53 protein-coding genes (1 of these 53 cut by a window edge) are annotated in these 56,169 nt (G+C 71.6%); 23 read left to right on the top strand and 30 right to left on the bottom strand.

Annotated elements, in window-relative coordinates:
* Positions 1-19: 19 nt before the first annotated feature.
* The 3 genes from pgm to ACLBWP_RS10150 all read left to right on the top strand — a co-directional run bounded on the left by pgm (position 20) and on the right by ACLBWP_RS10150 (position 5,252).
* Entirely contained in the window at positions 20-1,639 is a 1,620-nt protein-coding gene (gene pgm / locus ACLBWP_RS10160) for a phosphoglucomutase (alpha-D-glucose-1,6-bisphosphate-dependent) (protein ID WP_447655080.1), read from the top strand.
* Positions 1,640-1,642: 3 nt separating this feature from the next.
* Positions 1,643-2,530: a hypothetical protein gene (locus ACLBWP_RS10155; RefSeq protein WP_447655079.1), complete on the top strand. Its 888-nt coding sequence runs from the start codon at positions 1,643-1,645 to the stop codon at positions 2,528-2,530.
* A 265-nt stretch (positions 2,531-2,795) separates the two neighbouring features.
* The gene (locus ACLBWP_RS10150; RefSeq protein WP_447655078.1) at positions 2,796-5,252 is read left to right on the top strand and encodes a DHA2 family efflux MFS transporter permease subunit; all 2,457 of its coding nucleotides are present in this window, start codon (positions 2,796-2,798) and stop codon (positions 5,250-5,252) included.
* A gap of 91 nt (positions 5,253-5,343) precedes the next feature.
* Here the strand turns inward: ACLBWP_RS10150 and ACLBWP_RS10145 are convergent, their stop codons facing one another.
* Both ACLBWP_RS10145 and ACLBWP_RS10140 read right to left on the bottom strand, forming a co-directional pair.
* A complete protein-coding gene (locus ACLBWP_RS10145; protein WP_447655077.1) occupies positions 5,344-5,841 on the bottom strand; it encodes a hypothetical protein in 498 nt (165 codons plus the stop codon).
* Positions 5,842-5,882: 41 nt separating this feature from the next.
* A complete protein-coding gene (locus ACLBWP_RS10140; RefSeq protein ID WP_447655076.1) occupies positions 5,883-7,253 on the bottom strand; it encodes a hypothetical protein in 1,371 nt (456 codons plus the stop codon).
* A 71-nt stretch (positions 7,254-7,324) separates the two neighbouring features.
* On the opposite strand from ACLBWP_RS10140, the gene ACLBWP_RS10135 reads away from it, so the two are divergent.
* A complete protein-coding gene (locus ACLBWP_RS10135; protein WP_447655075.1) occupies positions 7,325-7,609 on the top strand; it encodes a GNAT family N-acetyltransferase in 285 nt (94 codons plus the stop codon).
* Positions 7,610-7,614: 5 nt separating this feature from the next.
* Here the strand turns inward: ACLBWP_RS10135 and ACLBWP_RS10130 are convergent, their stop codons facing one another.
* The 6 genes from ACLBWP_RS10130 to ACLBWP_RS10105 all read right to left on the bottom strand — a co-directional run bounded on the left by ACLBWP_RS10130 (position 7,615) and on the right by ACLBWP_RS10105 (position 13,684).
* Positions 7,615-7,950, bottom strand: coding sequence for a hypothetical protein (locus ACLBWP_RS10130; protein ID WP_447655074.1), 336 nt, complete (start codon positions 7,948-7,950; stop codon positions 7,615-7,617).
* Between the two features lie 220 nt (positions 7,951-8,170).
* Positions 8,171-9,220: a lipoate--protein ligase family protein gene (locus ACLBWP_RS10125; protein ID WP_447655073.1), complete on the bottom strand. Its 1,050-nt coding sequence runs from the start codon at positions 9,218-9,220 to the stop codon at positions 8,171-8,173.
* 96 nt (positions 9,221-9,316) lie between these two features.
* Entirely contained in the window at positions 9,317-9,811 is a 495-nt protein-coding gene (locus tag ACLBWP_RS10120) for a GNAT family N-acetyltransferase (RefSeq protein ID WP_447655072.1), read from the bottom strand.
* The gene (locus ACLBWP_RS10115; RefSeq protein ID WP_243564120.1) at positions 9,808-11,106 is read right to left on the bottom strand and encodes an MFS transporter; all 1,299 of its coding nucleotides are present in this window, start codon (positions 11,104-11,106) and stop codon (positions 9,808-9,810) included. The genes ACLBWP_RS10120 and ACLBWP_RS10115 overlap by 4 nt, the downstream gene beginning before the upstream one ends.
* Positions 11,096-12,118, bottom strand: a complete 1,023-nt coding sequence (locus ACLBWP_RS10110) for a cytochrome P450 (protein ID WP_447655071.1) — start codon at positions 12,116-12,118, stop codon at positions 11,096-11,098. Before ACLBWP_RS10110 ends, ACLBWP_RS10115 begins: the two co-directional genes overlap by 11 nt.
* Positions 12,119-12,814: 696 nt before the next feature.
* The gene (locus tag ACLBWP_RS10105; RefSeq protein WP_447655070.1) at positions 12,815-13,684 is read right to left on the bottom strand and encodes an alpha/beta fold hydrolase; all 870 of its coding nucleotides are present in this window, start codon (positions 13,682-13,684) and stop codon (positions 12,815-12,817) included.
* A 79-nt stretch (positions 13,685-13,763) separates the two neighbouring features.
* Here ACLBWP_RS10105 and ACLBWP_RS10100 point away from each other — a divergent pair, with 79 nt between their 5' ends.
* From ACLBWP_RS10100 to ACLBWP_RS10090, 3 genes are read left to right on the top strand one after another with little or no spacing between them, the layout of a single operon-like run.
* Entirely contained in the window at positions 13,764-14,909 is a 1,146-nt protein-coding gene (locus ACLBWP_RS10100) for an anion permease (RefSeq protein ID WP_447655069.1), read from the top strand.
* Positions 14,910-14,920: 11 nt separating this feature from the next.
* Entirely contained in the window at positions 14,921-15,193 is a 273-nt protein-coding gene (locus tag ACLBWP_RS10095) for a hypothetical protein (protein WP_447655068.1), read from the top strand.
* A 38-nt stretch (positions 15,194-15,231) separates the two neighbouring features.
* Positions 15,232-16,161, top strand: a complete 930-nt coding sequence (locus ACLBWP_RS10090; RefSeq protein ID WP_447655067.1) for an acetamidase/formamidase family protein — start codon at positions 15,232-15,234, stop codon at positions 16,159-16,161.
* 96 nt (positions 16,162-16,257) lie between these two features.
* On the opposite strand, the gene ACLBWP_RS10085 is transcribed toward ACLBWP_RS10090, so the two are convergent.
* Positions 16,258-17,010, bottom strand: a complete 753-nt coding sequence (locus tag ACLBWP_RS10085; RefSeq protein WP_243564114.1) for an SDR family NAD(P)-dependent oxidoreductase — start codon at positions 17,008-17,010, stop codon at positions 16,258-16,260.
* A 124-nt stretch (positions 17,011-17,134) separates the two neighbouring features.
* Here ACLBWP_RS10085 and ACLBWP_RS10080 point away from each other — a divergent pair, with 124 nt between their 5' ends.
* Both ACLBWP_RS10080 and ACLBWP_RS10075 read left to right on the top strand, forming a co-directional pair.
* Positions 17,135-17,584, top strand: a complete 450-nt coding sequence (locus tag ACLBWP_RS10080; protein WP_447655066.1) for a MarR family winged helix-turn-helix transcriptional regulator — start codon at positions 17,135-17,137, stop codon at positions 17,582-17,584.
* A gap of 5 nt (positions 17,585-17,589) precedes the next feature.
* Positions 17,590-18,927 carry an MFS transporter gene (locus ACLBWP_RS10075; protein ID WP_447655065.1) on the top strand — a complete coding sequence of 446 codons (1,338 nt, stop codon included), beginning with the start codon at positions 17,590-17,592 and terminating at the stop codon, positions 18,925-18,927.
* A gap of 109 nt (positions 18,928-19,036) precedes the next feature.
* Here the strand turns inward: ACLBWP_RS10075 and ACLBWP_RS10070 are convergent, their stop codons facing one another.
* Complete coding sequence (locus ACLBWP_RS10070) at positions 19,037-19,930, bottom strand: alpha-E domain-containing protein (RefSeq protein ID WP_447655064.1); 894 nt, start codon at positions 19,928-19,930, stop codon at positions 19,037-19,039.
* 175 nt (positions 19,931-20,105) lie between these two features.
* Here ACLBWP_RS10070 and ACLBWP_RS10065 point away from each other — a divergent pair, with 175 nt between their 5' ends.
* Positions 20,106-20,660, top strand: coding sequence for a MarR family winged helix-turn-helix transcriptional regulator (locus tag ACLBWP_RS10065; protein ID WP_243564110.1), 555 nt, complete (start codon positions 20,106-20,108; stop codon positions 20,658-20,660).
* Between the two features lie 9 nt (positions 20,661-20,669).
* Positions 20,670-20,870, top strand: a complete 201-nt coding sequence (locus ACLBWP_RS10060) for a hypothetical protein (protein WP_447655063.1) — start codon at positions 20,670-20,672, stop codon at positions 20,868-20,870.
* A gap of 49 nt (positions 20,871-20,919) precedes the next feature.
* On the opposite strand, the gene ACLBWP_RS10055 is transcribed toward ACLBWP_RS10060, so the two are convergent.
* The 6 genes from ACLBWP_RS10055 to ACLBWP_RS10030 form a co-directional block, all read right to left on the bottom strand.
* On the bottom strand, positions 20,920-21,771 hold the full coding sequence (locus ACLBWP_RS10055; RefSeq protein WP_447655138.1) for an NAD(P)-dependent oxidoreductase: 852 nt from the start codon (positions 21,769-21,771) through the stop codon (positions 20,920-20,922).
* Positions 21,772-21,866: 95 nt separating this feature from the next.
* Positions 21,867-22,544: a M23 family metallopeptidase gene (locus ACLBWP_RS10050; RefSeq protein ID WP_447655062.1), complete on the bottom strand. Its 678-nt coding sequence runs from the start codon at positions 22,542-22,544 to the stop codon at positions 21,867-21,869.
* A gap of 338 nt (positions 22,545-22,882) precedes the next feature.
* Positions 22,883-23,242, bottom strand: a complete 360-nt coding sequence (locus tag ACLBWP_RS10045; RefSeq protein WP_447655061.1) for a hypothetical protein — start codon at positions 23,240-23,242, stop codon at positions 22,883-22,885.
* Positions 23,243-23,337: 95 nt separating this feature from the next.
* The gene (locus tag ACLBWP_RS10040; RefSeq protein ID WP_447655137.1) at positions 23,338-24,066 is read right to left on the bottom strand and encodes a lysophospholipid acyltransferase family protein; all 729 of its coding nucleotides are present in this window, start codon (positions 24,064-24,066) and stop codon (positions 23,338-23,340) included.
* A gap of 108 nt (positions 24,067-24,174) precedes the next feature.
* Positions 24,175-26,019, bottom strand: coding sequence for a DNA helicase RecQ (gene recQ / locus ACLBWP_RS10035; RefSeq protein ID WP_447655060.1), 1,845 nt, complete (start codon positions 26,017-26,019; stop codon positions 24,175-24,177).
* A 9-nt stretch (positions 26,020-26,028) separates the two neighbouring features.
* Positions 26,029-27,192 carry a CPBP family intramembrane glutamic endopeptidase gene (locus ACLBWP_RS10030; RefSeq protein ID WP_447655059.1) on the bottom strand — a complete coding sequence of 388 codons (1,164 nt, stop codon included), beginning with the start codon at positions 27,190-27,192 and terminating at the stop codon, positions 26,029-26,031.
* Positions 27,193-27,228: 36 nt separating this feature from the next.
* On the opposite strand from ACLBWP_RS10030, the gene ACLBWP_RS10025 reads away from it, so the two are divergent.
* Positions 27,229-28,158, top strand: coding sequence for an EamA/RhaT family transporter (locus tag ACLBWP_RS10025; RefSeq protein WP_447655058.1), 930 nt, complete (start codon positions 27,229-27,231; stop codon positions 28,156-28,158).
* 10 nt (positions 28,159-28,168) lie between these two features.
* Here ACLBWP_RS10025 and ACLBWP_RS10020 read toward each other — a convergent pair whose 3' ends face one another.
* Entirely contained in the window at positions 28,169-28,597 is a 429-nt protein-coding gene (locus ACLBWP_RS10020) for a GNAT family acetyltransferase (RefSeq protein WP_447655057.1), read from the bottom strand.
* 110 nt (positions 28,598-28,707) lie between these two features.
* Between ACLBWP_RS10020 and ACLBWP_RS10015 the strand changes: the two genes are divergently transcribed.
* Both ACLBWP_RS10015 and ACLBWP_RS10010 read left to right on the top strand, forming a co-directional pair.
* Entirely contained in the window at positions 28,708-29,520 is an 813-nt protein-coding gene (locus ACLBWP_RS10015) for a class E sortase (RefSeq protein WP_447655056.1), read from the top strand.
* Positions 29,517-29,699, top strand: a complete 183-nt coding sequence (locus ACLBWP_RS10010; protein WP_447655055.1) for a hypothetical protein — start codon at positions 29,517-29,519, stop codon at positions 29,697-29,699. The genes ACLBWP_RS10015 and ACLBWP_RS10010 overlap by 4 nt, the downstream gene beginning before the upstream one ends.
* A 3-nt stretch (positions 29,700-29,702) precedes the next feature.
* Here ACLBWP_RS10010 and ACLBWP_RS10005 read toward each other — a convergent pair whose 3' ends face one another.
* The 4 genes from ACLBWP_RS10005 to ACLBWP_RS09990 form a co-directional block, all read right to left on the bottom strand.
* On the bottom strand, positions 29,703-32,807 hold the full coding sequence (locus ACLBWP_RS10005) for an AAA family ATPase (protein WP_447655054.1): 3,105 nt from the start codon (positions 32,805-32,807) through the stop codon (positions 29,703-29,705).
* Positions 32,807-33,976, bottom strand: coding sequence for a metallophosphoesterase family protein (locus ACLBWP_RS10000; protein WP_447655053.1), 1,170 nt, complete (start codon positions 33,974-33,976; stop codon positions 32,807-32,809). Before ACLBWP_RS10000 ends, ACLBWP_RS10005 begins: the two co-directional genes overlap by 1 nt.
* A 71-nt stretch (positions 33,977-34,047) precedes the next feature.
* A complete protein-coding gene (locus ACLBWP_RS09995; RefSeq protein WP_447655052.1) occupies positions 34,048-35,259 on the bottom strand; it encodes a hypothetical protein in 1,212 nt (403 codons plus the stop codon).
* A gap of 32 nt (positions 35,260-35,291) precedes the next feature.
* Positions 35,292-35,897, bottom strand: coding sequence for a hypothetical protein (locus tag ACLBWP_RS09990; RefSeq protein ID WP_243564096.1), 606 nt, complete (start codon positions 35,895-35,897; stop codon positions 35,292-35,294).
* 257 nt (positions 35,898-36,154) lie between these two features.
* Here ACLBWP_RS09990 and ACLBWP_RS09985 point away from each other — a divergent pair, with 257 nt between their 5' ends.
* Entirely contained in the window at positions 36,155-36,673 is a 519-nt protein-coding gene (locus ACLBWP_RS09985; RefSeq protein ID WP_243564095.1) for a MarR family winged helix-turn-helix transcriptional regulator, read from the top strand.
* A complete protein-coding gene (locus tag ACLBWP_RS09980) occupies positions 36,670-37,179 on the top strand; it encodes a mycothiol transferase (protein WP_447655051.1) in 510 nt (169 codons plus the stop codon). Before ACLBWP_RS09985 ends, ACLBWP_RS09980 begins: the two co-directional genes overlap by 4 nt.
* 201 nt (positions 37,180-37,380) lie before the next feature.
* Here ACLBWP_RS09980 and ACLBWP_RS09975 read toward each other — a convergent pair whose 3' ends face one another.
* Entirely contained in the window at positions 37,381-39,534 is a 2,154-nt protein-coding gene (locus ACLBWP_RS09975; RefSeq protein ID WP_447655050.1) for a DEAD/DEAH box helicase, read from the bottom strand.
* 269 nt (positions 39,535-39,803) lie between these two features.
* The gene (locus ACLBWP_RS09970; RefSeq protein WP_447655049.1) at positions 39,804-40,658 is read right to left on the bottom strand and encodes a polyphosphate kinase 2 family protein; all 855 of its coding nucleotides are present in this window, start codon (positions 40,656-40,658) and stop codon (positions 39,804-39,806) included.
* A gap of 79 nt (positions 40,659-40,737) precedes the next feature.
* Between ACLBWP_RS09970 and ACLBWP_RS09965 the strand changes: the two genes are divergently transcribed.
* Entirely contained in the window at positions 40,738-41,853 is a 1,116-nt protein-coding gene (locus ACLBWP_RS09965; RefSeq protein WP_447655048.1) for an alpha/beta hydrolase, read from the top strand.
* Between the two features lie 428 nt (positions 41,854-42,281).
* Positions 42,282-42,542 carry a hypothetical protein gene (locus tag ACLBWP_RS09960; RefSeq protein WP_243564090.1) on the top strand — a complete coding sequence of 87 codons (261 nt, stop codon included), beginning with the start codon at positions 42,282-42,284 and terminating at the stop codon, positions 42,540-42,542.
* A gap of 6 nt (positions 42,543-42,548) precedes the next feature.
* On the opposite strand, the gene ACLBWP_RS09955 is transcribed toward ACLBWP_RS09960, so the two are convergent.
* The 3 genes from ACLBWP_RS09955 to yczR form a co-directional block, all read right to left on the bottom strand.
* Complete coding sequence (locus ACLBWP_RS09955; protein ID WP_447655047.1) at positions 42,549-45,704, bottom strand: efflux RND transporter permease subunit; 3,156 nt, start codon at positions 45,702-45,704, stop codon at positions 42,549-42,551.
* 34 nt (positions 45,705-45,738) lie between these two features.
* Positions 45,739-46,389, bottom strand: coding sequence for a DUF6518 family protein (locus ACLBWP_RS09950; protein ID WP_243564088.1), 651 nt, complete (start codon positions 46,387-46,389; stop codon positions 45,739-45,741).
* A 127-nt stretch (positions 46,390-46,516) separates the two neighbouring features.
* A complete protein-coding gene (gene yczR / locus ACLBWP_RS09945; RefSeq protein ID WP_447655045.1) occupies positions 46,517-47,959 on the bottom strand; it encodes a MocR-like transcription factor YczR in 1,443 nt (480 codons plus the stop codon).
* 60 nt (positions 47,960-48,019) lie between these two features.
* On the opposite strand from yczR, the gene yczE reads away from it, so the two are divergent.
* Together yczE and ACLBWP_RS09935 are read left to right on the top strand one after the other, a co-directional pair.
* The gene (gene yczE / locus ACLBWP_RS09940; RefSeq protein WP_447655044.1) at positions 48,020-48,712 is read left to right on the top strand and encodes a membrane protein YczE; all 693 of its coding nucleotides are present in this window, start codon (positions 48,020-48,022) and stop codon (positions 48,710-48,712) included.
* Positions 48,670-49,530 (top strand): sugar phosphate isomerase/epimerase family protein, encoded by an 861-nt coding sequence (locus tag ACLBWP_RS09935; protein WP_447655043.1) that lies wholly within the window; start codon positions 48,670-48,672, stop codon positions 49,528-49,530. The genes yczE and ACLBWP_RS09935 overlap by 43 nt, the downstream gene beginning before the upstream one ends.
* 104 nt (positions 49,531-49,634) lie before the next feature.
* Here ACLBWP_RS09935 and ACLBWP_RS09930 read toward each other — a convergent pair whose 3' ends face one another.
* From ACLBWP_RS09930 to ACLBWP_RS09915, 4 genes are read right to left on the bottom strand one after another with little or no spacing between them, the layout of a single operon-like run.
* Positions 49,635-50,666 carry a Gfo/Idh/MocA family protein gene (locus tag ACLBWP_RS09930; protein ID WP_447655042.1) on the bottom strand — a complete coding sequence of 344 codons (1,032 nt, stop codon included), beginning with the start codon at positions 50,664-50,666 and terminating at the stop codon, positions 49,635-49,637.
* Positions 50,663-51,658 (bottom strand): Gfo/Idh/MocA family protein, encoded by a 996-nt coding sequence (locus tag ACLBWP_RS09925; RefSeq protein ID WP_447655041.1) that lies wholly within the window; start codon positions 51,656-51,658, stop codon positions 50,663-50,665. The genes ACLBWP_RS09930 and ACLBWP_RS09925 overlap by 4 nt, the downstream gene beginning before the upstream one ends.
* Positions 51,655-52,671: an ROK family protein gene (locus ACLBWP_RS09920; RefSeq protein ID WP_447655040.1), complete on the bottom strand. Its 1,017-nt coding sequence runs from the start codon at positions 52,669-52,671 to the stop codon at positions 51,655-51,657. The genes ACLBWP_RS09925 and ACLBWP_RS09920 overlap by 4 nt, the downstream gene beginning before the upstream one ends.
* Complete coding sequence (locus ACLBWP_RS09915) at positions 52,668-53,888, bottom strand: ROK family protein (RefSeq protein WP_447655039.1); 1,221 nt, start codon at positions 53,886-53,888, stop codon at positions 52,668-52,670. The genes ACLBWP_RS09920 and ACLBWP_RS09915 overlap by 4 nt, the downstream gene beginning before the upstream one ends.
* A gap of 139 nt (positions 53,889-54,027) precedes the next feature.
* On the opposite strand from ACLBWP_RS09915, the gene ACLBWP_RS09910 reads away from it, so the two are divergent.
* The 3 genes from ACLBWP_RS09910 to ACLBWP_RS09900 form a co-directional block, all read left to right on the top strand.
* Positions 54,028-54,984: a carbohydrate ABC transporter permease gene (locus tag ACLBWP_RS09910; protein ID WP_243564080.1), complete on the top strand. Its 957-nt coding sequence runs from the start codon at positions 54,028-54,030 to the stop codon at positions 54,982-54,984.
* An 8-nt stretch (positions 54,985-54,992) separates the two neighbouring features.
* Entirely contained in the window at positions 54,993-55,895 is a 903-nt protein-coding gene (locus ACLBWP_RS09905) for a carbohydrate ABC transporter permease (protein ID WP_447655038.1), read from the top strand.
* Between the two features lie 68 nt (positions 55,896-55,963).
* Positions 55,964-56,169, top strand: partial view of an ABC transporter substrate-binding protein gene (locus tag ACLBWP_RS09900; RefSeq protein ID WP_243564078.1) — the beginning only. 1,096 nt of this gene lie beyond the right edge of the window; only the first 206 of its 1,302 coding nucleotides appear in the window; the start codon lies at positions 55,964-55,966; its stop codon lies beyond the right edge, outside the window.

Below are 56,169 nucleotides of genomic sequence, written 5' to 3'. Positions count from 1 at the left end.
GTGGTGCCAGGATGGACGCATGAACGACCGCGCCGGCACCCCAGCGACCGCAGACGACCTCGTCGACCTCGACGAGTTGATCGCCGCCTACTACGACCGCGTGCCGGACGTCTCGGTGCCCGAGCAGAAGGTCGTGTTCGGCACCTCCGGACACCGCGGCTCCTCGCTCGACTCGGCGTTCAACGACACCCACATCGCCGCCATCACGCAGGCGATCGTCGAGTACCGCCAGTCGCAGGGCACCGACGGGCCGCTCTTCATCGGCCGTGACACCCACGCGCTGTCCGGCCCCGCCGAGCGCACCGCGCTCGAGGTCCTGGCCGCCAACGGCGTGCACGTGCTGGCAGACAGCGACAACGGGTACGTCCCGACCCCGGCGCTCAGCCACGCGATCATCCGCTACAACCGCGCCGGCAACCCCGACACTGCGGACGGCATCGTCATCACGCCCAGCCACAACCCGCCGCGCGACGGTGGCTTCAAGTACAACCCGCCGCACGGCGGCCCGGCCGACAGTGACGCCACGTCGTGGATCGCGAACCGTGCGAACGCGATCATCGAGGGCGGCAACGCCGAGGTCCAGCGCACGGAGCACGCCACTCCCGACCGCTACGACTTCCTGCACACCTACGTCGCCGACCTCGAGAACATCATCGACATCGCCGCGATCAAGCGTGCGGGCGTGAAGATCGGCGCCGACCCGCTCGGTGGTGCGTCACTGCCGTACTGGAACGCGATCCGCGACCACTACGAGCTCGACCTGACCGTGGTGAACCCCGACGTCGACCCGACCTGGTCGTTCATGACGCTCGACTGGGACGGCAAGATCCGGATGGACCCGTCGAGCCCCTCGGCGATGGCCTCGGTCCTGGCGCACAAGGACGACTTCGACGTGCTGACCGGCAACGACGCCGACTCGGACCGCCACGGCATCGTCACCCCCGACGGCGGGCTGATGAACCCGAACCACTACCTGGCCGTCGCGATCGAGTACCTGTACGCGCACCGTCCGGCCTGGCGCGACGACGCCGCGATCGGCAAGACGCTGGTGTCGTCGAGCATCATCGACCGCGTGGCCGAGTCGCTCGGCCGTCGCCTGTGGGAGGTCCCGGTCGGCTTCAAGTGGTTCGTGCCCGGCCTGATCGACGGCTCGGTGGCGTTCGGCGGCGAGGAGTCGGCCGGTGCGTCGTTCCTGCGCACGGACGGCACCGCGTGGACGACCGATAAGGACGGCATCATCCTGGCGCTGCTGGCGTCAGAGATCGTCGCGGTCACCGGCAAGACCCCGTCGAAGCTGTACGACGAGCTCACCGAGCGCTTCGGCGCACCGGTCTACCAGCGCGTCGACGCCGCGGCCTCGAAGGACCAGAAGGCCCGTCTGTCCAAGCTCGACGGTGACGCGATCACCGCCACGACGCTGGCGGGCGACCCGATCACGGCCAAGCTGTCGAAGGCACCGGGCAACGACGCGGCCGTTGGTGGCGTCAAGGTCGTCACGGACAGGGCCTGGTTCGCAGCACGACCGTCCGGCACCGAGGACGTCTACAAGATCTACGCCGAGAGCTTCGTGTCGCAGGAGCACCTGGAGCAGGTGCAGCGCGAGGCCAAGGAGATCGTCGACGCCGCACTCGGCGCCTGAGCCATGGGGCTGTTCGGACGGAAGCAGCGCGCTGCGCCGCCGCTGGTGGACCTCGCGCACCGCATCCTCGCCGAGCGCGGGGTGGAGACGTCCGTCGAGGGCGACCCGGCGGACCCGGCGACCGTCCGTCTCGTCGCGCAGGACGGCCAGGTGTACCTGCTCGAGAACCTGGCGGCACAGCTGCGCGGCGAGACGCCCGATCGACAGATCGCGATCGCCGAGGAGCACTTCGACCGGATGCTGCTCGCGCAGCGGGAGCCCGCCGCCGAGGCACTGTCGGCGGACGATCTGCGTGACCGGATCCGCGTCCGGCTGCTCGCGGACGACAGTGCGGACCCCACCGACCTGGCCTACGCGCGACCGTTCGCGCCGGGCCTCGTCCTGGCACTGTGCCTCGACAACCCGACGACGGTGACCACCCTGTCGGCGAGCACACTGCCGAAGCTCGCGCTCGGGGTGGACGAGCTGTTCGCGATCGGTCAGCTCCGCACCGACAGCGAGCCCGTCGACGATCGCTCCGAGATCGCTCCCGGCGTGCACGTCGTCGAGGGTGAGTCGCTCTTCACCGCGTCGAAGGCCGCGAACCTCCCGGCGCTGTTCGGCGCCGCACCGTACGGCACGGTGTTCGCGGTCCCGAACCGTCATCTGCTGATCGCGGCTCCGATCTCCGGACCGGAGAGCCTCGCCGCCGTGCAGAGCCTGGCGGGGGTGTTCGCGCAGCTCATCAGCAGCGACGCACACCACCCCGGCGGGCTGGTGTCACCGCACCTCCTCTTCTCGCGGGACGGCACGGTGAGCGTCGTCTCGGCCTTCGACGACGAAACCGGCGACCTGCGCATCGAGGTCGACGAGCGCTTCCGAGCGGCACTCGACCAGGCCGCAGCCGCCTGACGGACCGGCACCGTGCCTCCAGGCCGTCTGGAGGCCCGGCTCGGCTCCCGACGCCGGCCGGCGTCGGTCTGCGGCCGGCGCGGGCCTGGCGGCGTACGGTGGCCCGATCGGCGTCGGTGACCGTCTGCCGATCGTTCCGGCGTGGATCCCTGCCGATCCACACAGGAAGGCGTCTCGTGTGGACGCTCGGCTTGCGGCAGATGTAACTTTGCAGACAGCGCAAAAATCGTTCGACTGCGCTCTCGTACCCGGGAGACCGAAGACCATGACCCAGACGGCGACCGCACCCGCGGCACCCACCACGGCGTCCAACGTCGTGATGAACCACCGACAGATCCTGCTCGTGATCTACGGCCTGATGGCCGGCATGTTCCTCGGTGCCCTCGACCAGACGATCGTCGGCACCGCGATCCGCACGATCGGTGACGACCTGCACGGCCTCGACCAGCAGGCCTGGGTCACGACGGCGTACCTGATCGCATCGACGATCACCACGCCGATCTACGGCAAGCTCTCCGACATCTTCGGCCGCCGCCCGCTGTTCCTGACCGCGATCGGCATCTTCATCATCGGGTCGTTCCTGGCGTCGTTCTCCAGCTCGATGCTCATGCTCGCCGGGTTCCGCGCGCTGCAGGGCCTGGGCGCCGGTGGTCTGATGTCGCTGCCGCTCGCGATCATGGGCGACATGCTCGCCCCGCGTGAGCGTGCCAAGTACCAGGGATACTTCCTGGCCGTGTTCGGCATCTCGAGCGTCATCGGCCCGCTGGTCGGTGGCCTGTTCGCCGGTGCGAACCAGATCCTGTTCGTGGCCGGCTGGCGCTGGGTGTTCCTGATCAACGTGCCCGTCGGCATCATCGCGCTCGCGATGGTCCTGACCTTCCTGCACCTGCCGAAGTTCGGTGACCGCGGCAAGCCCCGCATCGACTGGTGGGGTGCCTCGCTGGTCATCGTCACCCTCGTCCCGCTGCTGCTGATCGCCGAGCAGGGCCGCGAGTGGGGCTGGGACTCCCCCGGTGCCATCGCCTGCTACCTGGTGGGCGCGCTCGGCCTGGTCGGCTTCATCATCGTCGAACGGGCGATGGGCGACGACGCGATCCTGCCGCTCAAGCTGTTCGGCTCGGGCGTCTTCTCGATGGCCGCGATCCTGTCCGTCCTGGTCGGCTTCGGCATGTTCGGCGCAATGCTGACCATCCCGCTGTACCTGCAGATCGTCAAGGGTGTGACCCCGACCGAGTCCGGCTTCGCCATGTTGCCGATGGTGCTCGGGTTGATGATCTCGTCGATCGCATCGGGTCAGATCATCTCGCGCACCGGCAAGTACCGGCTGTTCCCGGTGACCGGCACCGCCTTCACAGCCATCGGCTTCACGGTGCTCACGTTCCTGACGGCCGACCGCCCGCTGTGGTTCCTGATGACGGGCATGTTCTTGATCGGCCTCGGCCTGGGGCAGCTCATGCAGACGCTGACGCTGGCCGCGCAGGGCTCGGTCTCGCCCCGGGACATCGGTGTCGCCACGAGTGCGGCGACGTTCTTCCGGCAGATCGGCGGCACGATGGGCACCGCGGTGCTGCTGTCGGTGCTGTTCACCCTGATGCCGACGAACATCACGACGGCCATGCAGAACAAGTCCGACCTGTCGAGCGCCCTCAACGCGGCCCTGACACCGTCGGTCGCCAGCGCGTCCGACAACAAGGGCGTCATGGACAAGATCTGGACGAAGATCGTCGACCCGGTCAAGCAGAACGTGCAGTCCGGGCTCGACAAGGGCACGGCGGCTGCCAAGCAGGCAGCGGACCAGGCCGTCACCCAGAAGGTGACCGCGGCCGTCCAGGCCCAGGTCGCCGCGGGGACCGTGCCCGCAGCCGCCGAGCAGACGATCATCGACCAGCAGGTCGCCGACGCCACTCCCGCGGCTGAACGGCAGGCCCTGGCCACCGCAGCCGGCAAGGCGAACGCCGAGGTCGTCGACGGCAAGCTCCAGATCGACTACTCGAACGCCTCGCAGCGCAAGAACGTCGTCGACGAGGTCGCCCCGACCCTGATCAAGCAGCTCAAGAGCGGCAACTCTGCGGCCAGCTCCTCGTCGAACTCGGCGACGAGCGACACGTCGTTCCTGAACGGTGCCGACAAGCGCCTGACCCGCCCGTTCCTGGTCGGCTTCAGCGCCTCGACGGTCACGGTGTACTTCGTCGGACTGGGCGTCATCCTGATCGCCTTCATCCTGACGTGGTTCTTCCGCGTCCCCGCTCTGCGGAAGACCTCCGCACTGCAGGAGCAGGCCGACACGGCTCGCGCCGCCGCCAGCGGTGGTGCCGACGGTGACGACCACGACCGTCTGACCGTCGACGCCCAGGGCTCGGCGGCGAACACGGGCTCGCTCGTGTCGCCGGACACCGGGTCGATGCACGTCGTCCCGACCTCGCCCGACGTGCCGGCACAGCCGCGGTCCGCCCGGTCCACCGAGACACCCCACGTGTCGGTGCTGCCGGACGACACCCGCGCACCGCTGCCCGACGCGCCCACGCACGGCGCCCACTCGGCAGCAGCACCGATCGACGAACCGCCGACCACCACGGGTGCCATCCGCGCCCACCGCGCGGCGCACGCCGCAGTGGCGGACCGGCCGGACCAGACGTCGACCGGAACCGACGCTGCCCAGGCGAGCGGGGCCTCCCGTCTCGACGAGAGCGGCCACACGCACGGCCGTCACTCGGCCGAGTAGCCGCACCCGTTCCACCCACGACGAAGCCGCTGTCAGCAGACAGCGGCTTCGTCGTCGTGTGCACCATTCCGGTGCGGCGTCGGGTGTCCCGTCAGGAACGCTCCTGCTTCCGAAGCTGCGCGTAGTCGCCCGCCGCACAGGCCGACGTCCCGGTCACCGTGTCGCCGCCGCCCAGGTCCGACGAGCGGAAGCCGATGTTCGCGATGGCTGTCCCCCGGCCGTCGAGCCCCACGTACGACTCGTCGTCGGTCGCGAACCGGGTCGTCTCGAGGCCCTCGGAGCGCCACAGGTGCTCGAGGGTCGCGATGTCCCGGGCAGCGTCACCCCGCCCCGATCGAGCGGCGATGACCGTGTAGTTGACGCCTGCCCCGTCCCCGTGCTCGTCCTTGCAGGTGCCGAGCCTGGGCCCCACCTGCGTGGTCCACGTCCCACCCAGTGCAGTGGTCGTGTCGTCCACGAGCCGCTGGATGCTGCGCTTCGCGTCGTCGGGCTGTCGTGTGGGTCGGGCCTGCATCTGTCCTCCTGAACATCCGGCCGCAGCGCCGACGACCACGATCGTCACGACTGCGAGCGGGATCCGGTGGTGCATGCCTAGCATCCTGGCAGACACGTCCGGCGCAGACCCGGAGGTCAGCCGAGTGCGCTCGGATCGGCGGGAGCGCCACCCGTCACCGCGCACGTGACCTGCACGATCGAGGCGGTGCCGTCGTCGTCGGGCACCCCACCCGCGACGACCGTCACGGGGTCACCGGCGTGCAGTTCGGCGCTCACGACCAGGTCGTGCGGGTCCTCGAGCGGCCCGTCGCTGTCGTCGACCAGGAACTGGACGGAGGCGTCGGTGCAGTCCGCCTCCGGGTGCAGCACCCAGCCGACGCAGCCGGAGGCGTCACAGCCCTCGGGCCACTCGCTGTCCGCGATCGGGTCGTCGCTCTCGCCGGTGACCAGCCGGTGCGGCAACGCCGTGGCGCACGTGGTGGCCTCGATGCCGCTGTAGTCCTCGTCGCCGGGTTCGGCGATGTACAGCGGCCGGTCCTTCGACACCTGGACCGTGCGGCGCACCGTGCGGGTGTCGTCGCCGGTCAGGGTGTCCGCGAAACCGATGGTCACCTCGAGGTTGCAGGTCTTGGTACTCGTGACCTGCCAGGTCCAGCAGCCCCCGTCGCCCGGGGTCGTGCCACACGTGTCGTCCCAGGCGTCGTCGTCCTCGGTCACGGTGACGGTGCCATCGTCAGAGGTGAAGGGCGCCGCGGTGTCCGGGGCGTCGCCACCGGCCCCGTCCTGCATCCCACGGGCGATCGTCTGGCCGGTGTCCAGCGCGCGGACCGCGACGGGGGCGACCCCCGCGCCGGCCCCGACGACGAGTGCGACCGCAGCCAGCACCACGGTGACGCCGGTCGCGGTCCGGGAGGCGCGCAGGAAGCCCGCCGCCGACACGGGGCGTGCCGAGCGGACTGCGGGCGCCTCGAGCGGGGCCGCGGTCTCGACACCCCACGCGGCGGCCGTCCACGCCGCGACCGCCTGGTCGGCACCCAGGTCCGGTCGCGCGGCACGGGCGTGCTCGAGCACGGCGCCGGGCCGTCGCGCCGCCGACTCGGCAGCCAGGGCACGTTCGGTCGTCGCCGCCAGGTCCCACCACCGCACGCACGGCACCACCCAGAGCGCAGCACCGAGCGCGAGCGGCACGAGCGCGAACACCGCGGGGGCATCCGATGCCGTCAGCACGACGGCCAGGACGATGCCGAGCGCGAGCAGCCCGACGCCGACACCGCCGACGGCAGCCAGGCGCCGAGCGGCGGCGGGCATCGCCGCACGGAACGCGCGGCGGTCGGCCTGCCAGAACCGCCAGCCTGCGGGGGCTGTCGGGACACCGGGCACGGGAGTCCACTGCGGGCCCGGGACGGCGAGCTGGTGGAGCGCCACCCACTCGGCCGAGGGTGTCGGCCACCCGGGCGGAGTGCGGAACCGGAACGGCGGGGTCTGGGCATCGTGCTGCTGCGTCACGGAGTGACTGTAACGGGACGTCCAGCGGGTGCACAGGCCCTTCTTCGGGGCCCGGGCGTAGCGTCGCCGGCATGGCACTCGACGTCCGGAACGACACCGATCAGCAGCAGTACTCCCTCGTCGACGACGGCCAGGTGATCGGCTTCGCGGCGTACGAGACCGACGGTGACGAGATCCGCTTCGTGCACACCGAGGTCGACCCGGCGCACCGCGGTGGCGGACACGCGTCGATCCTGGTCCAGCACGCCCTCGACGACGTCCGGTCGGGTTCGTCCTTGCGTGTCGTCCCGCAGTGCAGCTACGTCGCAGCGTGGATCGAGCGGCACCCGGACTACCAGGAGCTCACCACGCGCTGATGCGCTCAGTACGAGCGGTCGTGCGTGCCCGGGCGGGCTTCGTGCCGTCCGGTCCGCGCGCTGCGGACCGCCGGCACCCGGATCAGCACCGAGCCGCTCAACAGGTCGTGGTCGTGCTCGCTCGGAGTCGGTGCTTCGCGAGGCAGGCGCGACTGCCGTTCGTACTCGGCCTGCGTCTCGTGCCGGGTCGGGGCGAAGACCTCGTCCATCATCGTGCCGATGCCGCCGGATCCCCCGCTGCTGGTCGACTTGTTCGACAGGTCGATCCACCCCGCGCGATCGGCGATCCACGTCACGACGACTGCTGCAGCCATCGCCCCCAGGAGGATCAACCAGTTCACGCGATCGAGGCTACGTCGGCCGGGGGGACGGGACATCCGCCGCGCGGGTGATTCTCACGATCCACCGGGCTGCTTCATCGGGATGACATGCACACTGGAGGCTCGGCGGCCGGGATCCCCCCTCTCTCGGCCGCCGACCTCCTGCGGAAGCCGCCGACCCACGCCGGGATCCCCACAGCACCCACCACACGGCTCGGCCGCCGGCCCACAGTCGCTCGGCTCAGGGCACGCGCTCGAGCCACTCCTTCGTCGCGAACTTCGACGCCACGAGTTCCTGCGCCCGCGCCCGCTCGTCGGCGGTGACCGCACCCGGCGTCGCCTTGTACCGCGCCGTGAACGTGGCGATGAGCGAGTCGATGATCGCCGCCCGCGACAACCCGGTCTGCGACCGCAGCGGATCGACCCGCTTCGCCGCCGAGGTGGTCCCCTTGTCGCTCATCTTCTCGCGGCCGATGCGCAGCACCTGCACCATCTTCTCGCCGTCCATGTCGTAGCTCATGGTCGCGTGGTGCAGCAGCGCACCGGTACCCAGGCGCTTCTGTGCGGCACCGCCGATCTTGCCCTTGGCCGAGGTGATGTCGTTGAGCGGCTGGTAGTACGCGTCGATGCCCAGGGACTTCAGCGCCTCGATCACCCACTCGTCCAGGAACGCGTACGAGTCGGCGAAGGTCATGCCCTGCACCAGGTCGGTCGGCACGTACAGCGAGTACGAGATGATCGCGCCGGCGTCCATGAACATCGCCCCGCCGCCCGAGATCCGCCGGACAACCTGCACGCCGTACTTCGCGGCACCTTCGGGGTCGACCTCGTTCTTGAGCGACTGGAACGACCCGATGACGACCGCGGGCTCGTCCCACTCCCAGATGCGCAGGGTCGGGCGGCGGCGTCCGGCCCCCACTTCCTCGGTCAGCACCTGGTCGAGCGCAAGGTGCTCGTTCGGGCTGATCGCCCCCTCGTGGATGACCTCCCAGTCGTGGTCGAGCCACGTCGACGCCCGCGACAGCGCCCGTCGCACCGCGACCCCGACGGACTCGGGCGTGAAGCCGAGCAGCACGGCGTCGGCGGGCAGCGCCGCCCGGACGGCGGCCGCGATGCCGGCGGCGTCGGTGGTGGCCGGCAGCCCCTCGACCGCGGCGTCGATCAGCGGCAGCGCGTCGTCCGGTTCGAGGAAGAAGTCCCCCGCCAGACGGAACTGCCGGATGGTGTCGTCCTCGACCTGCAGGTCGACGACGACGAGCTTGCCACCCGGGACCTTGTACTCACCATGCACGTCGCAAGCCTATTCCTGCGGTCGCCACCACATCGCGAAACCGGAGGCGCGGATCACGCGCGCCGACCGGCTCGCCTGATCTGGGCCTCCAGTCCGTCAGCCCGGCAGCTGCTTCGCCATGTACTCCGCACGCTCGCGGACGACGTGCGTCTGGTCCGCGTCGTCGACGTAGGTGTACTCGTACTCCTCGACGTCGCCGGTGGGGACGTACCCGAGCCGGCGGTACAGACGGCGCGCTCCGTCGTTGTCGTCGCTGACCCCGACGCGGATCGCACCGGCCGGCAGCGCGAGGTGCTCAGCCGCCCGGAGGAGCATCGTCCCGACGCCACGACCACGCATGTCCTCATCGACGCGCAGGTTCCGCGCTTCCGGCACGGGCTCGCGGGTCACCTCGACCGAGCCGACCGGCACGGCACCGTTCCAGGCGACGAGGACCACCAGCTCCCCCGCTTCCTGCTGTGCGGCGGCGGCGCGCACGTAGTTGCGGGTCGGCGGCTCTCGCGCGGCGACGAGTTCGATGTCCTCGGGTCGGAGCTGGCGCACCCGCGCGGACGCCCCCTCGACCAGATCGCTCGTGACGTCATCGCTCATCGGGTCATCTCCTCTCGGGACCATTGGCCGTCGTCCGATTGCCACGCTCTCTGGATGGACATGCAGAGGATCATCGCCGTGGCCGCCACGAGCACCCAGGCAAGCAACGCCGGTGCTGTCCCCCAGGTATCCGTGAGGAGGCCACCACCGACAGCGGCGACCGGAATCACGCCGATCGTGACGACGCGGGAGGCGGCCGTGACCCTCGCCACCGCAGCGAGGTGCACTTCTCTGGCGGCCAGAGTCGCAGCCGCGATCCCGAGGATCGTGATGGTCGCGCTCCACCCCACATCGTGCGCAATCAAGAGCGGGACAGCCCATCCCGGAGCGAGAGAAGCGACGAGTGGCAGAACAGCAAACGCCAGCTGCGCCACCGAGGTCGACATGAAGATCTGACTCGATGACCACCTGTTGAGCACTGCCGGGGCGACGAGGGCCGCGCACAAGGCTGTTGCCGCCCCCACCGATGACAATGCTCCGTACACGACCGGGGACAGCTGCAGGACCTGGAGGACGAGCACGACCAAGACGGTGTCACCCATCCCGAGGCCAGCGTTCGTGGCGGCCAACAGGATGACGACGCAGCGAAGACGTCGATTCAGCCAGATGATCCTGAAGCCCAGAAACACCTCGGACAGCCTCGCCGATGTCCGTGCCTGCGCATGCTCTTGCGTCTGCGCAGGAATGACTGCACGGTCGGTCGATCGCGATGGGCTCGATGTGCTGAGCACCAGCGCGGTTCCCACAGCGCAGACCAACGACGACATGGCCGCTACCAGCAAGGGAAGCCCCAAGCCGCGCGCGAGAAAGAATCCCACCAGCGCCGGAACTGCCAGCGACGCCACTTTGTCCGTCGCCTCCATGAAAGCAATCAGCCGCGTCATCGTGGAGCCTGCCCGCGACAGCTCCCGAGCAGCAATCAGTTGACCGAGCTCCGACACCACCCCGAAGCACGCCACAGCCGCGACGAACAGGATGGTGGCGATCCCGTCGAAGCCGACCACCGCGAAGACCAGCCCGGCGGCCAGCCCCAGGGCGAGCTTCGCCGACATCGCAACCGGCAGGACCCACCGGAACCCGACGCGGTCGAGCAGCAGCGACGTCGGCACCGCAATCACGACGACGACGGTCGACTCGACAGCGTTCAGGACTCCGAGTTCCGTCGCCGCCATCCCTCCGAGGACTGCCAGCACGGTGATCGTGTCGGCCAGTACACGTGAGCCCACCGCGTCGGTCAGGTTGTGAGCGATCAGCAGACGCCCTGGCGAGCGGGTCACCACCCCGTCAGACGCCATGACCAGCTGTCCGCCTGATGACGAAGGTCCCTTTCGGAGGGATGGCCAGAGTGCCAACGATCATCTTGGATCCGCGACGGGGTCGCCACGAGACTTCGAAGTCGGCTGTAAGGGGGATGAGGAAGTCCTGAAGACAGTCGAGCGCTGCCCGCTGAGCAGGACAGCTCCGTGTGCCAAGGCCGAAAGTCAGATCACGCTTCCCGGCACCCTCGCCGAATCGACTCGGGCGGAAGTCATCCGGCAGGTGGAAGGCCTTCGGGTCCCGGTTCGCTGCGAACAGGTTCAACAGGAGCTCGTCACCCTGCTCGACTCGAACACCGCCGACTGTCATCCCCTTCGTGACGTCTCGGCTCAACCGGCAAGCGGGCGAGCGGAGGCGCAGGGATTCGCGAACGTAGTCGCGGACCGGAACGCCGGGAAAACGTGCCACACCTCGGTCGGATTGATCCATGAGAAGCCACTCCATCGCGCTCCCGGTGAACCCCACTGTTGAGAGCACGAGTCGAAAGAACACCTCCGCGGCCTCCTCGAGCGTTTCGGTCACTGAAAGCGCAATGTCCAAGTAGTCCCGGCACGGGGTGGACATCTCAGTCCCGACGAGTTCCTTCTCCAGAGCGCGCCGGAGCGGCACTAGATGACGATAATGACTTCGAGGACGATGCTGGACATCATCAGGGATGATCGATTGCTGCACATACGCATGTGCAAGGTCGCCGATCGACCGGGATCTCCCTCGACATATCTGACGACGAAAGTACTCGAACACGAGGGTCTGACCGATCCCACGACTCGGAAGCCTCGTGCCGACCTTCCGGGAGAGGATCGAACGGGCGAGGTGGGGACGCTCGCTACTGGACTCGTGCAGCAGACGACGAAGTTCCGCCGATGCAGAGCGCACCGCCGCCTGCGGGAGCGAGCGTTGCCCGATCCGGAAGAAACCCGAGTCGAATGCAGTCTTCGATGCAGAATCGATCAACGCATCACGAACGGATTCCTCTGAGGCGAGGATCACGCAACCTGACGATACCCGACGGTCCCCGCGCCATGAGCTGAGCACATGAGGGTTGACCAATCGAGTCTCCAACCAACGCCGCACGACGTGCCTTTCTCGAAGTATGTCGACCCGAGCGGAAGATCCGCTCGGGTCGACACGAGGATCACAGTCCGCCGTACTGATTGCGGTACTTGAATCGACCAAAGGATCGCGCCATCGCAGAACGCACCGAGTTCTTCAGGATTGCCATGTGATCACCCCCTTTCGCGTGATGCAAAAGAAGTTAGCACGATCGGGATGAGGCGGAATAGCTGGCAAATGTTATTCTTTTTCCAGCCACGGACCGCGCCCCGAGCACGAGACAAGACACCAGGCGAGGCTCGACGTGTTGGCACCGGTCGGAGTCGATGTCTGCGCGGCTCATCCGGGCGATGGCCACCGGTCCAGCCTGTCGGTCAGGTGACCGGTGACTTCGTCGCCGTTCTTCGCGCTGTGGACCGCGCGCTGGGCGCTCTGGTGCCCGCCCTGAGCACGTGCCGCTGGGTGGCCTGGCACGCATCGGACTGGAGGCGCGTGGCGGCGCCGCCATGCGCCTCCAGTCCGGTCCATGGTCACCGCCGGTCGCGTTCCGTCACACGTCGCGGCCCGGGGCGTGCGCGCGGCGGATGACGAACCATCCGAGGGTGACCGCGGTGGCCGTCTGGTCCGGCACGGTCAACGACCGACGACCCGACCGAGCCACGTCACCAGGTCGGCCACGACCTCGTCGCGGTTGGTCTCGTTGTAGATCTCGTGCCGGGCACCCTCGTACACGTGGACGGTCACGTCGCTCAGCCCGCCGCGACCCCGGTAGGCCTTCGCGAGCCGTTCGACCGAGCGCGGGCCGCCCAGGCTGTCCTCGGAGCCGACCTGCAGCAGCATCGGGACGTCGTGCTCGATGTGCCGTCGCGGGACGCCGAGCAGCCGCAGGGCGTCGACCACGCCGAACAGCTTGACGACGTTCGCGTCGACCACGAGCGGGTCGGCGGCCATCGCGTCGACGATCGCCCGGTCGCGGCTGAGCCACTCGAACCGGGTCGGGCCGAGCGCTGCGTGCCGGCGGTTCAGGTCGCCGCTGTTCATCGTGCCGGGCAGGCGGTACGCGGTGGCAGACAGGACCACCCCGTCGTAGGCACGGCTGGTCGTGTTGACGATCCGCTGCGCCATCAGCGATCCCAGCGAGTGTCCGAGCAGCACCAGCGGCACACCGGGGGTGTCCTGCCGGGCGATGCGCGAGGTCTGCTCGACGGCGGCGATCGCGGCACGCAATCCGCCGGGGCCCAGCCGGCCGAGCTTGGCGTGGTCGCCGTCCCACTGGGCCAGGCCGGTGCGCCCGTGCCCGCGGTGGTCGTTCGCGACGACCGTGTACCCGGCACGGGCCAGGTCCTGCGCCAGCCGCTCGTACCGCAGGGCGTACTCGCCGACGCCGTGGGCGATCTGCACGACGCCCTTGGGCCGGCCCGCACGCCAGGTCGAGTACACGATCTCGATCCCGTGCGGATCGACGAACGACGCGTCGCCGCGGGCAGCTGAGTAGGTCGGCACGTGAGCATCTTGGCAGACCCGCGCACCTGTTCACCCTGCGTTCACCCGGCCGCTCACGCCCGGGCCTAGCGTCACCGCCATGGACGTCCTCGTCATCGTCGTGCTCGTGATCGTGGTGGCCCTCGTGTTCGACTTCACGAACGGGTTCCACGACACCGCCAACGCCATGGCCACGTCGGTCGCAACCGGGGCGCTCAAGCCCCGGACCGCCGTGCTCATCTCCGCCGTCCTGAACCTGGTCGGCGCGTTCCTGTCCACCGAGGTCGCCAAGACCGTCTCGCAGGGCATCATCCGCGAGGGCCAGGACGGCATCCACATCAGCCCGACGATGATCTTCGCCGGACTGGTCGGGGCCGTGCTGTGGAACCTCGCCACCTGGTACTTCGGCCTGCCGTCGTCGTCCACCCACGCCCTGTTCGGCGGGCTGATCGGTGCGTCGATCATCGGCGCCGGGCTGAACTCCGTCGACTGGGCGACCGTCGTGTCGAAGGTCGTGCTGCCGGCACTGCTGTCGCCGGTGATCGCGGGCGTGATCGCCCTGGTCGCGACGTTCATCGCCTACCGGCTCACGAAGAACGCGACGACCCACGGTGCCGCCACGGGCTTCCGGCACGGCCAGACGATCTCCGCCTCGCTCGTGTCGCTCGCGCACGGCACCAACGACTCGCAGAAGACGATGGGGGTCATCACGCTGACCCTCATCACCGCGAACTACCAGGACGCCGGCACCGGCCCGGCGCTCTGGGTGATCCTGGCCTGTGGGCTCGCGATCGCCCTCGGCACGTACATGGGCGGCTGGCGCATCATGCAGACCGTCGGCAAGAAGATCTCCGACGTGCAGTCCCCGCAGGGCTTCGCGGCCGAGACCAGCTCCGCGGCGACGATCCTGGTGTCGTCGCACCTGGGCTTCGCGCTCTCGACCACCCACGTCACCAGTGGCTCGGTCGTCGGCTCCGGCCTCGGCAAGAAGCTCGCCGACGTGCACTGGGGCGTCGTCGGCCGCATCGTGATCGCCTGGGTGATCACGCTCCCCGCCGCCGCACTGGTCGGCGGTCTGGCCACGTGGCTGGCCTCGACCTCGGTGATCGGGCTCGTGCTCGTCGCGGTCCTGGCACTCGCAGCCGGCCTGACGTTCTACGCCCTGGCCAAGCGCAAGCCGATCTCGGCCGCCGACATCCACGAGGGCACCACGGAGCGCGAGCCCGTGGCCGCCACGAAGAACTGAGAGGCACGACGATGACCATCGACTTCGGGGCCATCGGCACGGTGGCGGGCGTCGGCTTCGTGGCCGCCGTCGGCGTGGTGCTGCTCTACACGCTCGGTCTGCGCTTCCTGAGCACCGGACAGCCCGCCGACGCCGGCGGCGAGCGCACCCAGTACTCGGAGGAGACCCCGCGCTCCGGCACGACGCCGCTCGGAGCGATGGCCGCCGCGGTCCTCTGCTTCGCGCTGTGCGCCGCTGCGGTGCTGTACGGGATCTGGCTGACGATCCCGCAGTTCCACCAGTAGCGGGACCCGCTGGGTCACCCGCCTGACAGGATCGACGGGTGACCCACCACAGGATCGATGCCTCGTCCGACACCGTCGCCGACGTGTTCGACGCGGAGCGCGCGCCCGTGCTCCGCGTCGGACCGGGTGACACCGTGACCGTCCGGACGCTGAACGCCGCCGGCTACACCGAGCGGTTGGCCGAGGCCGGTGCCGAGGCGCCGACGCTCATCCCCTCGCGACGCGGCCACTGCCTGGTCGGGCCGATCGCCGTGACCGGTGCCCGGCCCGGGCAGGTGCTCGCCGTCCGCTTCGACGACCTGGTGCCGGACGACTGGGGCTACACGGCGTCCGGCGGCGTGGACAGCCCGGTCACCCGGGCGCTCGGGCTGACGGACCCGGCGTCGCGCGGACCGCTGCTGTGGGAGGTCGACGCTGCCGCCGGGACCGCACGCAACCAGCTCGGGCTGGGCGTCCGCACGGCGCCGTTCCTCGGCGTGGTCGGGCTGCCGCCCGAACCCTCGGGCGAGCACTCGACGATCCCGCCGCGGCCGGTCGGCGGCGGCAACATCGACTGCCGCGAGCTCGTCGCCGGCGCGACGCTGTACCTGCCCGTCACCGTGCCCGACGCGCTGCTGTCGGTCGGGGACGGCCACGCGGCCCAGGGCGACGGCGAGGTCTCGGGCACCGCGGTCGAGTGCGGGATGACCACGACGATGACGCTCGCGCTGCTGGACTCGGCCCCCGTCGCCGGCATCCACGCCGACACTCCGGCCGGGCGGATCACGTTCGGGTTCGACGCCGACCTGAACACCGCCACGACGACCGCGCTCGACGCCGTGGTCGACTGGATCGCCGGTGAGCACGACATCACCCGCGCCGAGGCCCTGGCGATGGCCAGCGTGGCGGTCAGCATGCGGGTGACCCAGGTGGCGAACCGCACGTGGGGCGTGCACGCGCTGCTGCCCCACGACGCGATCAGCCGGTGAGACGACCCGGCGACGCAACCGGCGGACGGACAGGAGGCCCTGCGCACGTCCCCGACGTCGGGGACGTGCGCAGGGCCCCCTGTCCGGACCCCCGCGTCAGTGGGCGGAGTAGCCGCCGTCCACCAGGTGGTAGCTACCCGAGATGAACGAGGCCTTGTCGCTCAGCAGGAACAGGACGAGCGCCGCGACCTCGGCGTCGGTGCCCAGTCGGCCGGCCGCGTGCTCGGACTCGAGCGCCGACAGCGCATCGGCCGACAGCGACGAACGGACCAGCGGGGTGTCGATGAAGCCCGGGCCGACGGCGTTCGTGCGGACGCCCTGCGACGTGTACTCGAGCGCCGCGACCTTGGTCAGACCGACCAGCGCGTGCTTCGATGCCACGTAGGCGGCGTTCTGCGCGAGGCCGACCGAGCCGAGGACGCTCGACATGTTGACGATCGCCCCACCACCGGCGGCCAGCATCGCGGGGATCTCGTAGCGCATGCCGTAGAAGACGCCGTCCAGGTCGACCGACCGCACGCGGTCCCACGCGGCGATGTCGTACTCGCCGATCGGCTGGGGTGCAGCGCCGATGCCGGCGTTGTTCACGGCGAGGTGCAGTGCGCCGTAGGTGTCGACCGCGAACCGGACCATGCGCTCGTCGTCGGCGGCGACGGCCGAGTTCGCCTCGAACGCGACCGCAGTGCCGCCCGCTCCCTCGATCGACGCGACGACGCGCTGGGCGCCGTCGAGCTTGATGTCGGTGACGACGACCTTCGCGCCCGCTGCTGCGAGCTCCTTCGCGATGGCTTCGCCGATGCCGCTGCCGCCACCGGTGACGATGGCGACCTTGCCCTCGAACTCGGACATTGTGTGCTTCTCTCTGCTCAGCTGTGGACAACACCTGTTGCCTATGCGGGGAACGATACTCCTCCACTCGGCATTCCGACCCCAACCAGTTCGTTCGCTGAACTAATGAGGTAGGCTAACGACCGTGACGACGATCAGCACCCCTGCGACCAGCGCGCCGCACCCGTCGCTCAGCACGGATCTGCGCGTCGCGGTGAACCGGCTCTCGCGCACCCTGCGTGCACAGAAGGCCGACTCGAGCGTCAGCGACGCGATGTTCTCGGCCCTCGCTCGACTGCACCGCGACGGACCGATGACCCTCGCCGACCTCAGCCGCGGCGACGGCGTGACACCCCCGTCCATGACCAAGACGGTCGCGGCGCTCATCGACCGCGGTCTGGTGTCCAAGGGCGACCACGGCGACGACCGCCGCAAGGTGCTCATCGGCGCGACACCGGCCGGGGCCGACTTCGTCGTCGAGACCCGCCGACGCCGCGACGACTGGCTGTCGCCGAAGCTCGCCGTGCTCACCCCCGCCGAACGCCGCGTCCTGACCGACGCCACCGACATCATGAGGAGGCTGGCCCACCAGTGACGGCCATGTTCCGGTCCCTGTCGGGACGCAACTACCGCATCTGGTTCGCCGGTGCCCTGGTGTCGAACATCGGCACCTGGATGCAGCGGACCGCGCAGGACTGGATCGTCCTGACGCAGCTCACCCACGACAACGCCATCGCGGTCGGCATCACGATGGCGCTGCAGTTCGGCCCCCAGCTGGTGCTGCTGCCCTGGACCGGCCTGGTGGCCGACCGCTTCGATCGCCGCCGCACGCTCATGGTCACCCAGGCCCTGATGGGCATGCTCGGGCTCGGCCTGGGGATCATGGTCGTCACGGACACCGCCACCCTGCTGTGGCTGTACACGTTCGCGCTGGCCCTCGGCATCGTCGCCGCGTTCGACACCCCGGTCCGGCAGGCCTTCGTGTCCGACGTCGTCACGGGCGAACACGTCTCGAACGCCGTCGCGCTGAACTCCGCGTCGTTCAACGCCGCCCGGCTCATCGGCCCCGCCGTCGCCGGCGTGCTCATCGCCGCGATCGGGTCCGGCTGGGTGTTCATCATCAACGCGGCCTCGTTCGCCGCCGTTCTGGGTGCCCTGAAGTTCGTGGACCCGGAACAGCTCGCCGACCGCATCCGGGCCAAGCGTGGCAAGGGCCAGATCATGGCGGGCTTCCGGTACGTCCGCACCCGCCCCGACATCATCGTCGTGCTCTGCATGATCTTCGTCGTCGGCACGTTCGGCGTGAACTTCCCCATCTTCACCTCGACCATGGCCCGCGTGGAGTTCCACAAGGGCGCCGGCGAGTTCGGTCTGCTCAACTCGGTCATGGCGATCGGCTCCGTGCTCGGCGCGCTGCTGTCCGCCCGCCGTGAGCGCCCCCGCATGCGCCTGCTCGTCGTCGCCAGTGCGGGCTTCGGCCTGGCGTGCACCGCGGCCGCGTTCGCCCCGACCTACTGGTCCTTCGCGATCGTGCTGATGTTCGTCGGCCTGGCCTCGCTGACGTTCATGACCACCGCGAACGCCCTGGTGCAGACCACGACGAAGCCCGCGATGCGCGGTCGTGTGATGGCGCTGTACATGGCGATCTTCGCGGGCGGCACCCCGATCGGCGCGCCCATCGTCGGTGCGATCGCCGATGCGTGGGGTCCGCGCTGGGCGATCGGCGTCGGTGCGGCCTCCGGGTTCGTGGCACTCGCCATCGCGCTCGTCTGGCTCGTCCGCTACCAGCACTTCCGGCTGCGGTACGACGCCGACACCCGCCTGCACCTGGCCGTCACGCACTCGATCCCGGTGATCAGCCCCCGTGCCGCTCGCGCCGCCCTCCGCCAGGACCTGGCACGCGACGAAGCCGTCTCCAGCCGTTCCAGCGGCGTCTGACCCACGGACCGGTCGCGACCACCCCCGGACAGGAGGCCCGGTGCGGGCCGGCACCGGGCCTCCCGTCCGTCGTCTGGTCGCGTCTGGATCCGCAGCACGACCGGCGCACTCAGCCCGCCGCTGCCCCGGCGAACACGTGCTCGTCGAGCGCGCGTGCCACCCGGTCCGCCACCGAGGCGAGTCGCCGTCCGGCCGGGCGGGCCGCCTCGACCGCGTCTGCCGGCAGGATCGTCCGGAGCGCCGCGCCCGCGTCCCGCAGCTCGGCGAGCCCCTCGGGCACCAGCGCGGGTGCCACGTCCGCCAGGCACGCCTCGGCACGCTGCGTCAGGAACAGCACCGACCGCGGACAGTGCCCGTCGAGCAGCAGGAACGCCGCAGCCTCCGATGCCGGTGCACCCGGCCGGGCCTCGCGGTGGAAGGCCTCGCCGACACCGCACGCGCGCAGCGCGGTCGCCCACGACCGCCCGGACTCGGGGTCGAGCAGCTCGGATGCCAGCAGCCGTGCGGTGGCGGCACACCGTGCGAGCGACCGACCGAGCGTGAAGAACTCCCAGACCTGGTCGCGGCTGGCGTCCCCCTCGACGACGCCCACGGCCAAGGCGCTCCGTTCCCGCACCCACGCCAGGAACTCGTGTTCCCGCCCCGCGGCGATCTTGCGCGGCAGCCGCGAGCGCGTGACGTTGAGCGCGTCCCACAGCTCGGTGGAGACGACGTCACGCGCACGCCGGGCGTCGTCGCGCGCCACGGCGACCGCGTTCGCGATCGACGCGGGCTCGTGCCGGTCGAGCGCCAGCAGCTCGAGCGTCGCAGTGGCGTCCAGCACCGAACGCGGGGTCACGGCCGCGCCGGCCACGACCCGGAGTTCCCGCGCGACGACCGGGTCGGCCGGGCCGCTCGTCGCGTCGGGCTTGGCCAGGTACGCGTCGAGCAGCCGGGCGATCACGTCGGCGCGTTCGACGGCCGCACCCACCCGGAACACGCTCCCCGCGAGTCCGCTCAGCACCGCTGCTCCTGCATGCGGCGAACCTACTGACCCCGCGTTGCGACGGTGTTTCCGAGCCGCGTCACGGGTGTTGCAGGCGCGCAGACCGGCTGTCGTGGACGCGCAGACCGGCTGTCTGCTGTGCGAGACCGCCTCGCTCGCTAGACAACCTAACTAGAGCGTCTAGCATTGGGCCATGTCTTCCGAGGTGACGACGCACACCGCGGGGTTCTGGTACGGCGATGGATCCCGGGTCGATGCAGTCGACGTGCTCAACGCGCTCCGTCGCTACCGCACGGCCGAGAGCGCCGCGCAGCGTCGTGCGCGCGAGGCCCTCGGCATCGGTGAGAACGCCCTGCTCGCGCTGCGTCTGCTGATCGAGGCCGAGACCGCCGGTCGCACCACGAACGCCAAGGAACTCGCCGAGCGACTCGGCATCACGCCCGCGTCGACCTCGGCGCTCGTGGACCGCCTGGTCCGCAGCGGTCACGTCGAACGGCGTCCCGACCCGGACGACCGCCGTGGCGTGATCCTCAGCGCCTCCGGGTCCTCGATGCGGCAGGCCATCCGGGTCATCGACGACCTCGACTCCCGCACGCTCGAGGTCGCCGAGCACCTGCCCGGGGACGACATGGCCGTCATCGTGGACTTCCTCGACGAGATGACCTCGGTGGTCGACGAGATCGACGCCGACCGTGCCGCCGCCAGCAGCAGCGACGGCGACGGCATGCGCGCACCTCGTCGCGCGTAGCGTGTCCACATGACCCAGACGCGTCCGCACGAGCCCGAGGACGACATGCCCTTCGCCGAGCTCGACGCACGCGCCCGGGCCGACGCGGCACTCCGGCGCATCCGTGACGGCAGCGATCCCGCGCGCGAGGCCTTCGACCTGGCCAACACCATGAACGACGAGGCCGTCGGTCGGCTCGGGGCGACGCTCCGGCGCTGGTTCCGCCGGTAGCGCACGGGTCCCCCAGGCGCTCGACCCCGTCACTTCCCGCTGGTCCGGGTCAGTCCTTCGTGAACGCCGTACCGACCGCCGCGATGTCGTCGGCACCGTGTCCGGCTGCGCTGGCGTCGGCGTACACCCGGCCGAGCGCTTCGAGCAGCGTCGTGGACACCCCGGTCGACCGTGCGGCGTCGGTGATCAGCCCGATGTCCTTCCGGAGTCCGTCGAGCGCGAACTGCGCCGGGAACTCCCCCGCCAGCATCGACTCGCCCTTGGTGTGCGCGTAGGCGGAGTCGCTGGCCGAGCCCGCGATCGCCTTCAGGAACAGCGCCGGGTCGATACCGAGCCCCCGGGCCACGGCGAGCGACTGGCCGGTCGCGGCGGTGATCGACGCGATCCAGGCGTTCGCCGCGAGCTTCAGCGCGGTGCCGTCGCCGACGCGCTCACCGGCGCGGACGGTCTTGGCGCCGACGGCGTCGAGCACGGGCTGGATCCGGTCGATCGTCGCAGCGGGTCCGGCAGCGAGCATCGTGAGCTTCCCCTGCTCGGCGGGGGCCTTGGTGCCGAGCATCATCGCCTCGACCAGGTCGATGCCGTACTTCTGCGCGAGCTGCACCACGGTCTCGGTGCCCTCGACGCCCACCGTCGAGCACTGCACCCAGACGGCGTCGGTCGGCGCCTCGCCCGCTGCCTGTTCGAGGACGTCCACGACGGCATCGGTGTCGAACAGGGTCAGCAGGACGACCTCGGCATCCGACACCGCGGCACCGGCGTCGGTCGCGACGGTCGCTCCGTGGTCACCGAATGGCCGGGCGCGCTCCGGACTCCGGTTCCACACCGTGACCCGGTGGCGCTCGCGGAGGAGCGACTGCGCCACCCCGGCTCCCATGGCTCCTGTACCCAGCACCGTCACACGCACGTCTGACTCCGTCCCGCCGAACGGCACCCTGCCGCCGACCTGTCGAACGCTACGCGCGGTGTCTTCAGAGCAGGCCGCGCGGGGTGCGATCAGAGCAGGCCGCGCGCATCGAGCCAGGCTGCCGGGTCGACGGGACGGCCCCCCACGATGACCTCGAAGTGCAGGTGTGGTCCGGTCGAGACCCCGCTGCTGCCGACCGCGCCGACCCGCTCGCCCGCCGTCACGACCTGCCCCACGGCGACGTCGATCCGGGACAGGTGGCCGTAGCGCGTCTGCAGGCCGCCCGCGTGCTGCACCAGTACCTGGTTGCCGTACCCGCCGGACACCCCGGCCGAGACCACCCGCCCGGGCATCGCCGCGACCACCGGCGTGCCCGTCGCCGCCGCGAAGTCGAGTCCCTGGTGGTTCGTGGAGCACGCGCCGCAGCCCGCGACCCAGCGGCCACCGAAGCCCCCTGCCGTGGGGACGCTGCCGGCGACCGGGCGGACGGCAGCGATGCCGTCGTCGCCGTCGAGCGCAGTGGTCGGCCCCGTCGGCGCTGTCGGCACCGGCGGCGCGGCGACCGCGAACCCGTCGCGCACGACGACTCCGCCCGGTCCGACTGCGGGCACGGTGAAGTCCTGCGTGTCCACCGTGACCGCCCGGTCGGACGTCGGCACGGTCGCACCGACCGTGCTTGCCGCTGCCTGTTGGGGCGTCGTCACCGTCACGAGGAAGCACGTCACGACGGCCATCACGGCGAGGGGCAGCGGCGCGGTCGCCCGCACGGCCCCGCGGACAGTACGGGCGATGTGGGCAGTGCGGGCGACGGGGGCAGTGCGAGCGACGGGGGCAGTGCGAGCGACGCGGGCGCCGCCGGTCGTGGGGCGCCGCGGTCCGTCGGGCCGTCGTGGACCCGGGCGCGCGAGTCGTCGTGGGTGTCGGGCGGGCAGCTCGGTCCGCGGTCCGGCAGCAGCGCGCCGCCCGTGGGGCCGGATGGGCTCCGCGACGGCGGGGGTGGGCACCGCCGCCGCGGAGGTCTGTGCGGCGACCGCCCGGTTCGCCGCGTCGCGGGCCGCTCCGCGGGGACGGAGCGGGAACGCCGGCGTCGTGGTCACCGGCGGCCTCAGGCGCGGACGACGCCGTCGGCGCTGATGCGGTCGAGCTCGTTGACGACGGCATCGACGACGGCCCGGGTGATGGCATCGGCCACGGCTTCGACCAGGGCGAGCTGGTCGGCGCACACCACGTGGTCGCGCTGCGCCGACACCAGGGCGGCAGCGGGGATGTCGTCGATCGCGGCGATGAGTGCTGCGGGCACGAACGTCGAACGCGACGGCTGCATCGGCGCGGAGATCGGCGAGACCGGAACCGTGCGCACGAGTGCAGCGCGCTCGGGTGCGGTCGCCGCCGGCGCACCGGGCGTCGTGGTGGAGCGGACGTCGGCGCGTCGGGCGATGGCGTCGAAGAGCGGGGTGGTCGACATGCTGCGGTCCTTCTGATCAGGGGTTCGGTCGGGGTGCCCCCATTGAACCACTGATATTTCTGATACGCAATACTGAGCATCAGAATCGCCGACTGTCAGTCGGGCTGAACAGCCTCGCCCGGGTCGTCCCGGTGCAGCGCCCGCCGCACGCGCTCGACGATCGTCGCCGGCGGGTTGTTGTAGGCGTTCGCGGGTTCCTGACCGCTCATCGTCTGGATCGCGGCCATCACCGCGTCGGTCGCATGGCGTCGGGCACGGCCGGACGCCGCATCGCCGTACGACGACAGGTCGAGGGGCTCGCCGAACTGGATCGTCACGCGGGCGAGCTTCGGGACCTTCGCGCCGACGGGCTGCACGTCTTCGGTGCCGGACAGCGCGACGGGCACCACGGGGGCGCCGCTCGTCAGCGCGAGCCAGGCCACCCCCGTGCGGCCACGGTAGATCCGGCCGTCCAGCGAACGGGTGCCCTCGGGGTAGATCGCGAATGCCTCGCCGTCACGCAACCGTGCGAGCCCCAGGTCGAGGGCCTGCTGCGCCGCCGCACCAGCACCGCGTTCGACGCCGATCGCGCCGATGCCGCTGAAGAACGCGCGCGACACGGCGCCGCGGAAGCCCGTGCCGGTGAAGTACTCCTGCTTCGCCAGGAACGAGACCTTCCGCGGAGCCATGATCGTGATCGCGGGCGAGTCGATGAACGAGCGGTGGTTGCTCGCCAGGATGACGGCACCGCGCTTCGGGACGTTCTTGCGGCCGATGATCTTCGGTCGCCACAGCACCCGTGCGAGCGGCGCGACGACGGCGCGACCCAGCACGGTGGTGAGCATCGACGAACCGGGCACCAGCGACCTCCTCGGGCGGGAGGTTCCGAGTGTAGTGACCGGTGGACCGACCACATGCCGCACCCGGCATGAACCGGACAGCGGCGCTCCGCGCTAGTCCGACGCGGCTACCACGTCGAGCACCGCACGCCCGTACGACTCGAGCTTGGCCGCACCGACGCCGGAGATCTCGGCGAGCTGATCGACGTCCGACGGACGGACGGCAGCGATGCCTCGCAGGGTCGCGTCGTTGAACACGACGTACGCCGGCACCCCCTGCTCGCGCGCCTGTGCGGCACGCCATGCGCGCAACGCCTCGAACAGGCCCACGGCCTCTTGTGGCATGTCCGTGACGACCTGACGGCGCGAACGGGATGCTCGCGGGGCCTTGACGGGATCGCGGCGCATCAGGACCTGCACACGACCGGACAGCACGTCGGCGCTGGTCGGGCTGAGGACGACCGTGCCGTACCCGTCGCCCGACACCGCGGCGTACCCCTGGGCCAGCACCTGTCGCGCCACGGTTCGCCACTCGCCCTCGGACAGGTCGGCGCCGATGCCGAATGTCGCAAGCGTGTCGTGGTGGAGCTCCTGCACCCGGGGCGAGGACTTGCCCACCAGGATGTCGACCAGGTGTGCGACGCCGTACCGTTGGCCGCGCTCACGGTCGAGCCGCACGATGGTGGACAGGAGCTTCTGCGCCGGGACGGTGCCGTCCCACGACTCGGGTGGGGCGATGCACGTGTCGCAGTTGCCGCACGCGGTGGACTCCTGCCCGAAGTACGCGAGCAACCGCACCCGGCGGCACTCGATCGTCTCGCACAGGGCGAGCATGGCGTCGAGGTGGGCGCTGAGCTGCCGGCGGTGGGCAGCGTCACCCTCGGACTGGTCGATCATGCGGCGCTGCTGCACGACGTCGTTCAGCCCGTACGCCAGCCACGCGGTCGACGGCAGCCCGTCGCGCCCGGCACGACCGGTCTCTTGGTAGTAGCCCTCGACCGACTTGGGCAGGTCGAGGTGGGCGACGAAACGGACGTCGGGCTTGTCGATGCCCATGCCGAACGCGATGGTCGCCACCATGACGATGCCGTCCTCGCGCAGGAACCGGGACTGGTTGCGTTCGCGCACCCGCACGTCGAGACCCGCGTGGTACGGCAACGCCGCGATGCCCTGGTCGACCAGCGCCGCGGCCGTGCGCTCGACGGAGTTGCGCGACAGGCAGTAGACGATGCCGGCGTCGCCGCGGTGCTCGGTGCGGATGAACGTCAGAAGCTGCTGCATCGCACCGGTCTTCGGTTCGATGCGGTACTGGATGTTCGGCCGGTCGAAGTCGGCGACGAAGTGCTCGGCGTCGTCGAGGCCGAGCCGTGCGGAGATCTCGCGGTGGGTCTGCGGCGTGGCCGTGGCGGTGAGCGCGATGCGCGGCACGGTCGGCCAGCGCTCGTGCAGGATGCTGAGCTCGAGGTAGTCCGGGCGGAAGTCGTGCCCCCACTGCGCCACACAGTGGGCTTCGTCGATGGCGAAGAGCGCGATGCGAGCACGGTCGAGCAGCGACCGCGTGGACTCGAGCTTCAGCCGCTCGGGCGCCAGGTAGAGCATGTCGATCTCGCCCTGCACGACGGCGCGCTCGACTCGGGCGCGTTCGTCCGGAGCCTGCGTGGAGTTGAGGAACGCCGCCTTGACGCCGTTGGCCGCCAGGGCGTCGACCTGGTCCTGCATCAGGGCGATGAGCGGCGACACCACGACCCCGATGCCGTCGCGCACGAGCGCGGGCACCTGGTAGCAGAGCGACTTGCCGCCACCCGTGGGCATGAGCACCAGGGCGTCGTCACCGGCGACGACGCGGTCGATGATGGCGGCCTGCTCGCCGCGGAAGTCGTCGTAGCCCCACACCCGCCGCAGCACCTCGAGCGCCGCCGACCGCGACGGAGAGGGCGCGACGGCAGCCGTGGAGCTCATGGCACCAGCCTACGGGCGACCGGGGACACCGATCGCGTTGTCCACAGCGCCGGACGCAGCGGACCCGACCGTGCCATCGGACCCGACCGCGGCGGTGGACCCGGCCACGCCCTCGGAGCGAGCGGGTGCACCGGACCAGGTCGTGCCTCCAGGACGGGTCCAGCGCTTTCCGCCTGCCCAGACCGGCACCGGTCCGCGGAACCGCGGCGCCTCGGCACCCGGGAACCGCCGGTCGAGCTTCCGCCAGTGCGCCAGGGCCTCGACCATCCCCCAGTAGAGCAACGACGAGCCGAGCGAGAACAGCCAGCTGCCCCAGGTGCTGTTCGACGAGTCGAGCGACACCTTCGACCAGCCCGGCGCCTGCAGCACGAAGATCATGATGTTGTTGAACGCGTGCTGCAGCACCGTGGCCTCGAGACCGCCGGTGCGGATGACGATGATCGCGGCGACCAGGCCGAACGAGCCGACGTCCAGGATGCCCCACACGTTGTAGCCGTTCGGGATGTGCAGCAGGGCGAACACGACGGTCGACACCACGACGGCCACCACCGATCCGACGATCCGGGCCGGGATCCACGACCCGATCCACTGCATCAGGAAGCCACGGAACACGTACTCCTCGGCGGCGCCCTGGAACGGCACGAGCACCACGACCATGGCGATCGTCAGCGTGAGCGTGCCGAGCGTCACGGTGGACTGGCCGATCGCGGCGTGGTTCCAGCCGAAGCCGCCGTCGAACGTGAACATGCCGTCGGGCGAGAACAGCCCGGTCTGCAGGATGAACGACGCCACGGCGATGACGAGCGTCGGCAGCACGCACCACGCCGCCCAGCCCCAGCGCACGCGGAACCGCACCGAGGACAGCGTGTTGGCCGGGCCCAGGCGCGCGATCTTCACCGCGAACAGGATCCCCGGCAGCAGCACCACGAGGGACACCAGCGACAGCGACAGCACGAGCGGGTCCGTCGGGTCGAGGGCGCCGCTCGTCAGGCTCTGCTCGAGGTCGATCAGCCCCTGCGCACCCTGCGTCGCACCGATCGGCACGAAGTACGCGACCGTGATCAGGATCTGCGTGACGACGTACCACCCGGCCAGGAACGCCAGCGCGACGAGCGGACGCCACCACCGCCAGCGGCCGTCGACGCGGAACAGTCGTGTGTAGGGAACGCTCACGCAGCGCAGGCTACCGGGCACGGCAGGATGGGACCCGTGATCACGGTGCTGCTCGGGCTGGCCGGGGCGCTCGTCTACGGGTTCGCGGACTTCCTGGGCGGGGTCGCCTCGCGCCGCGTGCGCCCCGTCACCGTCGCCGCGATCGCCGCAGCCGTCGGGATCGTCCCGCTGCTGGTCGGGCTGGCCGCGTTCGGCGGGCGGTTCTCGTGGCAGGGCACGCTGTGGGGTGCCGCCGGCGGGCTGGCCGCATCGATCGCGGTGCTGCTGCTCTACGCGGCGTTGGCGATCGGCCCGATGAGCGTGCTGTCGCCCGTCACCGCCGTCTTCGCCGCCGTGGTGCCGGTCGTGGTCGCGCTGGTGCGTGGGACCGTGCTGTCGCCCCTCGCCGTCGGCGCGCTGGTCGTCGCCGTGGTCGCGGTCGTGCTGGTCGCCGCGGTGCGCGATCCCGGCGGCGCCCGGGTCACGGCCCGCGGTCTGGTGCTGGCCGCCGTCGCCGGGTGCGGGTTCGGCGGGATCGTGCTGGCGTTCAACGAGACACCGTCGGACTCGGGGATCGCCCCGCTGGTGGTCGCGCGGGTGCTGCAGGCGGTGCTGCTGGGTGCGGCGGCCGCCGTGTCGGTGCTGGCCGTCCGTTCTGGAGGCGCGGCAGACCCGGTGACGTCGGCCGCCGTGGCGGGGTCTGCCGTGCCTCCAGGACGGTGGCTGCGCTCCGCGGACGGGCGGCGGTTGATCTGGGTCGTCGTCGGGTGCGGCGTCTTCGACGCGCTGGCGAACGTGTGCATCCAGGCGGGGCTGCACTCGAGCGGCGACCCGGCGACGCTGCCCGTGATCAGCGTGCTCAACGCGCTGTACCCGATCGGCACGGTGGTGCTGGCCGGGGTGGTGCTGCGGGAACGGCTGACGGCGCTGCAGGGTGCCGGGATCGTGCTGGCGCTCGGCGCCTCGGTCACGCTCGCCCTGGCGTGAGCGGTAACGCTCAGTCGTCGGCGATCAGGCGCTTCCCCATCGAGACCGTGTTGTCGTCGGTGTAGCCCAGCGAGGCGTAGAAGCCGATCACCTGCTCGTTGCCGGTTCGCACCTGCAGGTTGACCTTCGGGCAGCCCAGGTCCTGCAGCAGCCGTTCGAACTCGGCCATCATCCGGCGGCCGAGACCCGAGCCCTGCAGGTCGGGGCGGACGGCCAGGTAGTTCACCCAGCCGCGGTGCCCGTCGAAGCCGGCCATGCCCGCGGCGACGACGGTGCCGCTGTCCTGGGTCGCGACCAGGAACAGCTCGGGCTGGACCGTCAGCTTGCGCGCGATGTCGCGTCGCGGGTCGTTCCACGGGCGGACCAGACCGCACGACTCCCACAGGGCGACGACCGCTTCGGTGTCGGCCGGAGCGAACGGACGGATCACGTGGACCATCCCGTCACGGTACCGGTGTTGTGGAGAACACCGTCTTCAGCGGTTCGCCGTGGTCTGATAGACCTGAGCATCGTCCACCTCGACGCTCGTCCGACCGGATCAGGAGCCACGTGACCACCCACGAGACACTCCCCCCGCCACCGAGCGCACCGGATGCCGCCCCCGCGCACCGGGGTCGCGGCCGTCGGCCTCGCCAGACGGTGGGTGGCGCGCTCGTCTCGCTGCTGGCCGAACTGCTGATCATCGCGGGCGCGGGGACCGGGCTGTACGTGCTGTGGACCGCCTGGTGGACCGACGTCGTCGCCTCGCAGCACCAGTCCTCGCTCGTCAAGGACCTGGGCCAGACCGCACCGCCCACCTCGAACCCCACGCCCACCGAGCACCGCGACCAGGCGCCCGTGCTCGCCGAGCCGCCCGGGTTGTCCACGGTCTTCGGCACGATGCAGATCCCCCGCTTCGGCGCGGGCTACGACCAGCCCATCGGCGAGGGCACCGACCGTGAGAAGGTGCTCAACACCATCGGGCTCGGGCACTACCAGGACACCGCGATGCCCGGCGCCGAGGGCAACTTCGCCGTCGCCGGACACCGGGTGACCTACGGCAAGCCGCTCAACCAGATCGCCGACCTGAAGACCGACGACGCGATCGTCGTGCGCGTGACCGACAAGGACAAGGGCTTCGACGTCTGGTACGTCTACAAGGTCGCCGACAGCCAGATCGTCACGCCGGACCACATCGAGACGATCGCGCCGGTGCCGAACCAGCCCGGCGTCGAACCCACCGCCCAGGACCGCTGGCTCACCCTGACCGCGTGCCACCCGATGTGGTCCGCCAAGGAGCGCTACATCGTGCACGCCAAGATGGACTACTGGATGCCGGTGTCGGACGGCACCCCGAAGGAACTGTCGGAGACGCCCAAGTGATCTTCCCCCTGGTCTGGCGACTGCTGCCCGGCCCCACCGCACTCAAGGTCCTCGAGCTCGTCGTGCTGCTCGTGGCGATCGTCTTCGTGCTCTTCACGTGGGTGTTCCCGTGGATCGCGGCCGACATCCTGCCGCCGCCCGACGGCACGGTCGACACCTCGACGGCGCCGACGCCCTGACCGTCAGACGGTCGTGGTGACGTGTGAGCCGCCGCCCGGGCTGCGGCGCACGGCGATGCGCTCGGGGATGCGCTGCTTGAGTTCTTCGACGTGACTGACGATGCCGACCTGTCGGCCGCCAGCCGTCAACCGGGCGAGCTGGTCGACCACGCCGTCGAGGGTCTCCGGGTCGAGCGTGCCGAAGCCCTCGTCGACGAAGAGCGTGCCGAGCGAGACGCCGCCGGCCTCGGCCTGCACGACGTCTGCCAGCCCGAGTGCCAGGCAGAGCGACACCGTGAATGTCTCGCCGCCCGACAGGCTGCGGGGGTCGCGGGTGGTGTCGGTGGTGTGGTCGCGGACCGCCAGCGCCAGACCCGTCCGACGTGAGCGGGTGCCGGTCTCGCGTTCGTCGGAGGTCTCGAGCGTGAACCGCCCACCGAGCATCGTGCGCAGTCGGTCGTTGGCGGCGGCGACGACGTCCTCGAACCGGCGCATCAGCACGTAGGTGCCGAGCGTCACGCCGGTCGTGTTGTGCCCGGGCGCACCCGCCGCGATGTCGGCGAGCCGGACGACGGCGCGACTGCGCGCCGACGTCGACGCGCGTTGGGTGAGCGCCCTGGCGAGGTCGGCGGAACACCGCTCGGCCGCGACCGCGCGGTCACCGGTCGTGGCCGCGGTGCGGGTGGCCTGGTCGAGGGCCGCTGCTGCCTGCGCGGTCACGACACGAGCACCTTCCGGGTCGAGCGTGACGTCGTCGGTGTCGTCGTGCGCGGCGGCGACGACCGCGGGTTCGGCGAGCCCGGCGTCGACGACGGCGCGCTCGCGGTCGGCGTGGTCGACCTCGGCGCGCAGACGAGCCGCGTCCGCGGGGTCGAGCACGGCGGCCCGTGCGGCGGTGACGTCGGCGAACTCGTGGTCGGCGACGAGCTGCGCAACCTCGGCCTGGCGCTCGGTGACGGCCGCGTCGGCCGTGCGGCAGTGCTCGTCCGCGTCGGCGACGGCCCGGAACGCGGCGACCCGGTCGTCGAGGGCCGCGACGGCGTCGGACAGCGTCGTGTCGTCGGATTCGTCGGACGTCGGGTCGTCGAGCGTCGGGTCGTCCGGCGTCGGGTCGTTCGGAGTCGTGTCGTCCGGGGTTGGGTCGTCCGGAGTCGTGTCGTCCGGGGTCGGGTCGATCGATGCCGCGACCACGACAGTGCGTTCTGCTGCGAGCGTGCGCTGCGCCGCTTGGACCGCCCGCGTGTCCTGCTGCAGTCGGTCGTGGTCGGCCTCGGTGGTCGCCTGGAGCACCTGTCGTCGGGTGGCAACGGCGTTGCGGTCGCGTTCGAGCGCCCGGGTCGCCTCGTCGTGCGCGGTCTTGGCGCGCTCGTGCTCGGCGACGCTGGTGGCCGCGTCGTGGGCGACCCGCAGCCGTTCCGCGGCGGCCGCGGCGCGGTGATCGAGTGTCTCGGGGTCGGCGTCCCCGACGACGGCCGCCAACCGGTCACGCTCGGCACGCTCGAGCGCCAGGTCGGTGGCGGCCTCGGCGAGGGACTGCTCGGCCCGGCGTGCGGTGTCGGCGGCCGCCTGGATCTGCGACGGCGTCGGGTGGTCGTCCTGCGGGGTCGCGACGGCCGGGTGGTCGGCCGAACCGCAGACCGGGCAGGCGTCACCCGGCGCGAGGGCGGCACCGAGCTCGCCGGCGAGTCCGGCGATCCGGCGTTCACGCAGGTGCTGTTCGGCCTGCACGGCGGCGGTCGCCAAAGTGCGGGCGGCCGCGACGGCTGCCTGGGCCGAAATGACCCGCGAGCCCACCGCATCGAGCGCCGTCTGGGCAACGCGGAGCACCTGGACGGCATCGGCGTCCTGCTGGGCTGCCTGCGCGTCGGCGGCCACGATCGCCGCGTCGTGCGAGGCCGCGACGATGCGCGCCCGTTCGCCCGGACGGTCCTGCAGCGCCTGGTCGAGGTCGCGGAGCTGCGCCTCGAGCGACTCGGCGTCGGTCCGGGCTGCCTCGAGTGCACGGACCCGCCCGGGCAGTGACTCGGCCACGGGGACGAGGTGGCGCACGTCGGACGCCACCCGGGCCAGACGGTCACGCTCGGCTGCCGCGTCCAGGTCGGTGACGCCGTGACGTGCCCGCAGTGCGTCTCGGTCGTGGTGGGCTCGCGCGGCCCGGGAGAGCGCTGCATCGAGCCCGTCGGCGACGGCCGCCACCCGGGCCGCGCGCTCCCCCGACGCGAGCCGGACCCGCGCGGCGTCGACCGCAGCGGACGCCTGGTCGAGCGCTGCCGAACGACGCAGGAACCCACGACGGCGGTCGAGCGCGGCGACCCGTGCGACGACGGCCTGTTCGTGGTCGGTGGCCGCGCGGGCAGCGGCAGCGGCCGTGACCCGGGCAGCGTCGGCGGCATCGGCCTGCGCACGCAGCTGGGCCGCGAGGGTCGGCGCCGACGACTCGTCGGCATCGGGGGTGCCGGAGGCCTCGGCGAAGCGCGCGAGGGCGTCCCGCACGCGGGCGTCCGCTGCGTCGACCTCGGCCGCGGCGGTGCGACGTCGGGTGGCGAGTTCGTCGGCCGTGCGGTCGTAGATCTCGGTGCCGAACAGCGACTGCAGCAGCTTGCGGCGGTCTTCGCCGGGCGCGCGGAGGAACCGGGCGAACTCACCCTGCGGCAGCACGACGGTCTGCAGGAACTGCGCGCGGTCGAGTCCGACGATGCGTGCGACCTCGGCACCGATCTCCTGCGCACGGGCGGACACGGCGTCGCCGGCGGGATCGGTCGGGCTGGTGAGACGGCTGAGGGTGGCCGAGGCGTTCTGCCGGACGGTACCGGTGCCGCGCTGCTTGGGGCGCTCGTACTGCGGCGTGCGACGGACGCGGAACACGCCGGCACCCGTCTCGAAGACGAGCTCGACGTACGGCTCGACCGCGGGGTCGGCGTGCTGGCTGTGCAGACGGTCGCTGCTGGCGTCGCTGCCCGCGAGCCCGCCGTACAGCGCGAAGACCACGGCGTCGATGATGGTCGACTTGCCCGATCCGGTGGGGCCCTCGAGCAGGAACACCCCCGAGGCGGCGAGCGCTGCGAAGTCGATCGTGACGCGGTCCGGGTAGGGGCCGATGGCGCGCAGGTCGAGGCGGTGCAGGTACATCAGCGTGCCGCCCGGTCCTGCTCGGACAGCGACGCCGCCGCGGCTTCGTACGCGTCACGCAGGACGGCGAGCTCGTCGTCCGTGGGAGCGGCACCCGTGGCGTAGGTGACGAAGTCGGCCGTGACCTCGACCGGGTCGGACGTCGCGGTGACGGCACGACCCGATGTGCGTTCCGGCGCGTCGGCCGGTTCGTGGGTGATGGCGAGCGCGTGCCGGAAGCGGTCCTTGACCCGGGCGTACATGCGCTCGGGGTGCACGGCGTCGGTCACCGCGACCCGGACCCAGGCGTCGGCGTGCTGCGCGTGTGTGCCGGACTCGATCGCGTCGATGGTGCCGCGCACGTCGACCAGCGGCCGGGGCACGGGGACCGGCAGCAGCTCGACAGTGACGCTGCCGTCGGCGGCCAGGTCGACGAGGTTCACCGACTTCACCTGGTGCCGCTCGCCGAACGAGAACGCCAGCGGCGACCCGGCGTAGCGGATGCGCTCGGAGCCGCCGACGCGCTGCGGACCGTGCAGGTGCCCGAGTGCGACGTAGTCGAAGTCCGCGAACACCGACTCGGCGACGCGGTCGACGCCGCCGACGCGGATGTCCTGTTCGCTGTCACTCGGCTCGGCGCCACCGACGAAGGCGTGCGCGACGACCACTGAGCGGGTGCCCGGTCGATCGTCGAGGTCGGCCCGGATGCGTGCGACCGCGGCAGCGACGACGGCCTGGTGCGAGCGCGCGAGGGGTTCGTCGGGCACGTCGGCCAGGGCGTACCGCACCAGGTCGGGCTGCAGGTAGGGGATGCCGTAGACCGCCACGGCACCGTCGGGGTCGTCGACCAGGACCGGGTCGGCCACGTGTGCGGGTTCCGCCAGGATGCGGACGCGGTCGTTCATCACGCCGGACCCGAACCCCAGTCGGGCCGCCGAGTCGTGGTTGCCGGGCGTGACCACCACCGTCGCCACCGCGGCGAGCCGCTCGAGCGCCGTGGAGAGCATGCGGACGGCGTCGACGGGTGGGATCGCCCGGTCGTAGACGTCGCCGGCGATGACGACCAGGTCGACCGAGCGCTGCACGACGACCCCGACCAGGTGGTCGAGGAAGGCTGCCTGGTGTGGCAGCAGGTCGGCCCCGAGCAGGGTCCGGCCCAGGTGCCAGTCACCGGTGTGCAGGATGCGCATGTGGCCACGGTAGCCGCGACGGCGGACATCCCCGGACGCCGCTCCCGGACCTGTGGAGAACCCGGGCCGCGTCAGGCGCAGACGACCGAGGTGAGCCCGAGCACGTTCACCACGCGCACGTTGACGAAGTCGGTCGACGTGGTGTTCGCGTTCCACCCGGTGCTGCCGAAGTCGGCCTGCACCTGGACCTTGTAGGTGGTCCCCAGGTTGAGCAGGCCCTGCGCGACGAGACCGGCGCTGGTGGCCTTCGGGCCCGCGGTGGTGATCTGCGATCCGTTGCCCAGGACCACGTACCCCTTCGGCTCGTCGGCGGGTGCGACCCAGGAGATGGTCACGGCGTTGCTGCCGTTCGCGGCGCACTTGAGACCGGTGGGCGGCGCAGGGACCGCGGCGCGCATCGTCCCGGTCACCGCCGCGGTGGTGTTGGTGAACGGACCGGCGATGGCCTCGGCTGGCACCAGCAGGCCGACGCCGCCGGCGACGATGAGCACAGTGGCCGCGGCACCGCCCCGACGCAGTCGGTGCCGGTGCCGTGTCCGACGGCGCGCTGCCCGACGCGAGCCGGCGTCGCGACGCACCAGGACGTGCCGGCCGGACCGTCTCGCGGACGGTGGCGACGTGACCGGGGCGAGCAGGGCCTCCAGGCCGACACCCGGACCCGGACCGTCGTCGTCGTCGTCGTCGGAAGGATCCGACGGGTCCGACGGGCCCGACGGGTCCGACGGGTCCGACGGTGCCCGACGCAACGAGCCGTCCACCGTGCACAGCCACAGCACCGCTGCGAACGCCAGGACGAGCAGCGCGACCTTCGCCCACTCGCCACCGCGCATCCAGACGATCGGCGTCGCGACGAACGGGATGCGCAGCGCGCCGACCCCGTGCACGGCGGAGCGTTCGAGCGGTGTGGAGTCGTCGCCCGGGTTCGCATCACCCTTGGTGGTGATCGTCCGGTCCGGCCCGTCGGCCACGGCCCGGTGCAGCCGCAGGTGTCCTGGCTGGTCGGGGTCGTCGGCGAGCAGGACCTGGCCGAGCCGGAGCGCTGCCGGAGCGACCGGACGTGAGACGACCACGTCGCCGGGACGCAACCGCGGCTCCATCGACCCGGTCATCACGGTGGTGGGGTGCCAGCCGAGGACGGCGGGGGCGGCGGCCCACAGCGCCATGCCGAGGAGTGTCACGACCACTGCGCGGGCGAGGGTCGCGACGACGACGCGTCCCCACGCGACGGCATCCCGGGCGGCACCGTGCGGTGGGCGACCACCGTGCACTGCGATGCTGACCATGACTGCCTCCACGTGGGGACGGGACGACCCGATCAGCTGTTCTGGGCCTCCCACGTCAGGCCGAGGGACGCGGTGGTGCCCTGCACCGAGTTGGGTGCGGTCGGCGACACGGTGTAGGTGATGCGGTAGACGCGGGACTCCGAGGCGGTGCCCGTCGGTGCCCAGCTGCCGAGGCCGTTGGCGAAGCTCGTGCTCGCGGTGGCGAAGCTCGCGAGGGTGGAGTTCGCCGGGGTCAGGGTGCCGTTGGTGGTGGCCGGCGTGAAGCCCGAGCACGAGCCGAACCCGCCACCGGTGCCCTGCTCGATCACGATCGCGGTGTTCGACGCGAGTGCGCTCGAGGTCTGCGCGTTGGTCGCGTAGAGCTTGACGGTGGACGCCAGCGACCCGGTGGAGGTCACCGTGATGCAGTTCGCGCCGGTGGAGCCGGGCTTCAGGCCGGTGGCGGTGAACAGCGCGGTGTTGTTGTCGTCGTCACTCAGGGCGACGGAACCGGCGGTCCAGTTGCTGGTCGGGTTGACGGTGGTGGCCGAGAAGGCCGAGTAGGACGCGGTGGAGACGACGGCACCCGAGGCGACGAGGGCGGCGGGGATGGCGATCCAGGCGGCGAGACGAGCGGCGCGAGGGGTGACACGAGACATGGCGGTACTCCCGGAGGAAGAGATCTGATCGGTGGGTGGCCCGGATCCGCGGTGGTTGGTCGCGCTGCAGGCCGATGTGGTGCGTGGTGCCGTGTACTGGTTTGGTACGGCGATCAAGTTACTTGCGTTCCGAGATGCTCACAAGGGCGAGCAACACCCCCAGTGCTGGGGGGTATCTCAATCCTTGAGATACTTGTTGACTGAGTGGCACAGCGGCATGCCCGTGCCGCACGGAACACCCACCCGAGAAGAGCCCGATGACGGACCTCCGCATCACCGCAGTCCCCGAATCCCCCGCGCCCGCCACGATCGACGGCGTCGCGGACACCGACCTGGGACGACTGATGACCGCGTTCCGGCTGCTGCAGACCCAGCACGCGCGGGTGCTCCACCACGAGAGCCAGGCGCGGGGCCTCAACGCCACCGACAGCCGCTTCGTGTTCTTCCTGGCCGCGGCCGACGGTGCGGGGGTCACCCCGAAGCAGTCCGGCGAGTACCTCGAGCTGTCCACCGGCGCGATGACGTCGCTGATCGACCGACTCGAGCAGCGTGGACACATCGAACGCCGCCCCAACCCGAACGACCGGCGCAGCATCCTGCTCCACCTGACCCCGTCCGGCGAGACCGTCGCCCAGCAGATCGCCGCCGTCTACTCCGCGTCGTTCCGCGAGGTCGTCGCCCCCGACGAGCGCCAGGCCCTGACCGACGCCTTCACCCGACTGGGCCAGGCACTCGGCCGACGCTCGGCACGTGCGAGCGTACGTTCGGGGGAATGACCCCCAGCGAAGTCCTCATCGAGGCGTTCTCCCGCATCCCCCCGACCGTCGCCGGCGCCGTCGAAGGGCTCTCCGAAGACCAGCTCGCGGCCCGTCCGGCCGCCGGCGCGAACACGCTGGCCTGGCTCGCGTGGCACATCGCCCGGGGCCAGGACGCGCAGGTCGCCGACCTGGCCGGCAGCGAGCAGGTCTGGACTGCGGACGGCTGGTACGACCGGTTCGGCCTGCCCTTCGCCCCCGAGGCGCTCGGCTACGGCATGTCCCGCGACGAGGTCGGCCGCGTCCGGGCGTCCGCCGCGCTGCTGACCGGGTACCTCGACGCGGTGCACGAGCGCACCGTGGCGTACCTCGGCACGCTCGGCCCGGACGACCTGGACCCCGTGGTCGACGACGCGTGGGACCCGCCCGTCACCGCCGGCAGCCGCATCGTCAGCATCCTCAACGACTGCACGCAGCACGCCGGCCAGGCCGGGTACGTACGCGGCCTGCTGTTCTTCCAGAACTGACGGTCCGGGGCCGGACCAGACGACGGACGGGAGGCCCGGTGCCAGCTGGCACCGGGCCTCCCGTCTGCGTCGTGGTAACGGACCGCCGGCCGAGACTCGGCCCCGCGGACACGGCGCGGGTTCCGGACGGCGGGATCTGTCCGCCTGGCCGAGACTCGGCGCGGCCTGCGCGGCCTGCGCGGCCGGCGCGGCCGGCGCGCGTCAGCGCGCGGCGAGCTCCGCCACGATGCCGTCGCCGGGCGCGGCCGGCTCCATGTCCGCCTGGATCTCGGCGCGCTCGAGGATGCCCTCGATCTTGCGGATGCGACCGCGGGGGACGATCGTGACGACGGTGCCCTCCTTGCCGGCACGACCCGTGCGGCCGGAGCGGTGCATGTACGCCTTGTAGTCGTCCGGCGCATCCGCCTGCACCACGAGCGACACGTCGTCCACGTGGATGCCGCGGGCAGCGACGTCGGTGGCGACGAGCACGTTCACCCGGCCGCTGGTGAGCAGCTGCAGGTTGCGGGTCCGACGCGCCTGGTTCAGGTCCCCGTGGAGCGACGTCGCACGGATGCCGGCGTCCTCGAACTGGTCGGCCAGACGCTCGGCGTAGGCGCGGGTGCGGGCGAAGACGATGGTCTTGCCCTGGCCGGCGACCAGCTCTTCGAGCAGCTGGTCCTTCTGGCGCTGCTCGACCACGAGCACGCGGTGGTCGATCGTCGAGGACGCCTGGTCCTCGCCGGCGACCTCGTGCACGCTCGGCTCGTGCAGGAACTGCTCGACGAGCGCCGCGACCTGGGTGTCGAGCGTCGCGCTGAACAGCAGCTTCTGCGCACGGTTGCCCTGCGGGGTGACCTGCGCCGTGGCCTCGAGGATCTCCTGCACGGGCGCGAGGAACCCGAGGTCGCACATGTGGTCGGCCTCGTCGAGCACCGAGATGACGACCTCGCTCAGGTCGAGCGTGCCCTTCTTCATCAGGTCCTGCACACGGCCCGGCGTGCCGACGATGATGTCGACGCCGCGCTGGAGTGCGCCCTCTTGCCGGCCGTAGGGGACGCCGCCGTAGATCTGCGTCGTGAACAGGCCGACCGAGCGGGCGATCGGCTGCACCGTGCGGTCGATCTGCAGTGCGAGCTCACGCGTCGGCGCGAGGATGAGCGCACGCGGGGCGCGGCCCATCTTGCGCTTCGTGCCGCCGCCGTGCTCCATGAGCTTCTCGACGAGCGGGGCGCCGAACGCGATGGTCTTGCCGGAGCCCGTGCGGCCACGGCCGAGCACGTCCTTGCCGGCGATCACGTCGGGGATCGTCGCCGCCTGGATCGGGAACGGGCTGTTCGCACCGAGCTCGGCCAGGGCCCGCGAGATGTTGCCACCGATGCCGAGGTCGGCGAAGGTCACGCCCTCGACGTCGGACGCGACGGTGGACTCGGCCTGCAGCTTCGCGAGCTTGACGTCGTCGGCGGGGACGAAGTGGCCGCGGTCGTCGCGGGTGTCGCGGCGGGGGGCACGGTCGTCGCGGGTGTCGCGGCGGGGGGCACGGTCGTCGCGGGTGTCGCGGCGGGGCGCGCGGTCGAAGCGGCGGGCCGGACGCTCGTCGGCGTCACGACGCGGGGCACGGTCGTCACGGTCGAACGTGCGCGGGGCACGGTCATCGCGGTCGAAGCGACGCGGGGCACGCTCGTCGCGGTCGTCGCGGCGGGGGGCGCGGTCATCGCGGTTGAACGTGCGCGGGGCACGATCGTCGCGGCGGGGGGCGCGGTCGTCACGGTTGAACGTGCGCGGGGCACGGTCGTCGCGGCGGGGGGCGCGGTCGTCACGGTCGAACCGACGGGCCGGACGCTCGTCGGCGTCACGACGGGGGGCGCGGTCGTCACGGTTGAACGAACGCGGGGCGCGGTCGTCACGGTTGAACGAACGGGGGGCGCGGTCATCGCGGTCGAACCGACGGGGGGCGCGGTCGTCACGGTCATCACGACGCGGCGCACGGTCGTCACGCTCGAAGCGACGCGGGGCACGGTCGTCACGGTCGTCGCGACGGGGCGCACGATCGTCGCGGTTGAACGAACGCGGGGCGCGGTCGTCGCGGTTGAACGAACGCGGGGCGCGGTCGTCGCCACGGGCCGGACGGCCGGCGCCGCGGGGCTCCCAGGTGGAGCGGCCGGCGTCGCGCGGCTCCCAGTTCGGACGGCTCGGGCGCTCGCCCTGCGAGGAACGGTTGCGACGCTCGTCGGCGTCCCACCGCTGCTTCTGGCGCGGTGCGGTCGGCTCGGCGGCGCGGAAGCCGCGGTGCTTGCTGGAGCGAGCGGCAGGGGTGCCGTTCGGGTGACGGGCTCGGTCGGCGCGCGAGTTCGCGCCCTTGTCGTACGGGGCCATGAGTTCTTTCCGGGGTGCAGACGTACCACGCGGCCCGGCAGCGACATCGGCGGGGGCGGCTCGTGGAGAGGGGGTTCATCCCGTCGTCGGTTCGACGTGATTCCAGCCCTCGAACTACACAACACCCAAACACGTCCGCGGCTCGCGAGCCACGGTGTCGAAGGCCGACCGAGCGAGTCTACGGGACCACCGGCCCGTTGGCCAGCCCCGTCGGCGACGGCGGCGCTGTGGCGGAGGCGCGCCGGGCCTCCTGTCCGGGTGCCGGTGGGTCAGGACCCCGCGAGCCGCTGCCGCTGCTCGGCCACGTCGAAGTCGGCGGCGGGCCAGGACAGGTGCATGTCCTCGAGCGCGCGGAGCAGCAGCTGCTGGACCGCCAGCCGGGCGTACCACTTGCGGTTCGCCGGCACGACGTACCACGGGGCGATCGCGGTCGAGGTGCGGTCGAACGCGACCTGGTAGGCGTCCTGGTACTCGTCCCAGAGCAGGCGTTCGTCGATGTCGCCCGGGTTGAACTTCCAGTGCTTGTCGGGACGATCCAGTCGGTCACCCAGGCGTTCGCGCTGCTCGTCCTTCGAGATGTGCAGCATCACCTTGACGATCGTGGTGCCCTGCTCGGCCAGCCGGTTCTCGAAGTCGACGATGGCGCCGTAGCGGCGCTCGATCTCCTCGGGCGGCGCGAACGACCGGACCCGCTGGATGAGGACGTCCTCGTAGTGGGACCGGTCGAACACGCCGAGCTGCCCGGCGCTCGGCACCTGTCGTTCGACGCGCCACAGGAAGTCGTGCTCGCGTTCCTCGGCCGAGGGTGCCTTGAAGCCGGCGTAGTGCACGCCGTTCGGGTCGACGGCTCCGACCACGTGCGCGACGATCCCGCCCTTGCCCGCGGTGTCCATCGCCTGCAGGACCAGCAGCACGCGGCGCTCGTCGCCCGTGGTGGCCGCGGCCCACAGGCGTTCCTGCAGCGCCGCGAGGCGGTCCGCGCCGGCGGCCAGGGACTCGAGCCCGTCGATCTTGCGGCCCGGGAACCCGGGGGTGCCGTCGGGGTCGACGTCGGCGAGCCGGAAGCCCTCGTCGACACGGAGGAGCGGTTCGGGATCGGCGTTCCAGGCCTTGCGACGGCTCACGGGTCCTCCAGGGTCGACGGGTGTCCCGCTCATCCTGGCACCGGCGGGTGAACGGTGTTCCGCGGTACCGTGGTCGGCGATGAGGTCCGGCCGCCGCACGCTGTTCGCGCTCGTCGCCGCGGTCGTGGCGCTCGGCGCGGTCGCGTCGTGCAGCGGGGACCCGACCGGCGACCAGAACGCCACCGTGACGGCCGACCCCGTGATCTACCCGCTGTCGCTCCGGTACCACGGCATCGACGTCGTGCAGGACGTGCCGTACGGGGCCGACCGGTTGCAGCAGCTCGACGTCTGCCTGCCCGCGGGCAGTGACCCCGAGACCACGGCGACGCCGAGCGCCGGAGCGGCCGGGGATGCCGGGGATGCCGGGGATGCATCGTCGACGGTGCCTGCTGCGTCGGCGGATGCGTCCGTGCCGGGGGCCGGAGTTCCGGTGACGGCCGGTCCGGGCGCCGCGGTCCCGGCTCCGGCGTCCGCGGCACCCCGTGCGACCGGGTCCCGTCCCGCGGTGATGATGATCCACGGCGGCAGCTGGTCCCACGGCGACAAGGACACGGCCGCCTACCGCGCCGTCTGCCAGTACCTGGCGTCAGAGGGCTTCGTCACCTTCAACGTCGACTACCGACTGGCGCCGACCGACCCCTTCCCCGCCGGGCTCGACGACACCCGCCGGGCGCTCGACTGGGTCTTCCGGACCTCCACCCTCGAGACCTACGACGTCGACGCCGACCGGGTGGGGGTGTTCGGGGGCAGCGCGGGCGGCAACCTGGCGGCGATGCTGGCGGTCGAGGACCACGAGTCGACCGCCTACGCCGACGGTGACCGGATCCGGGCCGTCGTCGACCTGAGCGGTCCGACCGACCTGACGGCGCGATCGACCGAGTCGGACGGGGTGTCGGCGGCGTTCCAGCGGCGCCAGCTGCTCTACCTCGGCTGTTCGGCGTACGTTGGTTGCCCCGCGGCGGAGCGGGCATCACCGACGTACCAGGTGAGCTCGGACACGGCGCCGTTCTTCATCGGACACTCCACGCACGAGTTCATCCCGATGTGGGAGTCGCAGGAGTTCGCGACGGCGCTGCGGTCCCACGACGTGCCGGTGACCTTCGTGGCGGTGCAGGGGACGGCGCACTCGATCGCGCAGCTCGACCAGGCGATGAGCAAGCGCGTCGTGGCGTTCCTGCGGCGGCACCTGGGCTGAGCCGGCGGGCCGGCGGGCCGGCGGGGCGCCGGGCCGACCCGGACGCGAGTCTCGGCCTGGCGGACAGTCTGCGGCCGACGCACGGCGCAGCGTGTCCGCGGGGCCGAGACTCGGCGCGGCGGTGCAGGACGGGAGGCTCGGGCTGGTCCGGCAGGCGACCAACCGGTTGGCGGTGGAGTCCGGCGGGTCGGCGAGTCTCGGCCTGGCGGACAGTATCCGGCCGGGGAGCGGCGCAGAGTGTCCGCGGGGCCGAGACTCGGCGCAGCGGTGCCGAGACTCGGCGCGCTCCGGCGGCGCGCGGCATGCGGGCGTGCCGGACGGGAGGCACGGGTCCGGTCCGGCAGGCGGCGGACGACGGGCGTACCCCGAGTGGGTGGCACTCGGAGTCGGGACTGCCGCCGCGGGCCGTGCGGACGCAGACTTCGGAGGTGACCGACACCTCGACCCGCCCCGCGCGACCCGTCCGCCCCACCACCCCGTGGGAGCGCCGGACCCGCAGCAGCACGGTCGCCGAGCTGCTGCTCGGGCTGTCGTTCTTCGTGACGGTCGGGTTCGCCGGCTACGGTGCGGCGACCGGTCACACGTCCGCCGTGGCGCAGCTCGGTGCCGTGGTGTTCCTGGTCACGCTGACGGTCGTCGTCGTGCGGTGGTTCGTGGCCGTCGACCTGGAGGACGTCGAAGCGCGCTAGCCGCCGCTACTCGGCCGTGCGCTCGGCCCGCCGGTCCGCCCGGCGCTCGCGCGCCCGCTCGACCAGGAAGTACAGCGCCGGCAACACCACGAGCGTCAGCAGTGTCGAGGACACCAGACCGCCGATCACCACGAGCGCGAGCGGCTGCGAGATGAACCCGCCCTGCCCGGTGACCCCGATCGCCATCGGCACCAGCGCGAAGATCGTCGCGAGCGCCGTCATCAGGATCGGCCGGAGTCGGCGGGTGGCGCCCTCGATCAGGGCCTCACGCACGCGCAGACCCCGGCGCCGGTACTGGTTGACCAGGTCGATCAGCACGATGGCGTTCGTCACGACGATGCCGACCAGCATGAGCACCCCGATCAGCGACGCGACGCCGATCGGGATCCCGGACACGATCTGCAGGATGATCGCGCCCGTCGCCGCGAAGGGCACCGAGACCAGCAGCAGCAGCGGCTGCAGCAGGCTGCGGAACGTCGCGACCATGACCACGTAGACGATGAGGATCGCCACGAGTGCGGCGAGCAGCAGCTGGCTGAACGCCGACGACTGACTGGAGGCGACACCACCGATCGACGCGGAGGCCCCCTTGGGCAGGTCGAGCTGGTCCACGGCACTGGTCACCGCCGTCACGGCGGCACCGAGGTTCGCGGAGTCAGGGGTCACCGTGATCGTCGCGGTCCGGACCGCGTCCGAGGTGGTCACGGTGGTCGGACCGTCCGCCTTGTCCACGGTCGCGACGTCGGACAGCGGGACGGTGCCGGTGGACGTCGGGATGGACAGCGATCGGAGGGCATCGACGGTGGTGGGCGGCTCGGGGTCGGCGATGTAGACGTCGAGCGAGGCGTCGTCGATCTCGACGGTGCCGGTGTCGCGCGGCGATACCGAGGCCGCCACGATGCCGCCGACCTGGGTCTCGGTGAGCCCGAGCGACGCGGCCTTGGCCCGGTCGACCTTGACGGCCAGGTACGGCTCGGCGGCGGACAGGTTGCTGGTCGCGCCGGTGGTGTGGGCGACGTCCTTCAAGGTCTTGAGCGCCGTGTCGGCCGCGGTGCGCAGCTGCGCCTGGGTCGGGGCGGTGATGTCGACCTCGATGTCGCTGCTGCCGCCGAAGCCGCCGCCCGACGACGACAGCGAGATCGTGCCCGCGTCGGACAGCCGGTCCAGGCGCTTGCGCGTGTCGGACTGGATCCGGGTCTGGTCGGCGTCGGAGTCGGTCGTCACGGCGTACTGGATCGACGCCGTGCCACCGCCACCGAAGGCCGCCTGGATCGACTGACCGCTGGTGCCGATCGTGGTCTGCACGGTGTCCACGCCGTCGACCGCGCGCAGCTGTCGTTCGACCTTGGTGGCCTGGGCGGACTGCACGTCGAGCGAGGCGCCCGGGTCGAGGTCCTGCGTCACCGTGAAGGTGTTCTGGCCGGAGTCGCCGAGGTAGTTCGTCTTGACGAACGGCAGCGCAGCCGCGGTCCCGCCGAGCACCAGGACGGCCAGCACGACGACGACCGCCGGGAACCGCAGGACCCAGTGCAGCAGCGGCTGGTAGCCGCGGCGCAGGCGGTCGGGCGCACTGGCGTCGTGCAGGTCGGCCGCGGACCGCAGCTCGGTCGCGGTCGCCGACCCCGTTGCCTCGGATGCCGCCGGGACCGCGGCTGTGCCGGCGTGCTCGTGCCCCTTCGGCGCGCGGAGGAACCAGTACGCCAGCACGGGCACGATCGTCAGCGCGACGAGCAGGGACGCGATGAGCGCCATCGTCACGGTGAGGGCGAACGGCCGGAACAGCTCGCCGACGAGCTCGGCGACGAACGCCACCGGCAGGAACACGACGACCGTGGTCAGCGTCGACGCGGTCACGGCGCCCGCGACCTCGCGCACGCCGTCGAGCACGGCCTGGCGGCGGTCCACCCCGGGTTGCAGGTGCCGCTTGATGTTCTCGATGACGACGATGGAGTCGTCGACCACGCGGCCGATCGCGATCGTCAGGGCCGCCAGCGTGATGATGTTGAGCGTGTAGTCGGCGGCACGCATGCCGATCGCCGCCAGCAGCACCGACGTGGGGATCGAGATCGCGGTGACGATCGTGGAACGGACGGACAGCAGGAACACCAGGATCACGACGACGGCGAACCCGAGCCCGAGCAGGCCTTCCTCGGCCAGGGAGTCGATCGACTGCTGGATGTAGGGCGCCTGGTCGAAGACGACCGTGACGCGCGGGTCCCCGGTGATCTTGGACTCGATGCCGGGCAGCGCGGCCCGCACGGTCTTCGACACGTCGACGGTGTTGGCGTCCTGCGTCTTGGTGATGGCGATCGTCAGGGCCTGCTCGCCGTCCACCCGGCTGATCGAGGTGCGCGGGGACTCGGTGATCGCGACCTTCGCGACGTCGCCGATCGTGGTGGCGGTCGGGCTCGCACCGGGCGCCGTGGTGCCCCCGGTGAGCGGCAGCGCCTTGATGTCGGCGATCGAGGCGATGCGCTCCCCGGTCTGCACCGACAGCGTGGAGCCGTCCTGGGTGATGGTGCCGCCGGGGATCAGCGTGCCGTTGTCCTTGAGGGCGTCGGAGATCGCCGTCTCGGACAGGCCCCGCTCCCCGAGTGCCGTGCGGTCCGGGGTGATCAGCACACGGCGACCCGGGTTGCCGTAGACGTCCGCCGCACGGACACCGTCGAGCTTCTCGAGGTCGGGGACGGCCGTGGCGGTCAGCCGGTCGACCAGTTGCTCCTGGTCGCCCTTCGACGACACCGCGAGCTGGATCACGGGCAGGTCGTCGAAGGACCCGGTGACGATCTGGGTCTGCACCGAGTCCGGTAGCGACAGGGCGTTGACGACGGTCTGGATCTTGTCCTCGGCGCTGGCGAGGTTCGACCCGTAGGCGAACTCGGCCGACACGACGCTCTGGCCGGTCGACGAGGTGGCGGTCGTCGACTTCAGGTCGGGCACCGCCTGGATGCCCTGCTCGATCTTGGTCGAGACGTCGTTCGAGACGACCTCGGGTGTGGCGCCGGGGTACGCGCTGACGATGGCGACCTGGGGGAACTGGACGCTCGGGATCAGCTCCTGCTTGAGGCTGGACAGCGCGATGCCGCCGAAGATCGCGACGACGATCGTCACCAGCGCGATGAGCGCGCGGTTCCGCAGGCTGAAGACCGAGAGCAGGTACACGCGATGATCCTTGCAGGTGGGACCGACGCCGGGCTCAGCTGCCGAGCAGCAGGTACGTCGCCAGCACCGCGACCGATCCGACCACCCCGGTACCGAGTGCCAGCACCCGGGCACCGGGCGACCGCGCCAGGACGATGCCCGTCACGAGCACCGCGACGCCGACGCCGATCTCCACGATCCACGTCACGACGCCGGTCGTCGCCGCGACCTGCAGCAGCGACCGCATGCCCTCGCCGATGAGCACCGCGGCGACGGCCCCCGCTGCCGCGCCGCGCTGCCGACCGTCGGCGGAGCGCACGGCGATGGACACGGCCCCGGCCAGCACGCCGGCGGGGACGGCCATGAGCACCCAGAAGCTGGTGGGCGACAGCGTGTCCGGGAACCCCCGCAGGTTCGACGTCGCCCAGTAGCCCACGTGCAGCAGCTCGAGCAGCACGACACCGGAGACCATCGCCAGCGCGAGTCCGGCGCGTCCTGTCCGGATCCGCAGCCCGAGCAGCAGGACGACGGCGACCAGGAACCACGGACCGGCGGAGTTCGACAGGGTGGACAGCGGACCGACGGCCTGGCCGAACGACGTCAGCACGCCGGCCAGCAGGGCGCTGCCGAAGACCATCGACACGCGCGCCACCACGGGCACGGGCGGGACCGGTGACACGGGACGAGCAGGCGCGAGCGGGGTCATGTGACCAGCCTGACGACCCGATGCGCGCCCGTCGTCACCCGGACGGGCGAACCACACCGGTCGCGGGTCCTCCGGAGGAATGACGAGCACGTGCGAGCACCACACCACCACGAGCGCCACCGCGCGCTCAGACCACCGCGGCCAACGACCCCCGCGTGCCCACGCTCGAACCGCCCGTCCGCGCCCACGACCGCTCGAGCACGTCGACCAGTCGCACCCGCTCGGCCGGCGCCATCGTGAACGGCACCCGCAGGAACCGTTCGAACCCGCCGTCCGGCCCGAACACCCCACCGGATGCGAGCACCACGCCCTCGGTCCGCGCCGCCAGGACGAGTGCGCTCGAGACGGGTCGTCCGAGCCCCACCCACGTCGTCAACCCGCCCGCCGGCGACGGCACGTCCCACTCCGGCAGCCGCGTGCGCAACGCCCCCACCACCTCGTCGCGACCCTCGCGCAGCGACGCACGCCGGGCCTCCAGGACGGTCTCGGTCAGCGGCACCAGCTCGCGCGCCACCAGCTGGTCGAGCACCGGCGTGCCGAGGTCGCCCGTCGGGCGGGCGAGCAGCAGCCGTTGGAGCAGGTCCGGCTCGGCGCGGATCCAGCCGATCCGCAGGCCGCCCCAGAACACCTTGTCGGCCGACCCGATCATCACCACGGACGACGCGCGCGCGGCGAGCGGCACCGAGGCGGGTCCGTCGATCCGCAGTTCGCCCATCGTCTCGTCCGCGATGACGGTCGTCCCGACGCGCTCGGCGACGTCGACCAGGAGCGCGCGGGCCTCGGCCGACATCGTCGAACCGGTCGGGTTGTGCAGCTCCGGCATCACGTAGGCGACGGCCGGGGTGGATCGGCGGAGCGTGGCCTCGAGCACGGCGACGTCCCACCCGGTCCGCGCGTCGACGGGCACCCCGACCAGGCGCCCGCCGGCCTCGCGGAACGCCTCGTGCGCGTGCGGGTAGGTCGGCGACTCGACGAGCACGGCATCCCCCCGTCGGACGAGCACGCGGGCGAGCAGGGCGATCGCGTGCTGGGCGCCGATGGTCACGATCACCTGGTCGGACGATGTCGGCAGCCCCCGATCGGTGTATCGCGCGGCGATGGCGGCACGGAGCCCCGGGTCGCCGACGGTGTCGTACCCGATGCCGGCGAGCGCCGCTGGGACGTGGCGCATCGCCCGTTCGACGGCCTCGGCGATGCCCGGAGCCGCGTGCAGCGCCGCCTTCCGCAGGTCGAGGACGTCGCCCGACACCACCCCGCCCAGACGCTCGGGGTCGGGCCGGCCGACCAGGTCGCGGGGCAGCCGGACCACGCTGCCGGATCCCCGCAGGGACACCAGGTACCCGGAGGACCGCAGCCGCGCGTAGGCGTTCGCGACCGTGGTGCGCGAGACGCCGAGCGCCTCGGCCAGTCCGCGCTCGGCGGGCATCCGGGTGCCGAGCGGGATCCGGCCGTCGATGACGAGCATGCGGACCGCGTCGGCGAGGGCCTCGTACGCGACGGCGTTCGACCCGGCGCGCCACTCCCGCAGCAGGGCGGCGGCGGCACGGGCACTCAGTAGGACGGGGGTCATCCGGCCACCGTAGCCGGATTGGCTCTCGACCGGCAGTCCAATTCCGGCCACGATCGGATCGTGTCCCGCCCCACGATCATGTCACTCCGCTTCGTGCAGCTCTTCGTCGGCCTGTTCCTGTACGGCGCGTCCACCGCGCTGCAGGTCCGCGCTGTCGTGGGGGTGAGCTCGTGGACCGTGCTGACCGAAGGGCTCGAGCACGTGGTGCCGTGGTCGTTCGGGCTCATCACCGTGGTGTCGAGCGGGATCATCCTGCTGTTCTGGATCCCGCTCCGGCAGAAGCCCGGCATCGGCACCCTGCTGAACGCCCTGGCGATCGGCCCGTCGGCGGACCTGGTGCTGTGGCTCGTCCCGACGCCGACCGAGCTGGTCGGCCGGGTCCTGCTGTTCGTCGCGGGCCTGCTGCTGCTCGCTCTGGCCACCGCGTGCTACATCGGCGCGGGGTTCGGCACGGGTGCGCGCGACGGGTTGATGGTCGGCCTGCACGAGCGGCTCGGCTGGCCCGTCTGGCTGGCCCGGACACTGATCGAGGTCACGGTCGTCGTCGTCGGCTGGTTCCTCGGGGGCGACGTCGGCGCGGGCACCGTCATCGCGGCCTTCGCGATCGGCCCGATGGTGCAGCCGCTCATGCCGCTGTTCCGTCGGTTCCCGTGGAGTCCGGTGCGCACCGGTGCTGGTGTCGTCGCGGAGGACGCGGATAGGGTCGCGGCATGCGCCTCGGAGTCTCGTCCTACAGCTTCGCCCGCTCCCTGACGAACGGGTCGATGACCCTGCTCGACGTGGTCGACTGGGTCGCGGACGCCGATGCGGACCACCTCGAGCTGGCGGTCGGCGACGAGCTGCTGACCGACCCGGCACTGGTCGACCGGATCGGCCAGCACGCGACCGACCGCGGGGTCGAGCTCGCGAACCTGGCCGTGGGCGCGGACCTGAGCGGCCCGGACGTCGACGACCAGGTCGCTCGGCTGCGGGCGCACCTGGACGTCGCACACCGGCTCGGGATCACCCGGTTCCGGCACGACGTCGTGCCGTGGGCGTGGCGCGAGTCCGACCAGGCCGAGTTCGAGGACCGTCTGGAGCGGATCGTGCCCGTCGTCCGTTCGCTCGCCGACCACGCGGCCGGGCTCGGGATCACCCCGATGGTCGAGGACCACGGCTTCGCGTTCAACGACCCCGAGCGCCTGCTGCGGCTGGTGCACGAGGTGGACCAGCCCGCGTTCCGCGTGCTGCTCGACGTCGGCAACGTGATCTGCGTCGACGCCGATCCGCTGGTGGCCGTCGACCGTCTGCTGCCGGTCGCGGCCGTGGTGCACCTGAAGGACTTCCTGGTGCGGCAGACCCCGCCCGCCGCCGAGGGCTGGCTGACCACGCTCGCCGGCCGCGCCGTGCTCGGCACCGTCGTGGGCCACGGTGACCTGCCGATCCCGCGGATCGTGGAGCGGATCGCCCGGAGCGGGTTCGACGGGCCCGTCTCGATCGAGTTCGAGGGACTCGAGGACGACCGCGAGGCGGTCGCGCGGGGCATCGCGAACGCCCGCCGCCTGTGGGCGGCCGCCGGCGGGCCGGCGTGACCCGTTGACGCACGGACCGGCCAGAGCGCCCGGCGTGGTCCGCTGACGGACGGGAGGCTCCGTGCCGGTCCGGCACCGAGCCTCCCGTCCGTCCGGTGGTCGGGTCAGACCGACCGGACCGCCACGGTCGTGCCGGTCGCCGCCGACTCCTGCGCTGCCAGGACGACCGCCAGCGTCCGGAGTCCCACGGCGGCGTCGGGCTGGGGCTGCTCGCCACGACGGACCGCGGCGACGAAGGTGTCGAGCATGGCCGCGTCGAAGTCCGGTCCGTACGGCAGCACGACCGAGCGCCCCGTGGCGGACTCGAGCCCGCGGGCGCTCGGCCCGAAGAAGTCGATGTCGACCGATCCCCCGGTCCCGACGACCGTGATCGCCAGTCCGCCCCAGGTCGGCGACGTGTCCGGGCGGCTCCACGAGCAGTCGATCGCCGCGACGGTGCCGTCCGCGTAGGTGATCGTGACCAGGCCTGCGGTCTCGGCCTTCGCCCGCGCGGCGTGCAGCGTGCGGTTCGTGACCGCGGTGACGGACACGGCCGGCGTGCCGTCGAGCAGTTCGTCGAGCAGGTCGGCGATGTGCACGACGTGGTCCACGAGCGCGCCGCCACCCGACAGCTCGGGTTCGGTGAACCACGACCGGGTGAGCGGCAGCATGCCGTTGTTGGCACCGCGCACCGCGAACACCTCGCCCAGGCTGCCCGCGCGCTTGGCCGCCGTGAGCCGGGCGAAGGTGCTGGCGAACCGGACCGGGAAGGCGACCATGAGCATGACGCCCGCGGCTTCTGCGGCGGCGCGCATCGCGAGCCCGTCCTCCCACGTCGTCGCGAGCGGCTTCTCGCACAGCACGTGCGCGCCGGCGGCCGCGGCCATCTCGACCAGGGGCCGGTGGCGGGCGTTCTCGCTCGTGACCACGACAGCATCGACGCCCTGCTCCAGCAGCTGTTCGTACGAGTCGACGTAGGCGACGCCGAGGGCGTCGGCGAGCGCGCGGCCGCGCAGGTCGACGAGCTCGGTGCCGGTCGAGACGCCGTCGGGGTCGGTGCCGACGACCTCGACGTCGGGCATCGCGGCCAGGGCGGCCAGGTAGCCGATGGCGTGCGTGTGCGCGAAGGACATCACGCCGATGCGGAGCGTGCTCATGCGTGCACCCCCGCCCGGGGCAGGTCGACGGGCTGACCGGTGGCGACCGAGCGGAGCGCCGCGTTGACGATGTGCACCGCGGTGGCGCCGTCCTCGGCAGACACCCGCGGGGTCGCACCACCCTGGAACGCGCCGAGGTACTCGCGGATCTCGAGGAAGTACGGGTCCTCGGCCGGGTCGACCTCGGGCATGTCCCCGCCGATGCCCTCGGCGTCCACCAGCTCGGCGACGTAGTTCCGTTCGGCGCGCGAGTCGTGCGACAGGCTGCCGAGCGTGCCCGTGACCGAGTACTCGGTGACGAAGGGCAGGTGGTCCGGTCCCCAGACGCCCGCGACGTGGCTGATCGCGCCGGACGCGTGGGTGAGCAGCACGTGCGCTGCCTCGACGGGGTGTTCGACGTCGCCCTTCCGGACGTGCACGGCGCTGACCCGGACGACCTCGCCGGCGATCCACCGGGCGATGTCCAGGTCGTGGATCATCTGGTCCATGATGATGCCGCCCGACAGCTCCGGGTCGGCGAACCAGGCCGACCGGGTCGGGAAGGCACCCGACCGGACGAAGCGGAGCACCGCGAGGTCACCCAACTGCCCGGCGTCGACCGCGTGCTTGAGCCGGACGTACTCGGGGAAGTACCGCACGACGTGGGCCGGGTAGAGCTGGCGACCGGCCTGGTGCGCACGGCGGACCAGGTCGTCGGCGTCCTCGTCCGATCGGGCGAGGGGCTTCTCGCTGATGACGTCCTTGCCCGCGGCCAGTGCGGCACGGACGACCTCGGCGTGGGCGTAGGTGGGGACGACGACGTCGACCACGTCGACGCGCTCCAGGAGTTCGTCGAGCGAGTCGACGACCTGGCCGCCGAACGTCGCCACGAGCTCGGGGGCGCCGACCTCGGAGTACACCAGGACGTCGCCCAACCGGAGCAGGTTCGGCAGGTGGGCCTGGGCGATCACCCCCGCCCCGACGAGGCCGATCTGCGGTCGCGGTGCGGTCATGGTGTCCTCCTGGGGTGGTCGACGGTGACGGGGTCGGTGGAACGGATGGGGGCGGGGCTCGGTGTCGACGTCGCAGCGGCGGCGCTCGCCAGCACCGCGGCACCGGCGAGTCCGGCACCGGCGCCGACGAGCGACTGCTCGATCCGCGGGGCTGGTCGCCAGCCGAGTCGGGCGTCGACGGCGGCGCGGAGCGGGACGAGCAGGCGTTCCCCCGCCTCGCCGAGTCCGCCGCCGATGACGACCACGGCCGGGTCGAGCACGGCTGCCAGGATCGCGACCCCGGCGCCCAGGGCGTCCACGGCGTCGGCCCACACGGCGGCCGCGACGGGATCGGTGTCGATCGCGTCGATGATCTCGGGTGCACCGCCGTCGAGGGTGCCACCGGCCTCGCGGTAGCGCCGACGGAGGTTGCGCGCGGACGCGTAGGCCTCGACGCAGCCACGCTGACCACAGGTGCAGGGTTCGCCACCCGGTCGCACGCACACGTGTCCGACCTCGCCGGCACCGCCCGCTGCGCCGACGACCAGCCGGCCGTCGACGACCAGGCTGGCGGACACGCCCGTGCCGATCGGGATGAAGACCATCTCGTCGACGTCGCGACCGGCTGCGGCGCGTGCGGCGATCTCCGCGGTCGCCGCCGCCCGGGCGTCGTGCGCGACGGCCACCGGCACGCCGTAGCGCTCGCGCAGCAGGTCGACGATCGGCAGGTCCTGCCAGCCGAGGTTCACGGCGACGACGACCCGGCCCGCCTCGGAGTCGACCACGCCGGGGGTGCAGAGCCCGATGGCCACGAGCGGGTGACCCGCTGCCCGGGCGCTCGTGACGAGCCGGTCGATGACGGAGCGCACGGCGGCGAGCGCGGCACCACCGGGCCCCGCCGGGACGGGCTCGACGCCGCCGGAGGTCGGGACGACCACCCGGTCGAGCACCACGTCGCCGATGCGGACCTGGCCCTTCACGGTGGTGCCGCCGACGTCGACCGCGACGACGGCACCGGGCAGCGCGGTGCTCATGCGGACTGCTCCGACGCGGTGCGGACGAGTTCGTCGATGCGGGTGGGCGCCAGGACCTCGTCGATCGCCAGCAGGGTGGCCCCGCGGATCCCGGCGTCGCGGGGCGACGCGCTGGCACGGACGTCGAGGTCGTCCGCGATCATCGGCAGGCACGACCGGTACAGCTCGCCACGGATCGTGGCGACGAGGACGCCGGAGGCCGACATCGCGCCCGCGAGCACGACGTCGCTCGGGTTGCAGAAGTTCACGATGCCCGCGAGCACGCGGCCGATGTGCTCGCCCGCCCGGCGCAGCTCGTCGAGGACCGCCGTGTCGCCCTGGGCGGCCAGGGCCAGGAGGCCGTGGGTGCCGGACACGTCGCGGCCGGCGGCCCGCAGCCGGGCCACGATCGCCCCGCCGCTCGCGACGGACTCCAGGCAGTTCGGCACCCCGCAGGTGCACCCGATCGCTGCCTGGCCGTCGACGGGCGTGTGGCTGATCTCACCGGCCGCTCCCCCGACACCGCGGTGCAGGCGGCCGTCGAGCAGGACCCCGGCGCCGATGCGCGTCCCCACCTTCACGGCGACCAGGGTGGCGTCGTCCCCGTCGACCGGCCGTTCGGCGACGGCGATCAGGTTGGCGTCGTTCTCGACCAGCACCGCGACGTCGGTGTACTCGGCGAACAGCTCGGGCAGGACGGCGCCGTGCCAGGACGGTTCGAAGCTCGGGGTCGCGATGCTGCCGCCGGGGTAGGACACCGGCGCGGGGACGCTGATCGCGGCGCCGCGGAACCGGGCCATGTCGAGGTCGTTGTCCGCGGCGAGCTCGACGAAGCGCTGCCAGAGCGCGGCGACCGACGCCCGGGGGCCGCTGGCGACCGGGACGGTGGCCGTGCCGTGCGCGAGCGCCTCGGTGTCGGCAAGCACCGTGCCCGCCAGGTCGCTCAGGACGATGCGGACGTGGTTGGCGCCGAGGTCGGCCGCGGCGACGAACCCGGCGTCGGCGGCGAGCTCGAGCCGCCGCGCACGACGACCCCCGCGCGACCCCTCGGAGCCGGTCTCGCGGACCAGCCCCAGGGCGGTCAGGGCGTCGACCCGCGCCGACGCGGTGGAGGGTGCCAGTCCGGTGCTGCGGGCGATGCTCGAGCGCGAGACGGTGTCGGCGGAACGGATCAGGCGCAGCACGTCCCCGGCGGATCCGGGACTCCGCCCCATGTCCTGGTAGTGGCGCTCGGTCATGCCGACACTGTATCGACCTTGTTGTCGATTGCCGAACAAAGTCTGCCCACTTTCGACTGTTTACTTTTGGTCATCGAACGGTAATGTGCTCGAAACAGCCGATTCCTAGCGTTCAACGAAGAACCGTAAGGAGGCCCGCATGACGAGTGCGGTCGACGACCCAACCAGGGTGACCATCCGCCGTCGGCGTTCATCGACCGCCGACGCGAGCGCGATGGAACGCCGCGAGGGTCGGGCGGGGTACGCCCTGATCGCCCCGACCACGGTGCTGCTCGCACTGTTCTACCTGTACCCACTGGCCCAGACGGTGTTCTACTCGTTCACCAACTGGGACCCGGCCTCGGGCCAGACGAACGGCTTCGTCGGGCTGTCGAACTTCACCGGACTGTTCCAGGACGGCGAGTTCCTGCAGGCCGCGGGCAACACGGCGCTCTACGTGGTCGTGGTGGTGCCCGTCACGATGGCGCTCGGGCTGTTCTTCGCGGCGCTGCTCGCCCAGCCGTTCCGCGGACGCGGGATCTACCGGGCACTGCTCTTCGTGCCGTACATCGCCCCCATCGTGGGCAGCGCGCTCATCTTCAGCTTCCTGCTCTCTCCGCTCGGCGGCGTCGTGAACGGCGTCGTCACCGCGCTCGGCATCCCGCCGATCGGGTTCCTGACGAGTGAGCCGTGGGCGCTGATCTCGGTGATCGTGTTCTCGATCTGGCAGGGCGTCGGCTACACGATGATCATCTACTCGGCCGCCATGTCGAACATCCCCGCGTCCTACATGGAGGCGGCAACCCTCGACGGTGCCGGCCCGATCCGCCGCTTCTTCCGCATCTCGCTGCCCCTGGTGGCACCGACCACGGGGTTCCTGGCCGTGACGGGGGTCATCGGCGCGCTGCAGGTCTTCACGCAGGTGTACGTCCTGACGCAGGGCGGCCCGATCAACTCGAGCGAGACGATCCTGTACTACATCTACAACCAGGGCTTCGTGTTCTTCCACGGGGGCTCGGCCAGCGCCGCCGCCGTCATCCTGCTCCTGGTGGGCATCATCATCGCGATCATCCAGCTGCGGATCATCAACCGCCGCGACCCCGTCGAGCTGAACTAGGACCGCTAGTGACCGAAGCACTCTCCGGCGCGCCCCTGGCGGACGCGCACCGAGCCTCCCGTCCCCGCCGTAGCCGGCCCGCCGGCGTGCTGTTCCGCAAGCACTCGCCTGCGGTCCTGCGCCACGTCATCCTGATCGTCGCGGTCGTGCTGTTCTTCGGCCCGTTCCTGTGGATGGTGCTGACGAGCTTCAAGTCGTCGGAAGAGGCGCTGGCGTTCCCGCCGTCGTTCTTCCCGCGGCACTGGCAGCTGTCGAACTACTCCGACATCTTCACCGTCGCGCCGTTCGGGCTGTACTACTTCAACTCCACCGTCGTCGCGATCGCCACCACCGCGGGGCAGATCGTCACGAGCCTGGCGGCCGGGTTCGCGTTCTCGCGGCTGAAGTTCCCCGGCAAGAACATCGTCTTCCTCGTGCTGCTGGCCGCGCTGCTGGTGCCGTTCGAGGTCGTCTTCACCCCGCTCATCACGCTGCTGTCGTCGCTGCACTGGCTGAACAGCTACCAGGGCCTGATCGTGCCGAACATCCCCTCGATCCTCGGGACCTTCCTGTTCCGGCAGTTCTTCACCTCGTTCCCGAGCGAGATCGAGGACGCCAGCCGGGTGGACGGTGCCGGGGTGTGGCGGCGGATGTGGTCCGTCGTGACACCGATGGCCACCCCGATGATCGGCTCGTTCGCGGTGCTGTCGTTCGTCTACAACTGGAACAACTTCTTCTTCCAGTTCCTGGTCGCGTCCAAGACCGAGTTCTTCACGGTGTCGGTCGGTCTGACGCAGCTGCAGTCGGCGAACGCGAGTCAGAGCTTCAACCTGCTGATGGCCGGGTCGACGCTCGCGATCCTGCCGGTGTTCGTCGTCTTCATCATCTTCCAGAAGCAGATCGTGTCGGCCATGGCTGGCGGCCTGCGCTGACGAACCCCGCACCTCCTTCCGTTCTCCTTCCGCTCCTCTCCCCCAAGACGTCCGAGAAAGGACATCTCATGCGCAAGCGACTGCTCGGCATCGCGGCTCTCGCCGTCGGAGCCGCACTGGCCCTGTCCGGCTGTTCCGGCGGGTCCGTCACCGGCAACTCCGGCTCCAGCGGCGGCAAGACGACGATCACGCTGTGGCACAACTACACCGGCCCCCAGGCCACCGAGGTGAAGAAGCTCATCGACGAGTACAACGCCTCGCAGGACACGATCGA

The sequence above is a fragment of the Microbacterium sp. M1A1_1b genome (assembly GCF_053345565.1).
This window is presented reverse-complemented; position numbering and strand designations above follow the sequence as displayed.

Excerpts from the sequence above, each read along its gene's own strand:
- pgm (WP_447655080.1), top strand. The coding sequence starts at position 20 with ATGAACGACCGCGCCGGCACCCCAGCGACCGCAGACGACCTCGTCGAC.
- ACLBWP_RS10155 (WP_447655079.1), top strand. The coding sequence starts at position 1,643 with ATGGGGCTGTTCGGACGGAAGCAGCGCGCTGCGCCGCCGCTGGTGGAC.
- ACLBWP_RS10150 (WP_447655078.1), top strand. The coding sequence starts at position 2,796 with ATGACCCAGACGGCGACCGCACCCGCGGCACCCACCACGGCGTCCAAC.
- ACLBWP_RS10145 (WP_447655077.1), bottom strand. The coding sequence starts at position 5,841 with ATGCACCACCGGATCCCGCTCGCAGTCGTGACGATCGTGGTCGTCGGC.
- ACLBWP_RS10135 (WP_447655075.1), top strand. The coding sequence starts at position 7,325 with ATGGCACTCGACGTCCGGAACGACACCGATCAGCAGCAGTACTCCCTC.
- ACLBWP_RS10120 (WP_447655072.1), bottom strand. The coding sequence starts at position 9,811 with ATGAGCGATGACGTCACGAGCGATCTGGTCGAGGGGGCGTCCGCGCGG.
- ACLBWP_RS10115 (WP_243564120.1), bottom strand. The coding sequence starts at position 11,106 with ATGGCGTCTGACGGGGTGGTGACCCGCTCGCCAGGGCGTCTGCTGATC.
- ACLBWP_RS10100 (WP_447655069.1), top strand. The coding sequence starts at position 13,764 with ATGGACGTCCTCGTCATCGTCGTGCTCGTGATCGTGGTGGCCCTCGTG.
- ACLBWP_RS10095 (WP_447655068.1), top strand. The coding sequence starts at position 14,921 with ATGACCATCGACTTCGGGGCCATCGGCACGGTGGCGGGCGTCGGCTTC.
- ACLBWP_RS10085 (WP_243564114.1), bottom strand. The coding sequence starts at position 17,010 with ATGTCCGAGTTCGAGGGCAAGGTCGCCATCGTCACCGGTGGCGGCAGC.
- ACLBWP_RS10075 (WP_447655065.1), top strand. The coding sequence starts at position 17,590 with ATGTTCCGGTCCCTGTCGGGACGCAACTACCGCATCTGGTTCGCCGGT.
- ACLBWP_RS10065 (WP_243564110.1), top strand. The coding sequence starts at position 20,106 with ATGTCTTCCGAGGTGACGACGCACACCGCGGGGTTCTGGTACGGCGAT.
- ACLBWP_RS10060 (WP_447655063.1), top strand. The coding sequence starts at position 20,670 with ATGACCCAGACGCGTCCGCACGAGCCCGAGGACGACATGCCCTTCGCC.
- ACLBWP_RS10045 (WP_447655061.1), bottom strand. The coding sequence starts at position 23,242 with ATGTCGACCACCCCGCTCTTCGACGCCATCGCCCGACGCGCCGACGTC.
- ACLBWP_RS10040 (WP_447655137.1), bottom strand. The coding sequence starts at position 24,066 with ATGCTCACCACCGTGCTGGGTCGCGCCGTCGTCGCGCCGCTCGCACGG.
- recQ (WP_447655060.1), bottom strand. The coding sequence starts at position 26,019 with ATGAGCTCCACGGCTGCCGTCGCGCCCTCTCCGTCGCGGTCGGCGGCG.
- ACLBWP_RS10020 (WP_447655057.1), bottom strand. The coding sequence starts at position 28,597 with ATGGTCCACGTGATCCGTCCGTTCGCTCCGGCCGACACCGAAGCGGTC.
- ACLBWP_RS10005 (WP_447655054.1), bottom strand. The coding sequence starts at position 32,807 with ATGTACCTGCACCGCCTCGACCTGCGCGCCATCGGCCCCTACCCGGAC.
- ACLBWP_RS10000 (WP_447655053.1), bottom strand. The coding sequence starts at position 33,976 with ATGCGCATCCTGCACACCGGTGACTGGCACCTGGGCCGGACCCTGCTC.
- ACLBWP_RS09995 (WP_447655052.1), bottom strand. The coding sequence starts at position 35,259 with ATGGTCAGCATCGCAGTGCACGGTGGTCGCCCACCGCACGGTGCCGCC.
- ACLBWP_RS09990 (WP_243564096.1), bottom strand. The coding sequence starts at position 35,897 with ATGTCTCGTGTCACCCCTCGCGCCGCTCGTCTCGCCGCCTGGATCGCC.
- ACLBWP_RS09985 (WP_243564095.1), top strand. The coding sequence starts at position 36,155 with ATGACGGACCTCCGCATCACCGCAGTCCCCGAATCCCCCGCGCCCGCC.
- ACLBWP_RS09980 (WP_447655051.1), top strand. The coding sequence starts at position 36,670 with ATGACCCCCAGCGAAGTCCTCATCGAGGCGTTCTCCCGCATCCCCCCG.
- ACLBWP_RS09975 (WP_447655050.1), bottom strand. The coding sequence starts at position 39,534 with ATGGCCCCGTACGACAAGGGCGCGAACTCGCGCGCCGACCGAGCCCGT.
- ACLBWP_RS09965 (WP_447655048.1), top strand. The coding sequence starts at position 40,738 with ATGAGGTCCGGCCGCCGCACGCTGTTCGCGCTCGTCGCCGCGGTCGTG.
- ACLBWP_RS09950 (WP_243564088.1), bottom strand. The coding sequence starts at position 46,389 with ATGACCCCGCTCGCGCCTGCTCGTCCCGTGTCACCGGTCCCGCCCGTG.
- yczR (WP_447655045.1), bottom strand. The coding sequence starts at position 47,959 with ATGACCCCCGTCCTACTGAGTGCCCGTGCCGCCGCCGCCCTGCTGCGG.
- ACLBWP_RS09935 (WP_447655043.1), top strand. The coding sequence starts at position 48,670 with ATGCGCCTCGGAGTCTCGTCCTACAGCTTCGCCCGCTCCCTGACGAAC.
- ACLBWP_RS09930 (WP_447655042.1), bottom strand. The coding sequence starts at position 50,666 with ATGAGCACGCTCCGCATCGGCGTGATGTCCTTCGCGCACACGCACGCC.
- ACLBWP_RS09925 (WP_447655041.1), bottom strand. The coding sequence starts at position 51,658 with ATGACCGCACCGCGACCGCAGATCGGCCTCGTCGGGGCGGGGGTGATC.
- ACLBWP_RS09920 (WP_447655040.1), bottom strand. The coding sequence starts at position 52,671 with ATGAGCACCGCGCTGCCCGGTGCCGTCGTCGCGGTCGACGTCGGCGGC.
- ACLBWP_RS09915 (WP_447655039.1), bottom strand. The coding sequence starts at position 53,888 with ATGACCGAGCGCCACTACCAGGACATGGGGCGGAGTCCCGGATCCGCC.
- ACLBWP_RS09910 (WP_243564080.1), top strand. The coding sequence starts at position 54,028 with ATGACGAGTGCGGTCGACGACCCAACCAGGGTGACCATCCGCCGTCGG.